This window comes from Cardiobacterium sp., assembly GCF_057314735.1.
Genome location: NZ_DBHKZK010000067.1, coordinates 1 through 44704, shown reverse-complemented (window position 1 = coordinate 44704; position 44704 = coordinate 1). Strand labels below are relative to the sequence as shown.

The 44704-nt window shown below is 59.7% G+C and carries 42 protein-coding genes; 21 read left to right on the top strand and 21 right to left on the bottom strand.

What is annotated here, in order from left to right:
* Positions 1 to 365 precede the first annotated feature (365 nt).
* The 3 genes from rsmB to def are packed head-to-tail and all read right to left on the bottom strand — an operon-like array spanning position 366 to position 3108.
* A complete protein-coding gene (rsmB, locus tag ACO54Z_RS10200; protein ID WP_485996909.1) occupies positions 366 to 1628 on the bottom strand; it encodes a 16S rRNA (cytosine(967)-C(5))-methyltransferase RsmB in 1263 nt (420 codons plus the stop codon).
* A complete protein-coding gene (gene fmt / locus ACO54Z_RS10195; RefSeq protein ID WP_485996908.1) occupies positions 1625 to 2557 on the bottom strand; it encodes a methionyl-tRNA formyltransferase in 933 nt (310 codons plus the stop codon). Before fmt ends, rsmB begins: the two co-directional genes overlap by 4 nt.
* Positions 2554 to 3108, bottom strand: a complete 555-nt coding sequence (gene def, locus ACO54Z_RS10190) for a peptide deformylase (RefSeq protein WP_298080292.1) — start codon at positions 3106 to 3108, stop codon at positions 2554 to 2556. Before def ends, fmt begins: the two co-directional genes overlap by 4 nt.
* A gap of 132 nt (positions 3109 to 3240) precedes the next feature.
* On the opposite strand from def, the gene ACO54Z_RS10185 reads away from it, so the two are divergent.
* The 12 genes from ACO54Z_RS10185 (at position 3241) to ACO54Z_RS10130 (ending at position 14961) form a co-directional block, all read left to right on the top strand.
* Positions 3241 to 4425 carry a LysM peptidoglycan-binding domain-containing protein gene (locus ACO54Z_RS10185; RefSeq protein WP_485996907.1) on the top strand — a complete coding sequence of 395 codons (1185 nt, stop codon included), beginning with the start codon at positions 3241 to 3243 and terminating at the stop codon, positions 4423 to 4425.
* Positions 4425 to 5534 (top strand): DNA-processing protein DprA, encoded by a 1110-nt coding sequence (gene dprA / locus ACO54Z_RS10180; protein WP_485996906.1) that lies wholly within the window; start codon positions 4425 to 4427, stop codon positions 5532 to 5534. The genes ACO54Z_RS10185 and dprA overlap by 1 nt, the downstream gene beginning before the upstream one ends.
* A 22-nt stretch (positions 5535 to 5556) precedes the next feature.
* Positions 5557 to 7959 carry a type I DNA topoisomerase gene (gene topA, locus ACO54Z_RS10175; RefSeq protein ID WP_485996905.1) on the top strand — a complete coding sequence of 801 codons (2403 nt, stop codon included), beginning with the start codon at positions 5557 to 5559 and terminating at the stop codon, positions 7957 to 7959.
* The gene (locus ACO54Z_RS10170; protein ID WP_485996904.1) at positions 7956 to 8408 is read left to right on the top strand and encodes a MarR family winged helix-turn-helix transcriptional regulator; all 453 of its coding nucleotides are present in this window, start codon (positions 7956 to 7958) and stop codon (positions 8406 to 8408) included. The genes topA and ACO54Z_RS10170 overlap by 4 nt, the downstream gene beginning before the upstream one ends.
* A 75-nt stretch (positions 8409 to 8483) precedes the next feature.
* Entirely contained in the window at positions 8484 to 8855 is a 372-nt protein-coding gene (locus ACO54Z_RS10165) for a hypothetical protein (RefSeq protein WP_485996903.1), read from the top strand.
* 5 nt (positions 8856 to 8860) lie between these two features.
* Entirely contained in the window at positions 8861 to 9319 is a 459-nt protein-coding gene (locus tag ACO54Z_RS10160) for a GNAT family N-acetyltransferase (RefSeq protein WP_485996902.1), read from the top strand.
* Positions 9316 to 9870, top strand: a complete 555-nt coding sequence (locus ACO54Z_RS10155; RefSeq protein ID WP_485996901.1) for a methylated-DNA--[protein]-cysteine S-methyltransferase — start codon at positions 9316 to 9318, stop codon at positions 9868 to 9870. The genes ACO54Z_RS10160 and ACO54Z_RS10155 overlap by 4 nt, the downstream gene beginning before the upstream one ends.
* Positions 9867 to 10865, top strand: coding sequence for a hypothetical protein (locus ACO54Z_RS10150; protein ID WP_485996900.1), 999 nt, complete (start codon positions 9867 to 9869; stop codon positions 10863 to 10865). The genes ACO54Z_RS10155 and ACO54Z_RS10150 overlap by 4 nt, the downstream gene beginning before the upstream one ends.
* Before the next feature lies 1 nt (position 10866).
* Entirely contained in the window at positions 10867 to 11238 is a 372-nt protein-coding gene (gene crcB, locus ACO54Z_RS10145; protein ID WP_485996899.1) for a fluoride efflux transporter CrcB, read from the top strand.
* A 33-nt stretch (positions 11239 to 11271) separates the two neighbouring features.
* Positions 11272 to 13122 (top strand): ABC transporter ATP-binding protein, encoded by a 1851-nt coding sequence (locus tag ACO54Z_RS10140; protein WP_485996898.1) that lies wholly within the window; start codon positions 11272 to 11274, stop codon positions 13120 to 13122.
* Between the two features lie 353 nt (positions 13123 to 13475).
* Positions 13476 to 14255 carry an SDR family NAD(P)-dependent oxidoreductase gene (locus ACO54Z_RS10135; RefSeq protein WP_485996897.1) on the top strand — a complete coding sequence of 260 codons (780 nt, stop codon included), beginning with the start codon at positions 13476 to 13478 and terminating at the stop codon, positions 14253 to 14255.
* 46 nt (positions 14256 to 14301) lie between these two features.
* The gene (locus ACO54Z_RS10130) at positions 14302 to 14961 is read left to right on the top strand and encodes an NAD(P)H-dependent oxidoreductase (protein WP_485996896.1); all 660 of its coding nucleotides are present in this window, start codon (positions 14302 to 14304) and stop codon (positions 14959 to 14961) included.
* A gap of 393 nt (positions 14962 to 15354) precedes the next feature.
* Here the strand turns inward: ACO54Z_RS10130 and glyS are convergent, their stop codons facing one another.
* The 8 genes from glyS to ACO54Z_RS10090 form a co-directional block, all read right to left on the bottom strand.
* Positions 15355 to 17424, bottom strand: coding sequence for a glycine--tRNA ligase subunit beta (gene glyS, locus ACO54Z_RS10125; RefSeq protein WP_485996895.1), 2070 nt, complete (start codon positions 17422 to 17424; stop codon positions 15355 to 15357).
* Positions 17421 to 18326, bottom strand: coding sequence for a glycine--tRNA ligase subunit alpha (gene glyQ, locus ACO54Z_RS10120; RefSeq protein ID WP_485996894.1), 906 nt, complete (start codon positions 18324 to 18326; stop codon positions 17421 to 17423). Before glyQ ends, glyS begins: the two co-directional genes overlap by 4 nt.
* Positions 18327 to 18532: 206 nt before the next feature.
* Complete coding sequence (locus ACO54Z_RS10115; RefSeq protein WP_485996893.1) at positions 18533 to 19687, bottom strand: PIN domain-containing protein; 1155 nt, start codon at positions 19685 to 19687, stop codon at positions 18533 to 18535.
* Positions 19688 to 19760: 73 nt separating this feature from the next.
* The gene (locus tag ACO54Z_RS10110; protein ID WP_298081588.1) at positions 19761 to 20927 is read right to left on the bottom strand and encodes a phosphoglycerate kinase; all 1167 of its coding nucleotides are present in this window, start codon (positions 20925 to 20927) and stop codon (positions 19761 to 19763) included.
* A 98-nt stretch (positions 20928 to 21025) separates the two neighbouring features.
* Positions 21026 to 23014: a transketolase gene (gene tkt / locus ACO54Z_RS10105; RefSeq protein WP_485996892.1), complete on the bottom strand. Its 1989-nt coding sequence runs from the start codon at positions 23012 to 23014 to the stop codon at positions 21026 to 21028.
* A gap of 29 nt (positions 23015 to 23043) precedes the next feature.
* The gene (locus ACO54Z_RS10100; RefSeq protein ID WP_485996891.1) at positions 23044 to 25191 is read right to left on the bottom strand and encodes a carboxy terminal-processing peptidase; all 2148 of its coding nucleotides are present in this window, start codon (positions 25189 to 25191) and stop codon (positions 23044 to 23046) included.
* A gap of 33 nt (positions 25192 to 25224) precedes the next feature.
* Positions 25225 to 25932: an NAD-dependent deacylase gene (locus ACO54Z_RS10095; protein ID WP_485996890.1), complete on the bottom strand. Its 708-nt coding sequence runs from the start codon at positions 25930 to 25932 to the stop codon at positions 25225 to 25227.
* A complete protein-coding gene (locus ACO54Z_RS10090) occupies positions 25922 to 26437 on the bottom strand; it encodes a DUF423 domain-containing protein (RefSeq protein WP_485996889.1) in 516 nt (171 codons plus the stop codon). The genes ACO54Z_RS10095 and ACO54Z_RS10090 overlap by 11 nt, the downstream gene beginning before the upstream one ends.
* Positions 26438 to 26556: 119 nt before the next feature.
* On the opposite strand from ACO54Z_RS10090, the gene ftsY reads away from it, so the two are divergent.
* The 3 genes from ftsY (at position 26557) to fur (ending at position 29304) form a co-directional block, all read left to right on the top strand.
* Positions 26557 to 27822 carry a signal recognition particle-docking protein FtsY gene (gene ftsY / locus ACO54Z_RS10085; protein ID WP_485996888.1) on the top strand — a complete coding sequence of 422 codons (1266 nt, stop codon included), beginning with the start codon at positions 26557 to 26559 and terminating at the stop codon, positions 27820 to 27822.
* A gap of 49 nt (positions 27823 to 27871) precedes the next feature.
* The gene (rpoH, locus tag ACO54Z_RS10080) at positions 27872 to 28735 is read left to right on the top strand and encodes an RNA polymerase sigma factor RpoH (protein WP_485996887.1); all 864 of its coding nucleotides are present in this window, start codon (positions 27872 to 27874) and stop codon (positions 28733 to 28735) included.
* Positions 28736 to 28869: 134 nt separating this feature from the next.
* A complete protein-coding gene (fur, locus tag ACO54Z_RS10075; protein ID WP_004143160.1) occupies positions 28870 to 29304 on the top strand; it encodes a ferric iron uptake transcriptional regulator in 435 nt (144 codons plus the stop codon).
* Positions 29305 to 29389: 85 nt separating this feature from the next.
* On the opposite strand, the gene ACO54Z_RS10070 is transcribed toward fur, so the two are convergent.
* Together ACO54Z_RS10070 and dusA are read right to left on the bottom strand one after the other, a co-directional pair.
* On the bottom strand, positions 29390 to 30070 hold the full coding sequence (locus ACO54Z_RS10070; RefSeq protein ID WP_298081596.1) for a DedA family protein: 681 nt from the start codon (positions 30068 to 30070) through the stop codon (positions 29390 to 29392).
* Positions 30071 to 30158: 88 nt separating this feature from the next.
* Positions 30159 to 31136, bottom strand: coding sequence for a tRNA dihydrouridine(20/20a) synthase DusA (dusA, locus tag ACO54Z_RS10065; RefSeq protein ID WP_485996886.1), 978 nt, complete (start codon positions 31134 to 31136; stop codon positions 30159 to 30161).
* A gap of 344 nt (positions 31137 to 31480) precedes the next feature.
* On the opposite strand from dusA, the gene ACO54Z_RS10060 reads away from it, so the two are divergent.
* From ACO54Z_RS10060 to ACO54Z_RS10045, 4 genes are read left to right on the top strand one after another with little or no spacing between them, the layout of a single operon-like run.
* A complete protein-coding gene (locus ACO54Z_RS10060) occupies positions 31481 to 32479 on the top strand; it encodes a bifunctional nicotinamide-nucleotide adenylyltransferase/Nudix hydroxylase (RefSeq protein ID WP_485996885.1) in 999 nt (332 codons plus the stop codon).
* Positions 32480 to 32484: 5 nt separating this feature from the next.
* A complete protein-coding gene (locus ACO54Z_RS10055) occupies positions 32485 to 32910 on the top strand; it encodes a hypothetical protein (protein WP_485996884.1) in 426 nt (141 codons plus the stop codon).
* Positions 32907 to 34418, top strand: coding sequence for a subtype B tannase (locus ACO54Z_RS10050; protein WP_485996883.1), 1512 nt, complete (start codon positions 32907 to 32909; stop codon positions 34416 to 34418). The genes ACO54Z_RS10055 and ACO54Z_RS10050 overlap by 4 nt, the downstream gene beginning before the upstream one ends.
* An 18-nt stretch (positions 34419 to 34436) precedes the next feature.
* Entirely contained in the window at positions 34437 to 35141 is a 705-nt protein-coding gene (locus ACO54Z_RS10045; protein WP_485996882.1) for a hypothetical protein, read from the top strand.
* 155 nt (positions 35142 to 35296) lie between these two features.
* Here the strand turns inward: ACO54Z_RS10045 and ACO54Z_RS10040 are convergent, their stop codons facing one another.
* The 3 genes from ACO54Z_RS10040 to ACO54Z_RS10030 form a co-directional block, all read right to left on the bottom strand.
* Positions 35297 to 35761, bottom strand: a complete 465-nt coding sequence (locus tag ACO54Z_RS10040; RefSeq protein ID WP_485996881.1) for a hypothetical protein — start codon at positions 35759 to 35761, stop codon at positions 35297 to 35299.
* Positions 35761 to 36120, bottom strand: coding sequence for a MerR family DNA-binding transcriptional regulator (locus tag ACO54Z_RS10035; protein ID WP_485996880.1), 360 nt, complete (start codon positions 36118 to 36120; stop codon positions 35761 to 35763). The genes ACO54Z_RS10040 and ACO54Z_RS10035 overlap by 1 nt, the downstream gene beginning before the upstream one ends.
* A 624-nt stretch (positions 36121 to 36744) precedes the next feature.
* Positions 36745 to 38460 carry an SLC13 family permease gene (locus tag ACO54Z_RS10030; protein WP_485996879.1) on the bottom strand — a complete coding sequence of 572 codons (1716 nt, stop codon included), beginning with the start codon at positions 38458 to 38460 and terminating at the stop codon, positions 36745 to 36747.
* A gap of 138 nt (positions 38461 to 38598) precedes the next feature.
* Here ACO54Z_RS10030 and ACO54Z_RS10025 point away from each other — a divergent pair, with 138 nt between their 5' ends.
* Positions 38599 to 39822 (top strand): hypothetical protein, encoded by a 1224-nt coding sequence (locus ACO54Z_RS10025; RefSeq protein ID WP_485996878.1) that lies wholly within the window; start codon positions 38599 to 38601, stop codon positions 39820 to 39822.
* A 218-nt stretch (positions 39823 to 40040) separates the two neighbouring features.
* Here the strand turns inward: ACO54Z_RS10025 and ACO54Z_RS10020 are convergent, their stop codons facing one another.
* The 3 genes from ACO54Z_RS10020 to ACO54Z_RS10010 are packed head-to-tail and all read right to left on the bottom strand — an operon-like array spanning position 40041 to position 42435.
* Positions 40041 to 41207, bottom strand: a complete 1167-nt coding sequence (locus ACO54Z_RS10020; protein WP_485996877.1) for a YncE family protein — start codon at positions 41205 to 41207, stop codon at positions 40041 to 40043.
* Positions 41204 to 41707: a TlpA family protein disulfide reductase gene (locus ACO54Z_RS10015; protein ID WP_485996876.1), complete on the bottom strand. Its 504-nt coding sequence runs from the start codon at positions 41705 to 41707 to the stop codon at positions 41204 to 41206. Before ACO54Z_RS10015 ends, ACO54Z_RS10020 begins: the two co-directional genes overlap by 4 nt.
* Positions 41704 to 42435 (bottom strand): SCO family protein, encoded by a 732-nt coding sequence (locus tag ACO54Z_RS10010; RefSeq protein WP_485996875.1) that lies wholly within the window; start codon positions 42433 to 42435, stop codon positions 41704 to 41706. The genes ACO54Z_RS10015 and ACO54Z_RS10010 overlap by 4 nt, the downstream gene beginning before the upstream one ends.
* A gap of 160 nt (positions 42436 to 42595) precedes the next feature.
* Between ACO54Z_RS10010 and ACO54Z_RS10005 the strand changes: the two genes are divergently transcribed.
* Positions 42596 to 42985 carry a hypothetical protein gene (locus ACO54Z_RS10005; protein ID WP_298079645.1) on the top strand — a complete coding sequence of 130 codons (390 nt, stop codon included), beginning with the start codon at positions 42596 to 42598 and terminating at the stop codon, positions 42983 to 42985.
* 185 nt (positions 42986 to 43170) lie between these two features.
* Here the strand turns inward: ACO54Z_RS10005 and ACO54Z_RS10000 are convergent, their stop codons facing one another.
* On the bottom strand, positions 43171 to 43353 hold the full coding sequence (locus tag ACO54Z_RS10000; protein WP_485996874.1) for a hypothetical protein: 183 nt from the start codon (positions 43351 to 43353) through the stop codon (positions 43171 to 43173).
* A gap of 1 nt (position 43354) precedes the next feature.
* Positions 43355 to 44491 (bottom strand): inner membrane CreD family protein, encoded by a 1137-nt coding sequence (locus tag ACO54Z_RS09995; RefSeq protein ID WP_485996873.1) that lies wholly within the window; start codon positions 44489 to 44491, stop codon positions 43355 to 43357.
* Positions 44492 to 44704: the final 213 nt, after the last annotated feature.

Genomic DNA, 44704 nt, shown 5'->3' with positions numbered 1-44704 from the left:
CGCTCACCCCCTCCCCAACCCTCCCCCGCTGCGGGCTTCGCCCTGCAGGGGAGGGAGTCGATTGGCGGGTGTTTTGGCGATGGTTGCCGTAATGGTAGCGACGTTCTTCGCCGTGTGTGTGGCGGGTGGCGGTCATGTTTGTGGGTGTGTGGTTTGGTTTACATACAGGTAGAGCGCTCAGGTGTATGTAAATGGTTCTGTCCGTTTCGCAGAAGGGGTTACGGTTGGTGATTGTACATTGGCGGGACGCGATTAACCCCACCCCGGCCCTCCCCCACGGGGGAGGGGGCTGATCGGCGGGCGTACGCAGGGCGAAGTCCGCAACGGGGCTGGGGCGGCGCGGTGGGCGTTGCGCTGGCGGGTGCTCATGCGGGGCTTTTGTGCAGCAGGGCGTAGTAGAAGCCGTCGCCGTCGTCGTCCGGCAGGTGCAGGCTGCCGTAGCCGGTGTCGGTGCAGGCGGGCAGGTTCAGCGTTTGCAGGCGGGCGTCGGTGTGCGCGGCGAGGAAGGCGCGGATGTTGTTTTGGTTTTCGTGCGGCAGGATGGTGCAGGTGGTGTAGAGCAGGCGGCCGCCGGGTTTGAGGGTCGGCCAGAGGCGTTGCAGCAGTTGGCGTTGGGTCGCGGCGAGGCGTTTGAGGTCGGCGGCGGTACGCAGCCAGGCGATGTCCGGGTGGCGGCGCAGTACGCCGCTGCCGCTGCACGGGGCATCGAGCAGGATGGCGTCAAACGGGGTGCCGTCCCACCAGGCGGCGGTGTCGGCGGCGTCTGCCGTTTTGAGGGTGGTGCGCAGGCCGAGGCGGTCGAGGTTTTCTTTTACGCGCGCGAGGCGTTCGCTGTCGTGGTCAAGGGCGAGGAGGTTTGCCGTCGGCGCGAGTTCGAGCAGGTGTCCGGTTTTGCCGCCGGGGGCGGCGCAGGCGTCCAGGATGCGTTCGCCGTTTTGCGGGGCGAGCAGGGTGGCGGCGTGTTGGGCGGCGGCGTCCTGGACGCTGACGGCGCCGTCGTTGAAGCCGGGGATATGTTGTACGTTGGCGCCGTGGGCGAGGGTGATGGCTTGCGGGTGCAGCGGGTTGGCACGGGCGTCCGGGTGGGCGGCGAGCCAGGCGGCGCGGTCATGGTTGTGGTTCAGGCGCAGGGTCAGCGGCGGTTGGCGGCTGTTGTTGGCAGCGATGAGCGCCTCGTGGTCGGGGTAGGCGCCGCGCAGCCAGTCGGGCAGGTTGGCGGGGGCGGCGCGTTCGAGTTCGTTTTGCCAGTGGGCGCGCTCGCGCTGCACACGGCGGAGGATGGCGTTAATCAGGCCTTTGGCGCGGGCAAGGCGGTGGTGCGGCGCGAGATTCACGGTTTCGTTGATGACGCCGTGGTCGCCGAGGTTCATTTGTAGCAGTTGGTAGAGGCCGAGGTTGAGGATGATGGCGAGCGGGTGGCCGGGTGTCGCCGGCGGTTTTTCCATCATTTGCGCGCAGAGGGCGGAAAGGGCGCGGTATTGGCGCAGGGTGCCGTAAACGAGCGCCTGGTAGAGCGCCTGGTCGGGCGGGCTGACGCGGTTTTTGTCCTGCACGAGGAGGGTGTTAAGGGTGCGGTGCTGGTTGATGACGCCGTCGATGGTGTGCAGCGCCGCCTGTCTGGCTTTCATGTGAGGGTGTGTCCGGTGAGGTCGCGGCTGTGGCGCAGCGCGGCGGCGTCGGTCGCGGTTTTGCCCGGCAGTTGCAGGCGGGTGATGCGCAGGGTGCCGTCGGCGCAGGCGACGTCCAGCCCGTCTTCGTGGTGCGCGGTGATGGTGCCGGGCGCGGCGGCGGGGCTGTGGTTCAGGACGCGCGCGGCGTGGATGCGCAGCGGTTCGCCGTCCAGGGTGGTGTGGGCGATGGGGGTTGGGTTGTAGGCGCGGATTTTGCGCTCAAGGGTGGCGACGGCTTCGTGCCAGTCAAGGCGCGCTTCGGCTTTGTGGAGTTTGTGCGCGTAGCTGATGCCGTCTGCCGCTTGTGGTACAGGCTGGCGGCTTTGCGCGAGGATGTCCGGCAGGGTGCGCAGCAGGGTGTCGCTGCCGAGTGTCATCAGGCGGTCGTGCAGGCTGGCGGCGGTGTCGTCGGCGGTAATCGGCAGGCGCGCTTCGCTCCACACGGCGCCGGTGTCGAGGCCTTTGTCCATTTGCATGATGCAGATGCCGGTCTCCGTGTCGCCTGCCTCTATCGCGCGCTGGATGGGGGCGGCGCCGCGCCAGCGCGGCAGCAGTGAGGCGTGGATGTTGAGGCAGCCGAGGCGCGGGTATTCGAGAAACCACGGCGGCAACAGCAGGCCGTAAGCGGCGACGATGATGAGGTCGGGGCGTGGCAGTTCCGGGAGGGGCGGCGCGTCGGCGTGCAATTTTTCCGGCTGGGCGACGGGGATAGCGTGCGTGAGCGCGGTTTGTTTGACGGCGCTGGCGGTGAGTTTGCGCCCGCGTCCGGCGGGGCGGTCGGGCTGGGTGAGGACGCCGTCAATCAGGTAGTCGCTGCTGTTGATGAGCGCTTGCAGGCTGTGCGCGGCGAAGGCGGGGGTTCCGGCAAACCAGAGGCGGGCGCTCATGTGTCGCGTTCCTTTTGCAGGAGCGATTTGGCGAGTTTTTTTTCCAGCCGCTCGCGTTTGAGGCGCGAGAGGTGGTCGATAAAGAGGACGCCGTTCAGGTGGTCGATTTCGTGCTGGATGCAGACGCCCAGGAGGCCTTCCGCCTCGCCTTCGCAACGGCTGCCGCCGAGGTCGTAGTAGGCGTAGCGGATTTTTGCCGGGCGCTCCACGTCGGCGAATTGTCCCGGCAGCGACAGGCAGCCTTCCTGCCAGCTCGCGGTTTCTTCCGAGGCAGCGAGGATTTCCGGGTTGATCAGGATGAGTTTGGTATGCGGGATGGGCGCGTCCGGGGTTTCCGTTTCGTCATTTTCGCGGCGCAGCGGCACGTCCATGACGACGATGCGCTGGTGAATGTTCACTTGCGTTGCCGCCAGCCCAATGCCATGCGCTTCGTACATGGTCTCGAACATATTGTCGGTTATCGTCTTGAGTGCGTTGGTAAATTGGCTGACGGGTTCGGCGGTTTTGCGCAGGCGGCGGTCGGGATGGATGAGGATGTCAAGCAGCGGCATGGGGGCGTCCGGGAATTATTTTTACCGAAAAATGAATTTTTGGTATGAAAATGGTTAGGAAACGGCTATTATACGCGAACAGCCCTTACGGGGTGAAATGGAACCGAGAGATTAGAACCAGGAGTATTTATTGTGTTTAAAAGCCAATTGACAGGTCTGGGCATCGCCCTGGCAGTAGTGCTGGCAGGCTGTTCTTCGCCGCGCGATCCTTTCCTGAACCAGCAGGAACGTCCCACCGAGCTCTGTCTCAATGACGGCAGTTTCCCGCGCCAGCTCGCCAATACGGACGACGCCTTCCAGCAGCAGTACCCGATGCGCTATGTGGTGAAGAAGGGCGATACGCTGTGGGGGATTTCCAAGCGCTTCCTCATCCAGCCGTGGTACTGGACCAATATTTGGTACGACAACCCGCAGGTCAAGAACCCGCACCTGATTTATCCGGGCGACGTGCTGAGCGTGGTCGCCATCAACGGGCAGAAACGGGTGACGATTGTCGAGGCGGGCGAATATCACGGCGTGGATACCGGTCGCACTACCCGCGACGGTCTGCCGATTGTCCGCTACTCGCCGCATATGCGCGTTGACAATTTCGGCTCGCGTCCGGTTTCCATCGCCGGTGATGTCATTCAGGCACACGCGCTGAAGACCCGCATCCTCCGCCCGAATGAAATCCAGAACCTGCCGTTTGTCCTCGGCGACGCGGGCAATTACCTCACCCTGACCGAGCAGCAGGAAATTTATGCCAAGGGCATGAACAACGCGCAGCAGGGACAGCTTTATGGCGTTTACCGCCCGGTCGGCGAGCCGATTGTGGACAAGGCCAAATATAAAGGTCAGAAACAGGCGCCGGCGATTGGCTACGAAATGCGCTACATCGGCGAAGTCGGCGTGGTCGGCTACGACGTTGGCACCGATCTCACCAAGCTGCACATTCAGGAAGCGGTCGAGCCGATGCACGAAGAAGACGTCATTCTGCCGATTGACGCGCACGAAGACCCGGTCAATTACTTCCCGAAAATGCCGTCCGGCCAATGCTCACGCGGCTACATCATCCGCAGCGCGAACATCTATCCGACCATCAAGGAATTTGACACCGTCATCACCAGCTTTGGCCGCGACAACGGTGCCGAAGTCGGCGACATCTGGAAAATTGTCCGCGAAGGCCCGGCACGGCAGATGAAAGGCCAGCCGGTACAAGTCCCCGGACGCCAGGTCGGCTACCTGATGATTATCCGCGTCTATGACGACGTCAGTATCGGCTTCGTGCTGGATTCCAGCGAAAGCATCTACGAAACCGACAGCCTCGTCCGACCCTGATGACGTTTGACCTGCGAGCCTGGTGCGCACTGTTGCGTGCGCCGGGCGTCGGCAACAAAACCTACCACGCGCTTCTGGAAGCCTTCGGCTCACCGGAAGCGTTTTTTCATGCCCCGGCGGCGGAAGTGCGCAAGCGCCTGCCCAACCTTGCCACCGACAAAATCAGCCAATGGCAGGCGATGGCGGACAGCGCGGCGGTGGATGCCGACCTGGACTGGCTGGCGCAGGGCGACAGGCGGCACATCATCCCGCTGCATGACCCCGCCTATCCGCCGCTGCTGCGGCAAATCGCCGACGCGCCGCCGCTGCTGTACGTCCACGGCGACGCCCGCCTGCTCACCAGCACCCAAATCGCCATCGTCGGCAGCCGCAACGCGACCGAACCGGCGCGGCGCACCTGCCAACAATTCGCACACGCCTTCGCCCAGGCGGGGATTACCGTCACCAGCGGCCTCGCGCTTGGCATTGACGGCGCCGCACACGAAGGCGCCCTGCAGGGCGGCGGCAACACCATCGCCGTGGTCGGCACCGGCCTGGACCGCGTTTACCCCGCCCGCCATCACGACCTCGCACACCGCATCAGCGCGCAGGGCGCCATCGTCTCCACCTTCCCCATCGGCACCGGCGTCCGCCCCGGCAATTTCCCCAGCCGCAACCGTATCATCAGCGGCCTCTCGCTCGGCGTACTGGTCGTTGAAGCCTCGGCACAAAGCGGCTCGCTCATCACCGCCCACCTCGCCGCCGAACAGGGACGAGAAGTCTTCGCCATCCCCGGCTCCATCCACAACCCGCTCGCCAAAGGCTGCCACCGCCTCATCAAAGAAGGGGCGAAACTGGTCGAATCCGCGCAGGACATCCTCGAAGAACTCTACCCGCTGGCACGCGCCAACCTCGAAATGCAGGCCGAAAACCCGCCGCCCGCCTCTGCAAACACGGACGACGACGCCCATCCGCTGCTGGCGGCGATGGGCTTTGACCCCTGCCGCGTCGATGACCTCGTCGCCCGCCTCAATTTGACGCCTGCCGAAATTTCCGCCATGCTGATAATGTACGAACTGGACGGCCGTATCGCCGCATTGCCGGGCGGGATGTTCCAGCGCCTCAACTGACCCAACCCAAAGCAAGCCAGCCATGAGCACAAACCTCCTCATCGTCGAATCCCCGGCCAAAGCCAAAACCCTGCACAAATACCTCGGCAAAGACTACGAAGTCATGGCCTCCTACGGCCACGTGCGCGACCTCATCCCGAAAAACGGCGCAGTCGATACCGCAGACGACTTCGCCATGCACTACGAAATCATCGAGCGCAACGCCCGCCACGTCAACGAAATCACCAAAGCCGCCAAAAACGCCGAAAACATCTACCTCGCCACTGACCCCGACCGCGAAGGCGAAGCCATCTCCTGGCATTTGCGCGAAATCCTGCGCGAACGCGGCGCGCTGGACAACAAAAATATCTACCGCGTCGCCTTCCACGAAATCACCAAAAATGCCATCCAGCAAGCCGTCGCCCACCCGCGTAACCTCGAAATGGATTTGGTCAACGCGCAACAGGCACGGCGCGCGCTCGACTACCTCGTCGGCTTCAATCTCTCGCCGCTCTTGTGGCGCAAAGTCCGCCCCGGCCTCTCCGCCGGACGGGTGCAGTCGCCCGCGCTGCGCATGATTGTCGAGCGCGAGCGCGAAATAGAGGCCTTCAACAGCGAAGAATACTGGGACATCGCCGCCGCTATATCACACGGTGGGCAGGAATTTCCCGGCAAACTCACCGTCTATGCGGGCGAAAAAACCAAAAAATTCAGCTTTACCAACGCCGATGACACCCACGCCGCCATCGCCGCGCTCAAAGCCGCCGCACAAGGCATCCTCACCGTCGCCGAAGTCGCCAAAAAAGACAGCAAACGCAACCCCGCACCGCCCTTTACCACCTCCACCATGCAACAGGCGGCGGCGAACAAACTGCACTTCGGCGCGCAGCGCACCATGCGCGTCGCCCAGCGCCTCTACGAAGAAGGCCACATCACCTATATGCGCACCGACTCGGTCAACCTCGCACAAGAAGCCATCACCGCCATCCGCGACTGGGTCGGCCAACAATACGGCGCCAACTACCTGCCGGACAGCCCGCGCCACTACAAAACCAAATCCAAAAACGCCCAAGAAGCGCACGAAGCCATCCGCCCGACCGACTGCGGCCGCGACGCCGCCAGCCTCGGCCTTTCCGGCGACGAACAAAAACTCTACGAACTCATCCGCAAACGCGCCGTCGCCTCACAAATGGCATCGGCCATCCTCGAAAACGTCAGCGCCGACCTCTACGCGGGCGACGACAAAAACCAGTTCCGCGCCAGCGGCTCCACCATAAAATTTCCCGGCTACATGAGCGTTTACCAGGAAGAACGCGACGACAACAAAGAAGAAGACGACGACAACCGCCTGCTGCCGCCGATGCAAGCGGGCGACCGCCTGCAACTGCTGGACATCCTCGGCAACCAGCACTTCACCCAGCCGCCGCCGCGCTACTCTGAAGCCGCGCTCATCAAAGAACTCGAAAACAACGGCATTGGCCGCCCCTCCACCTACGCCAGCATCATCAGCACCCTGCAAGAGCGCGAATACGTCGAACAAGAAAACCGCCGCTTCATCCCGACCACCATCGGCAAAGTCGTCAACGACTTCCTCACCAAACACTTCGAACGCTACGTCGATTACGACTTCACCGCCCGCCTCGAAGACGACCTCGATGCCGTCTCGCGCGGCGAACGCGCCTGGAAACCGCTCCTCGGCGACTTCTGGGGCGCATTTTCCAACCAGATTGAAGAAAAAAAAGACATCCCGCGCGAAGAAGTGATGCAGGCACGCGAACTCGGCACCGACCCCAAAAGCGGCAAACCCGTCACCGTCCGCTTTGGCCGCTTCGGGCCGTTCGTGCAAATCGGCAGCAAGGACGACGAAGAAAAACCCCAGTTCGCCAGCATCCCCGCCGACCGCAACATGGACGAAATCACCCTTGACGAGGCGCTGGAACTGTTCAAACTGCCGCGCCACCTCGGCAGCAGCGAAGAAGACGGCGATATCAGCGCCAGCATTGGCCGCTACGGCCCCTACATCCGCTACGGCAAACGCTACGTTTCGCTGCCGAAAGAAGAAGACCCGCTCACCGTCACCCTGGAGCGCGCACTCGAACTCATCGCCGCCAAAAAAGAAGCCGACAGCCAAAAATACATCAAAGAAATCAAAAATGGCGATGAAACATTACAAATACTGAACGGTCGCTTTGGCCCATATGTAACCAATGGTAGTATTAACGCATCTATCCCAAAAACGATAGAACCTGCCTCGCTCGAACTCGAAGCCGCGCTGGAACTCCTTGAAAAAGCGAAAGCGCGCAAAGCCAAGCGGGGAACGACTACCGGCAAAACCGCCAAAAAAACCGGCGGCAAAACCACAAAAACAACCGCGAAAAAAGCCGCCGGCAGCACAGGGAAGACCACGCGCGGCAAAGCGACAAAAACAAAAGAGAGCAAAACATGAAAATTCCGGAAAATCACAGCCTGGACGACCTGCGCCACGGCTTTGGCTTCCTCATGCACGACACCACACGGCTGATGAACCGCTACTACGACCGGCGGGTGCGCATCTACGGCATCACCCGCACCCAGTGGACGCTGCTCACCTACCTCTCGCGCTACGAAGGCGTCAGCCAGACCAAACTGGCCGAATACATGGATTTGGCGCCGATGACGCTGACCCGGCAAATCGACAAACTCGAACAGGAAGGCCTGCTGGACCGGCGCCAAGACCCGCAAGACCGCCGCACCAACCTCATCTTCCTCACCGAAAAAAGCCAGCCGCTGATGAACCATATGCACGAAATCGCGGTAGAGGCGAAAGAAGCGGCGCTGAAAAACTTCAACGAAGACGAACGCGAAATCCTGCGCGACTACCTCGTGCGTATGCGGGAAAACATGGCCTCCGCCTGAACCGCCCCACTCCTGAAAACCCGCATCAGCGGGTTTTTTCATATACCAACCATCCCGACATAACGGAGCCAACCCATGCAAATCCTGTTTGAATTTCTGCTGGAACTCATTATCCAGACACTTGCAGAACTGCTCGGTATTGCCGTGGTTCAACGCTGGAAAAACTTCCCCGGCAAAGCATGGCTGTTTATGCCCGCTTGCGCCATTATCGGCGCATTGCTCGGCATTATCAGCCTGGCATTTCTCCCGACACCCTACATTCATCGCCCGCTATTGCAATGGCTCAATCTGCTCATGACACCGCTGCTGGTTGCCGCCATATTGGAAATACTGGGTCGTTGGCAAATCCGGCACGGCAAAACCCGCGCCCGACTGGCAATCTTTGGCTATGCCTGGATATTGGCTTTTGCGTTCACCGCCATGCGGATGCTGATGCGATCAAGATAAATATCATGACATTATGGTTACAGCCCGTCGCCGGGCATGAAAGAAAAGCGCTGCTTTCGCTGCAACTGTTCGCCCATCAGCAGGACTTTATCGAAACCATCCCGGAAATTCTGCACGAGGCGGACAGGGGCAAGACCTGGCAATTATTGGGCATATATCAGGGTAAAACCTTAATCGGCTTGGCGATGTATGGCGACTTTGCCGAGCCATTGCCCGATGGCGAACTCTGGTTAAACCAGATATTGCTGGATTGTCGCTATCAGGGCAAAGGCTTGGGCAAAGCCGCATTACAATTGATACTGGCGCGACTTGCTGACGAATTTTCCCAACGGCGTGAAGTGTTTTTAAGCGTTTTTGCCGAAAATACCGCCGCCATTCGCCTTTACCGGCAGGCGGGATTTGCTTTTAATGGAGCACTCGATACAAAAGGCGAAAGAATCATGAGCGGAGTATTGCCACGATGACGGTGTTATATAGCCAGACCATTACCACCCCGCTGGGGCAGATGCTTATTACCGCCAGCACACGCGGCGTTTGCCTGGCGGAATTTGCGGGGACGCCGCGCATGGAACGGGAAAGCCGTGATTTGGAGCGGCTGTTTCAGGCGCGCACCGAACCGGGCGGGAATGAACATACCGCGCAGGCGACGCAGGAACTCAGTGAATATTTCCGCGGCGGACGGCAAAGGTTCACCGTCGCGCTGGATACGCCGGGGACGGATTTCCAGCGGCAGGTGTGGGCGGCGTTGCGTGGCATTCCTTACGGCACGACCAGCCACTATCAGGCGCTGGCGGCGGCTATCGGCAAACCCGCTGCCGTGCGCGCCGTCGCGGCCGCCAATGGCGCCAACCGCGTTGCCATCCTCATTCCCTGCCACCGCGTCATCGGCAAGCATGGCGCACTCATCGGCTACGGCGGCGGCTTGCCGCGCAAAGCGTGGCTGCTTTCGCATGAGCGCGGCGGGCGGAATCATTCGCTGCCGGATTGGTTTGTAACGCTACAGGAGTATTTATGAATACTGTTTTTACCAAAGATGACGGTCTGCAACCCTATCCGTGGTTGCGGGTTTTATTGGGTTTTGCCGCAGGGATGTTTATTTTCCTTTTTATCAGCAGAGTGGTTGATTTTGCCATGGATTGGTATGACATAACCCCGGATATGTGGATTCGAGGCTTCTTTTTTTCCATTGTATGTTCAATGAAATTTTGGCTTTATACATTGATACCTTCCATATTCCTTATTTGGCAGCGTGCCGAATATAGCCGGCGGCGTATTATTCAAACGATAGTGCTGGTTGCCATATTATCTATGGCAATAGAGGTTTATTATCGGATAGTGGTTTATTACCGGATGTATGCCGGTTTCCGGGTAGTAGGTGAATCCTTGTTGACAACATGGTTTTTAATCTTCAGTTCTGCTGTAGAAACCGCTACTGTTTCTGCATTGATAGCAGGATGGCTGTTGCCCAAACCGCAAGATACAGGGGAAGATGATGAAGATTACCCGTATCACCGTGTCATTATTGGCTTTGCATTGTTGACTGGTATTTTGCATTACCTGTTGTTGCGTTTGCTCTTTGCCTTTCATGGTTTGGCATTGCCGCCAAAGCTGTTGGGACATGAATTGCTGTGGTTTCTCGCTCCTTCATTATTGATGGGGGCATGGTTTTCCTTTTGGCGTTTGCAGCGCAATTTGAAAGGGATTCTTCATGCGGTGCTGGTTACTTTGCTTCCGGCTGCGATGTTGTTTTTTTATTTCATGATTGCCCGGACGCAAATCTTCAAGGATTTTGGTCTGAATCTGCGGGAGTTGTGGATGATTCTTGCCGGTCTTGTCGCGGTTACCGTGCTGATTCTGGGATTGTTGCTGTTCCCGGCAGACGCGGATAATCCGCCTGCCCTGCTGGATTATGCGGGCATCATTGCCGTTTCTTTGGTGATAACGCTGGCTTTGCTGCTGTTATTGGGGCAGGCTTTCATGTATTTGCTGATTTTTATGGGCGGGATGTAGCGTGAACGTTCCGGCGCTGGTGTTGGTTTTCCTCGGCGGTGGTTTGGGCAGCGTCTGCCGCTATGCACTGAGCCTGCTGATGGCGCGCGGCGGTTCGCCCCTGCCGTGGGCGACGTTGGGCGTGAATGTGCTCGGCTGCCTGCTCATTGGCGTGTTCGCGCAGACACTCGCCCGCGACAGCGCCTTACGCGCGCTGTTTGTCGCCGGGTTTTGCGGCGGCTTTACCACCTTTTCGACGCTGTCGCTGGAATGCCTCGCGCTGTGGCAGGCGCAGCAGTTCGGCTGGCTGGCGCTGTATGTCGGCGCGAGTCTCGTGCTCGGTCTCGCGGCGGTGGCGGGCGGGTTCGCCCTCGCGCGTGCCGTCCTTGTATAATCGCCGCCTCTTTTTAACCACCCTGTAACCACCATGTACGCCACCTTCGAGAAATCCACCAATCCCTTCCCGCCCGACTGGTCGGCAGCGCCGCCGCAGACGCTGTTCGCCTTCATCCGCTATTACTGCCGGGGTTTTTACAAACCGCTGTGGATCATCATGATTGCGGGCATCGCCGTCGCCGTGCTGGAGGTGCTGCTCTTTGGCTTCATCGGCAACATCGTCGATTGGCTGGCGGCGCGCGCGCCCGATACCCTCCTGCGCGACGAGGGCTGGAAACTCGCCGGCATGGGGCTGGTGGTGCTGGTGCTGTTGCCGCTCTTTGGCTACATCGGCACCGTCGCGCGCAACCAGATGATTATGGGCAATATGCCGATGGCGGCGCGCTGGCGGATGCACAACTACCTGCTTGGGCAAAGCATGAGCTTCTATCAGGACGAATTTTCCGGGCGCGTCTCGGCGAAGGTGATGCAAACCGCGCTGGCGGTGCGGGCGGTGGCGACCACCTGCACCGACGTTATGGTGTACGTCGTCGCCTATTTCTTCTCCATTATCGCGCTGATGGCGAGCCAGCACTGGGCGATGATGCTGCTGATGCTCGCCTGGATTGTCATCTATGCGCTGGTGCTGCGCCATTATTTGCCGCGACTGCGCCAGGTGTCGGAAGCGCAGGCGGACGCGCGCTCGACCATGACCGGCCGCGTTACCGACGCCTACACCAACATCGCCACCGTCAAGCTGTTCGCGCACACGCGGCGCGAGGCCGACTACGCCCGTGGCGCGATGTACGAATTTCTCGGCACTGTCTATCACCAGTTCCGCATGGTGGCGAATCTGGACGTCATCGTGAACCTGCTCAACTACGCGCTGCTCTTCCTCATCGGCACGGTCGGCATCGGACTCTGGATGCACGGCCAGCTCGCCGTTGGCGCGATTGCCACCGCGACCGGCCTCGCGCTGCGCATGAACGGGATGTCGCACTGGATTATGTGGGAAATCGGCGGCTTGTCGGAAAACATCGGCACCGTCGCCGACGGCATGAATATGCTCGCCCGCCCGGTGAGCGTGCAGGACAAGCCCGGCGCGCAAGAGCTCGTCATCGACCGTGGCACCATCGAATTTGACAACGTCAGCTTCGGTTACGGCGCCAGTGAAGAAAAACACGTCTTGCACAACCTCTCGCTCACCATCCGCCCCGGCGAAAAAATCGGCCTCGTTGGCCGCTCCGGCGCGGGCAAATCGACGCTGGTCAATGCGCTCTTGCGCTTCTACGACCTCGACTCCGGCGAAATCCGCATTGACGGGCAGAACATCGCCGACGTCACCCAGGACAGCCTGCGCCGCCACATCGCGATGGTCACGCAAGACACCTCGCTCCTGCACCGCTCGGTGCGCGACAACATCCTCTACGGCCGCCCCGACGCCAGCGAAGCCGAATTGCAACACGCCATCGAACAGGCAGAAGCGGGCGACTTCATCGCCGGACTCTCCGACCAGCGCGGCAATACCGGGCTGGACGCGCAAGTCGGCGAGCGCGGCGTCAAACTCTCCGGCGGGCAGCGGCAGCGCATCGCCATCGCCCGCGTGCTGCTCAAAGACGCGCCCATCCTCATCCTGGATGAGGCGACCTCGGCGCTGGACAGCGAAGTGGAAGCCGCCATCCAGCAAAGCCTGAACCAGCTGATGCAAGGCAAAACCGTCATCGCCATCGCCCACCGCCTCTCCACCATCGCCGCGATGGACCGCCTCATCATTTTGGACGGCGGCCGCATCGTCGAACAGGGCAGTCACGACGAACTCATCGCGCAAGGCGGTCTCTACGCGCAACTGTGGTCGCGGCAAACCGGCGGCTATCTCGGCGGGGAAGACGGGGCGGAAAAATGAAAGACGATAATCCCATGCGGGACGTCCTTAATGGCGAAACAGATTAGTAGGGTGGGGCTTGCCCCACCATGAAAACCGGTAAACGTAGTCGGTCATTCATGGCTGTCATCAATCAAGGGTGTGTCTCGGCGCACCTTTTTCGCTTAAAGTATTGCTGCTGCATATCAGGGCGCTACATTGGGCGGGCAATGCGCAATGCGGCGGATAATTGAGTTACCCCGTTTAATACCTGCCGTACCGAAAACACGCGCGCCTATCACCGTGCAAAAATTGGCGAGCATTGCCCGATTATCGCGTGTTATTGCCTCTCCTGCTTTCTTACAATGCGTCCCTCATTTCACGGGAACAAACACATGACCTTACTCAAAAACAAAAACGCGATTATTACTGGCGGTAGTGATGGTATTGGCCTGGGCATTGCCACCGCATTTGCACAAGCCGGCGTCGGCACATTGCTGCTACTGGGGCGCGACGGGCAAAAACTGGAAACCGCCCGGCATTCGCTGGCGCAATTCCGGCAAACCTGCGTACATTGCCTCGTGGCGGATTTGGGCATTACCGCTGACATTACCGCCATTGCCGCACAAATCCTGCACCTTTTGCCGCAGCCGGATATCCTCGTCAACAATGCCGGACTGGGACGTTTTGTGCCATTCATGCAAATGGATGAAGCATTATTCGATGCGCATTTCAACCTGAATATCAAGGCGCCCTATTTCCTGACGCAGGCATTGCTGCCCGCATTGATGGCGCGCCAGGGCAATATCATCAATATCTCCTCTTACTTTGCGCAGCGGATGCTGCCCGACCGGGCGACAACGGCTTATTCCGCCAGCAAAGGCGCACTCAATTCCTTTACCAAAGCCCTCGCTTTTGAAATGGGTGCCAGCGGTGTGCGCGTCAATGCCATTGCACCCGGCAGCGTGCGCACTCCGCAATTGCAGCACAATATCGACGTCATGCCTGCGGAAAAGCAGCAGGCATTCGCCCGCATGATAAAAACCATTTATCCGCTGGGACACATTGGCAGCCCGGAAGACATTGGCAGGGCGGCAGCATTTCTGGCCTCCGACCATGCCGCGTGGATTACCGGCGCCGTGTGGGCAGTTGATGGCGGTTTAACCACGAACTGAAAAGAGCGTACAATGCTTGGCCTTATATATGACCGGAGCAATTGACATGACATTCAGTAAACAGGATATTCTTGACGCATTCAAACGTCGCGCAGCGACCGGCTATTATGATGGCAGCCGCAAAATTAGCGATGAAGACATGAACTTTATTCTGGAATTGGGACGACTTTCTCCCAGCTCCGTCGGCTCCGAACCCTGGCGATTTGTCGTGGTACAAAACCGTGCCTTGCGCGATGCCATCAAGCCGGTCGGTTGGGGCGTTGCCAACCAACTGGATGATTGCAGCCATCTGCTTGTGATTCTTGCGAAAAAGAATGCCCGCTATGACAGCGCGTTTATGCGCGACGTCTTGATTCGCCGTGGCCTTTCCGGCGAACAATTACAGGCGGGACTGGCGCGCTACAAACAATTCCAGACGGAAGACCTGAAACAGGCGGCAAACGAACAAACCTTGTTCGACTGGGCGTGCAAGCAAACCTATATTGCACTTGCTAATATGATGACAGGAGCGGCGATGATAGGAATTGATTCCTGCCCGATAGAAGGATTCAATTACGCTGCCGTCAATAAAATCTTTGCTGATGCCGGTATTTTTGATCCGGCGGAATGGGGTATTGCGGTAATGGCGACTTTTGGTTATCGCAGCCGCGACATTATGCCGAAAGCACGCAAACCATTTGATGAAGTGGTGCAGTGGGTGTATTAAGTACAGGATGTTTATCTTGGCGGGATAAATAAATGAAAACTGCCTCTAAACGCTGTTTACAATTGGCCATAACATGATGATTTCATTCGCAGGTTTGGTTAAGGCCTGTTTACCATTCAGCCGTAAACACGCCCAAGCCAATGCGGTTGCGTGGCGACGATTTTGTGAGCTACATCATTAGTTTGTAGGGTGTGTGCCGCAGGCACGCACGCGTTTGCCGATGTCAAATTCCCGCGTGCGTGTCGGCTACGCCGCCACACACCCTACGCACGGAACCCACCCGCTGCGGGTTTAGCCCTGCGGAGGAGGGAGGTCTAAATGGTAAACAGCCCTTAGCGACACTAAATGAATTACAAAAAAACGCGCCCAAGGGCGCGTTTTCTTTTACCGGGATTATTCGCTGAGCAGCGACAAATCGGCGATTTGGTCGAAGCCGTGTTGCAGGGTGGTGAGCAGGGCGAGGCGGTTTTGTTGCAGCGCCGGGTCGTCGCTCATCACCATCACGTCGGTGAAGAAGGCGTCTAAAGGCGCGCCGAGGGTCGCCAGTTGTTCCAGCGCGGCGCGGTAGTCGCTTTTTTGTAGTTCTGCGTCGATGGCAGGGGCGAGCGTCTGCCAGTTTTGCCACAGCGCCTGTTCGGCGGGCTCAACGAGGCGGTCGGAGGCAACTGCTTCGTCGCGCTCGCCGTTCTTTTTCAGGATGTTGCGGATGCGTTTGGCGCTCGCGAGCAGGCTGGCGGCGCTTGGGCTGCCGGCGAAGGTGTCCAGCGCGCGGATGCGACGCTCGATATCGACGAGGTCGTCGCTGCCGAGTGCCAGTACCGCTTGGCAGGTTTCGCTGCGGATGCCCTGTTCGCGGTAGTGGCTGTCGAGGCGCTCCAAGATGTATTCGCGCACGGCGGCGACGTGTGTCGGCGCGCCCAGCGCGGCGTCGTACTGCGCGGCGCTTTTGTCGAGCCATACGGCGAGCGGCAGCGCCAATTCGTTCTCCGTTATCAGGCGGATGAGGCTGATGGCCATGCGGCGCAGCGCGTAGGGGTCTTTGCTGCCGGTCGGTTTGGCGCCGATGGCGAAGCCGCCGACGAGGGTGTCGAGTTTTTCGGCGATGGCGAGCGCAAGCCCGGTGCGCGTTTGTGGCAGTTCGCCGCCCGCACCGCGCGGCTGGTATTGTTCGTCCAATGCTGCGGCGATGTCGGCACTGTAGCCTTCGGCGGCGGCGTAGTAGCGCCCCATCAGTCCTTGCAGTTCGGGGAATTCCATCACCATTTCGGTCAAGAGGTCGCTTTTGCTGATGCGCGCGGCGGTGGCGACGTTTTCAGCGTTTGCGCCGCAGACGGGGGCAAGCGCCCGACCCAGTACTTCAAGGCGGCGGGTTTTGGCGGCGACGGAACCGAGTTTTTCCTGGTACACGACGTGTTCGAGGCGCGGCAGGTAGTCGGCGAGTTTATGCTTGAGGTCTTGTTGCCAGAAGAATTCGGCGTCGGCGAAGCGCGGGCGGATGACTTTTTCGTTGCCTTTGCGCACGGTGGCCTCATCGCGGGATTCGAGGTTGGCGATGGCGATGAAGTGCGGGCGGATTTTGCCGTCCGCGCCGACGACGGCGAAGGTTTTTTGGTTGTCCTGCATGGTGGTGATGAGGACTTCTTGCGGCACGGCAAGGTAGCGCTCATCAAAGCTGCCCGCGATGGCGACCGGCCATTCGGTCAGGCTCGCCACTTCCGCGAGTAGCGCGGGCGGGATGACGGCAACGCCGCCGAGTGCCGCCGCTTTGGCCTCGACTTGCGCGCGGATGCTTTCCATGCGCGCGGCGTGGCTGGCGATGATGTGCGCGTCGCGCAGGTCGGCTTCGTAGCTGGTGGCGCTGGCGATGGCGACGGCTTGCGGGTGGTGCACGCGGTGGCCGAGGGTTTCGCGTCCGGCCTGGAGGCCGAAGTATGTGAGCGGCAGTACGCGCGCATCGGCCAAGGTGACGAGGCTCAACACCGGGCGGACGAAGCTCTGTTCGTGATCGCCCCAGCGCATCCGCTTGGCAATCGGCAGGTTGTCGCAGACGTGGCGGAACAGTTCGGGCAGGAGTGCTTCCAGCGGTTGCCCGGGCTGTTCGCCGTAATACATCAGCCATTTGCCTTTCGGTGTGTCTTCAACGGCAAGGGCGGCGACGTCCACCCCGCAGGAAGCGGCGAAGCCGAGCGCGGCTTTGCTCCAGTTGCCATTCTGGTCTTTGGCGGCGGCGAGCGCCGGGCCTTTGCGCTCAATTTTTTGGTCGCTCTGGCGGGTGGCAAGGTCGTGGATGCGCCAGGCGAGGCGGCGCGGCGTGGCGAATGTTTCGATGGCGCCGTGCGCCAGTCCGGCGTCGCCCAGCGCCTGCGCCCACAGGTCGCGTCCGGCGTCGGCGAGGGCGGTAACGGCTTTGGTCGGCAGTTCTTCAACGCCGATTTCGATTAACAGGGTGGTAGTGGCGCTCATGCGGTTTCTCCTTGTTTACAGAGCGGGAAGCCCAGCGCTTCGCGGCTGTGGTACCAGGCGACGGCGGCGGCTTTGGAGATGGCGCGCACGCGCAGGATGTAGCGCTGGCGCTCGGTGACGGAGATGGCGCGGCGGGCGTCAAGCAGGTTGAAGGTGTGCGAGGCTTTCAGCGCCTGTTCGTAGGCGGGCAGCGGCAGGCCAGCTTCTGCCAGTTGCAGCGCCATTTTTTCCGCCGCTTCAAATTGGGCGAAAAGGCTGTCCACGTCGGCATGTTCGAAGTTGTAGGCGGACTGCTCGCGCTCGTTTTGCTGATGCACGTCGCCATAGCGGACGATGCCCTGCGGCGTGGTCGTCCAGACGAGGTCATAGACGCTATCGACGTCTTGCAGGTACATGGCGATGCGCTCCAGACCGTAGGTCAGCTCGCCCATCACCGGCTTGCATTCGAGACCGCCCGCCTGCTGGAAGTAGGTGAACTGCGAGATTTCCATGCCGTTCACCCACACTTCCCAGCCCAGCCCCCAGGCACCGAGGGTCGGCGATTCCCAGTTGTCTTCGACGAAGCGCATATCGTGTATCGCCGGGTCAATGCCAATAGCGCGCATGGATTCGAGGTACAAATCCTGAAAACGCGGCGGCGACGGCTTCATCACTACCTGGAACTGGTAGTAGCGTTGCAGGCGGTTGGGGTTGTCGCCGTATCTGCCGTCGGTGGGGCGGCGCGACGGCTGCACGTAAGCGGCATTCCACGGCTCGGGGCCGATCGCCTGGAGGAAGGTCGCGGTGTGGAAGGTGCCTGCGCCCACTTCCATATCATAGGGTTGCATGATGACGCAGCCCTGCTGCGCCCAGAAGCGTTGCAGGGTGAAGATCATGTCCTGAAAGTTCAGTACTTCAGCCATAAAAGGTGTCCGGTTGAGAAAAGGGCGGCATTGTAGCGCAAGCGGGGGGAGGGTAGGGCGGTGGGCTGCTTCCACCAGAAATATATAGCCATCCACCGAAAGCCTCATACTGTGTTGCGTCGCCTCGCCGTACAACCGCGTACTGCCTTCGGCGACGCGCCTTGTCTGAAACTTTCGGTGGATGGCTATACATATACGCGAACAAATTACGTAAGCCAGGTGAGTGCGCCGCTTTCGGCAATCTGGAGTTTGTTATGCGCGACGAGGTAGCGAATCATTGCTTCTGTTTGTGCGGTATCCAGCTTTAGCAGGTGTTGGCAGACGGTCATCAGACTGGCGCGTTTGGTGGGTTTGTTTTGCCGGAATTTACTAAAAAAGAGTTTTGCTTTTTCTTCAAGTTCATTTTTGACGGGATGCGTTATGGTATTGGTAAAAGGTGGATATAAAACCTTGTCGCCTTCGCGGCGCAAAATGCCATTTTTCTCGCAATAAACAATGCATTTTTCTATTGCCGCATCGTCTGAATCCAGTCCAAGACTGACGGATTTGGTGCGGATGGTATTTTTGAGTCCGTCTGTTTTTCCGGCTTTTGCTACCGTAATGTGGGCAATGATTTTTTGCTGCATGGATTGCGGGTCAAGATGGTAATTGAGCAATCCATGCCCATCCAATGTAATCAGCGTTTTTGTTATCAGTTTGTCCACCGCTTTATGAATGGCTGCTTTGGCATCGCTTTCGGCATATATTTGCAGTGATTCGCACAAATACCTGCATAAAAGGTTTTCCAGATTGTCGCGCCCGCGCGGGCGGAAGCTGTCGGGTTGCATCAGATATTGTTGTGCTTTTTTGTAGAGGTCATGCACGATGGCGCTATTGTTTTGCGGTGGCAGCGGTTCGGTGGTTTCTTTATCTGCCGTTGCTGCAATGGCGGTGGGTACAACGGCTTCGTCCGCTGTTTGGATGGCGGGCGTTGTTATTTCTGTTTGCGGCAATGGTGCCGCATCTGCCAATGTGGCAATGCGCACGATGCCACGGCAATGTTGGCCGCTTTCCATGTGTTCGACCAGTACGTCAAAGCCGGTATCACGCGAGAAGATGCAAATAATCGCGTCTTTGTCCTGCTCACTGATTTTGCCGAGGTAGTAGGCGAGGTAGAAATCGAGTGCGTTTTTGCCGGTTTTGGCGATACGGATGATATGGGCGTTTTTGCCAAAGCGGCAGAGTGCTTCGCAGAGTTCTATGGGCAATGTTTTTTGGGTTTTGCCGATAAAGAGCCAGATATGGCATTGGCTTTCGTCGAGTGCGGCGAATTGTGCCGCGTCTGGCTGGATGTTTTCGTAATCTATCAGGATGTGCTGCATGGTTTCTTCCTTGATTGGGAGGGGCGTCGTATAAAAAACCGCCCCGGAGGGCGGTTTTTTAGTCGATGCGGTTTTAGTAAGCGCCGAGGATGTCGAGACCGGGCAGCTTCTTGCCTTCGAGGTATTCGAGCATGGAGCCGCCGCCGGTGGAGATGTAATCGACTTTGTCTTCGATGCCGAATTGGCCGATGGCAGCGATGGTGTCGCCACCGCCGGCGAAGGTGAAGCCGGGGCAGGCAGCAATCGCGGCGGCAAGCGCTTTGGTGCCTGCGGCGAACGGGGCCATTTCAAAGACGCCGACCGGGCCGTTCCAGACGACGGTCTTCATCTCTGCAATAACGCGCGCGTAGTTTTCGGCGGTTTTCGGGCCGATGTCCAGGATCATTTCGTTGTCGGCAACGTCTTCTACCGCTTTGACGGTCGCTTTGGCGTCGGCGGAGAATTCGGTGGCGACGACGACGTCCACCGGCAGCGGGATGTTGACGCCGCGTGCGCGCGCGTTTTCGAGCATGGTTTTGGCGTCGTTCAAAAGGTCGGGTTCGTAGAGCGAGGCGCCGACGTTGATGCCTTCGGCGGCGAGGAAGGTGTTGGCGATGCCGCCACCGGGGATGAGGGTGTCCACTTTTTCCAGCAGCGACTGGAGGACGAGCAGTTTGGTGGAGACTTTGGAGCCACCGACGATGGCGAGCAGCGGCCGCGCCGGGTTTTTGACGATTTTTTCCAGCGCTTCGACTTCTTGCTGGATGAGCAGGCCGGCAACGGCGGTTTTGGCTTTTTCGGCGACGCCGTAGGTGGAGGCCTGGGCGCGGTGGACGACGCCGAAGCCGTCGCTGACGAAAACGTCGCACAGCGCGGCGTATTTTTCGGCGAGCGCCGGGTCGTTTTTCTTTTCGCCTTTGTTGAAGCGGCAGTTTTCGAGCATGACGATGTCGCCCGGAGCGACGGCAGGCGCCTGGTCGAGGTAGTTTTTGATGAGCGGTACGTTTTTGCCGAGCAGGTTGCCGAGGTAGGCGGCGACGGGGGCGAGGCTGAAGGCTTCGTCGTATTCGCCTTCGGTCGGGCGGCCGAGGTGCGCCATGATCATCACGGCGCCGCCGTGGTCAAGGACGTAGCGGATGGTCGGCAAGGCGGCCTGGATACGGGCGTCGCTGGTGATTTTGCCGTCTTTGAGCGGGACGTTGAGGTCCAGCCGCATCAGGACACGTTTGCCGTTGACGTCGATTTCGCTGAGTTTTTTCATGGTTTTCTCTCCTCAAGGGATTAGTGGGTGAAGGGGGTGGTTGGCGGGAGATGCGGGCGGTTACGGCGCAAGCGCCTAACCGCCCCTACGGTTTTGGTTTAGAGCAGCGCCTTGCTTTTGGCGACGACGTTTTCGACGGTGAGGCCGAACAGCGGGAAGAGTTCGGCAGCCGGGGCGGATTCGCCAAAGGTGTCTATGCCGATGACGGTGCCGTGGTCACCGCAGACGCCGCGCCACGGTTGGGTGACACCCGCTTCGACGACGACGGTCGGGATGCCTTTGGGCAGGACGCGGTTGCGGTAGTTGACGTCTTGTTGTTGGTAGATTTCAAAGCAGGGCATGGAGACGACCTGGATGCGCAGGCCTTCTTCGCGCAGTTTGGCGGCGGCAGCGGTCACAAGCGCGACTTCCGAGCCGGTGGCGACGAGGACGAGGTCTGGTTTTTCGGCCGCTTCGAGGATGTAGCCGCCTTTGGCGATGGCTTTGCGGGTTTCTTCGTTGCGTTTTTGTTCGGGCAGGTTCTGGCGGCTGAGCGCGAGTACGGTCGGCGTGCTTTGGTTGAGCGCGCTGCGCCAGGCGACGAGGGTTTCTTGTTGGTCGCAGGGGCGCCAGACGTGGATGTTGGGGATAAGGCGCAGCGAGGCGATTTGTTCGATCGGCTGGTGGGTCGAGCCGTCTTCGCCGAGACCGATGGAGTCGTGGGTGAGGACGTAGGTGACGGGCAGTTTCATCAGCGCGGCGAGGCGGATGCCGTTTCTCATGTAGTCGGAGAAGACGAGGAAGGTGCCGCCGTAGGCGCGCAGGCCGCCGTAGAGGGCGAGGCCGTTCATGATGGTCGCCATCGCAAATTCGCGCACGCCGTAGTGGATGTAGTTGCCGCTGAAGTCGCCAGGCAGGATGGATTTGGAGGCGGCTTTGCTCCAGGTGAGGTTGGAGCCGGTGAGGTCAGCCGAGCCGCCGATGAGTTCGGGCAAAAGTGGTGCGAGCAGGTTGATGGCGTTTTCGGAGGCTTTGCGGGTGGCAATGGCGCCGCCGGTTTCGTTGTATTGGGCGAGGGTGCTGTCAATGACGCGGTCAATGCCGTCCGGCAGTTTGCCGCTCATGGCGCGCGCGTATTCTTGGGCTTCTGCCGGGTATTTGTCCTGGTATTCTTGCCAGATGTGCTCCCACTGGTCTTGCAGTTTGGCGCCTTTGTCGCGCAGGCTGGCAACCTGGTAGGCGTCGGCGGGCAGTTCAAAGTCGCCGGCGGGCAGGCCGAGCGCCTGTTTGGTCAGCGCGATTTCTTCTTTGCCGAGCGGCGCGCCGTGGGTTTTTTCGGTGCCTTCGAGGTTGGGCGAGCCAAAGCCGATTTTGGTGCGGCAGATGATGAGCGAGGGTTTGGCGGTTTCGGCTTTGGCGGCGGTGATGGCGGCGTCTATGGCGGCGTGGTCGTGTCCGTCCACATCGCGGATGACGTGCCAGCCGTAGGCTTCATAGCGCAGCGCGGTGTCTTCGCCAAACCATGGCGCGATTTCGCCGTCAATGGAGATGCCGTTGCTGTCGTAGAGGCAGATGAGTTTGCCGAGGCCGAGGGTGCCGGCAAGCGAGCAGGCCTCGCTGGAGACGCCTTCCATCAGGCAGCCGTCACCGGCGAAGACGTAGGTGTAATGGTCAATGAGCGGCAGGCCGTCGCGGTTGTAGCGTGCGGCCATGTGACGCTCGGCGATGGCGAAGCCAACGGCGGTGGCGATGCCCTGGCCGAGAGGGCCGGTGGTGAGTTCGACGCCAGGGGTGTCGTGGTATTCGGGGTGGCCGGGGGTTTTGCTGTGCAGTTGGCGGAAGTTTTTCAGGTCGTTCAGCGAGATGTCGTAGCCGGTGAGGTGCAGTGCGGCGTATTGCAGCATGGAGGCATGGCCGTTGGAGAGGACGAAGCGGTCGCGGTTGTACCATTGGGTGTCGGCCGGGTTGGCGCGCAGGTGGTTATGCCAGAGGACGGCGGCCATGTCGGCCATGCCCATCGGTGCGCCGGGGTGACCGGAGTTGGCTTTTTGTACCGCGTCCATGCTGAGGATGCGGATGGATGCGGCGAAGGTTTGCAAGGGGGTCATAAGCGCTCCTTTTGCGGGTTGGTGGGGATTCAGGCCGCTTCGGCGGTGGTCGTGGCGGGTGGCGCTGCCGGGGCAAGCAGTTCGAGGTAGTCGAAGAAGATGTTGAGGGTTTCATACAGGGCAACGTCCGGTACGAATTCTTCTTTGTCGTCTTCGTCTTCGACAACGGCGTTACGCTTGTCAATTTCTTCCTGTTTTTTCTTGTCGGCGTTCAGCGCGGGCAGGTCGCGGCGTTGGGCGGCTTCGTAGTCGTCCTGGTATTTTTTCCAGTTTTCGTGCTCCTGTTTGCGCTCGGCGAGGTTGAGCGGCCAGGTTTTTTGCCGGTTTTTTTCGAGGACTTTGTCGATGTATTCCTGGTAGCGGCGCAGCGGTGCTTTGCCCAGCATCCGGGTTTCGTGCAGTTGGCGCAGGGCGTTGATGGTGCTGTCGGCGATTTTGCCTGCCGGGGTGATTTTCGCTGCCTTGATTTCTTTCCACGGCAGGGCGTAGTCCTCGCTTTGCTCGCCGACTTCTTCGAGCGGGAAGATGCTCGGCAGGGCGATGTCCGGTGAGACGCCCCGGAATTGGGTGCTGCTGCCGTTGACGCGGTGGAACATGGCCATGGTGAATTTCATCGAGCCGAGGCTGGGGGTATTGCTGGTGACGAATTCGTTGAGGTTGACCATGGTTTGTACGGTGCCTTTGCCGAAGCTGTTGCTGCCAATGATGATGCCGCGCCCGTAGTCCTGGATGGCGGCGGCGAAGATTTCGGAAGCGGAGGCGGCGTAGCGGTCGATGAGGACGGCAAGCGGGCCGTCGTAGCTGGCGCCTTCGATGTCGTCGGTTTCGTTGCGCACGCCGCCCTGGGCGTCGGAGACGAGGACAACCGGGCCTTTGTCGATAAAGAGACCGACGGTTTTCACCGCTTCATACAGCGAGCCGCCGCCGTTGCTGCGCAGGTCGATGACGACGCCGTCCACTTTGGCGGTTTTGAATTCTTGCAGGAGTTTTTCGACGTCGCGCGAGGTGCTGCGGTAGTCGTTTTTTTCTTGTTGTGCGCCTTCAAAGTCCATGTAGAACGAGGGCAGGTTGATGACGCCGATGCGGCGGGTGACGCCGTCTTCGGTGACTTCTTCGATGGTGGATTGGGCGGCCTGTTCTTCGAGTTTGACTTCGTCGCGTTCGAGGGTGATTTCGCGTACGCCTTTGGCAGCGTTGGCGGGGTCAACCATCAGCCGCACCAGTGTGCCTTTTTTGCCACGGATGAGGTCAACCACTTTGTCGAGCCGCCAGCCGGTGACGTCCACAAATTCGCCGTCCGTACCCTGGGCGATGGCGATGATTTTGTCCTTGAGGCTAAGTTTGCCGCTTTTGTAGGCGGGGCCACCGGGGACGAGTTCGCGGATGGTGACTTGTTCTTCTTCGGAGGAGAGTACCGCGCCGATGCCTTCGAGCGAGAGGCGCATATTGATGTTGAAGTCTTCGTTGTTGCGCGGCGAGAGGTAGTTGCTGTGCGGGTCGAAACGGCTGCTGAGGACGTTCATGTAGATGTCGAAGACGTCGTTCATGCTGATTTGGTTGAGGCGTCGCAGCGCGCCGGTGTAGCGGCTGCGCAGCAGTTTCAGCGCTTTTTCTTCGCTTTTGCCGGAGACGCGCAGGCGGATGAGCTGGTCTTCGATGCGTTTTTCCTGCTCGGCCTGGGCGGCTTCCACGGTGGTCGGCCACGGGCGCTCTTTTTCGGCCTTGTAGTCGGGGTAGGTGACGGTGTCTTTGCCGTTCAGGTCGAACGGGCGGGAAAGGCGCTCCAGCGACCAGCGGTTGAGCGCGTTTGCCCGCTCGCTGTAGCGCTGGTAGATGGCGAGGATGCCGCCCAGGTCGCCTTTGTTGGCCTGCATCAGGGTATCGCCGTAGCGTTTGAATTCGTCGATGTCGCTTTGCAGGAAGTAGATGTGCGACGGATCCAGCGCTTGCAGGTAGTCGCGGTGTACGTCGGCAGCGACGGCGGAGAGTTTTTGTTTGCGGTAGTGGTGGTTGACCAAAAGATTGGCGCCCAGTCGCAGCGCCTTTTTGTGTTCGTTGCTGATAATCAGCGGTTCGGGAGCGTAATCGGGAACTTTTTCAGCGGTTTGGCCGGCGTTGCTGTGTACGCAGGCGGCAAGGAGGATGGCAAAGAAAATGACGGGCAGTCGTTTCATCATAAAGTTACGGGTTTGAGTGGTTGAAAAACCACGTCAGTTTAGCATGGAATCCACCCAGCGCGGCACTTCCACCGTGGCTTTGCCGCTGTAAACGTGGTGGAATTGTGCCGCCCCTGCGCCGGGTTCGAGGTTGATTTCGCTGATGTCTGCGCCGTAGTGGCGGGCGAGTGCAGCGAATCCTGCCGCCGGGTACACATGGCCGGAGGTGCCAATGGCGGCAAAATGGGTGCAGCGCTCCAGTTTTTCTTCAATAGTTTCCATGTAATAGGGCATTTCACCGAACCAGACGATGTCCGGCCGCATCCCGCCCGCGCGTTTGCAGGTCGGGCAGACGGTTTGCTGCGAACAGTCGCCGTGCCAGTCATGGGCGACGCTGTCGCAATAGAGACAGCGCAGGGCGAGCAGGCTGCCGTGCATATGCAGCACTTCCGCTGAGCCGGCGCGCTCGTGCAGGTCGTCCACATTTTGCGTCACCAGCGTCACCCGCCCCGGCAGCGCCTGTTGCAGGCGGGCGAGGGCGATGTGGGCGGCGTTGGGCTGCACGTCAGCATCGTGCAGGCGGGCGCGGCGCGCGTTATAAAATTCGTGTACCAGTTTGGGATTGCGGGCGAAACCTTCCGGCGTTGCCACGTCTTCCACGCGGTGGTTTTCCCACAAACCATCACTGGCGCGGAAAGTCGCAATGCCGGATTCGGCGGAAATGCCCGCGCCGGTCAAAATCACAATACGCTTATCTGCCATGACGCTCCCCCCAACAGGCGGCAAAAAACAGTATCGCCCAGCCGAGCAAGAAGGCAATACCGCCTACCGGCACGACCAGGCGCAAATCCGGCGTTCCCGTGAACGCCATCCAGTACAGGCTGCCGCAGAAGGCGAACAACCCCAAAATCCACAAAAAACCGGCGGTGCGGCACAGCAGCAGCGGCCAGGACGGCGGCAACGACACCAGCGCCAACAGCGCCAGCGTATGCACAATCTGATAACGGTGTGCCTTGTCGAAAAAATCGGCGTGTTGCCCGGCGTTGAACAGCCCATGCCCCGCCAGCGCACCCAGCGTCACCCACAAAAAACCGCTCAAGGCGGCGAACAGCAGGAACAGCCGCTTTGCCACATCGCGCCGTGGGCGCGGGCGCGGCATCTTTGCCGTTACCACCGGCCTGGGCGTCTGTTCTGCATTTACCTGATTTACCATCCATCCTCCTTCAATCCCTGCGCAATACCGCGCGTTTTCAACAATAAAGACCAATCGCTGCTATAATCCCGCAGCTCAAAAACGGGCATCAAATATGTTACCACCAGTGGCGAACCCCGCGACAATCACCGCCCGCATCGCCCCTCCCACCATCCACCAAACCTTCCCGCATCATGGCATTCAACTGGCTCAAAAAACATTTCAGCAAAAGCGACGCCCCCGCCCAACCTGCTGCCGCAGAACCGGCAACCCTTGAAACCCCTGCCGAACCCACCGCAGCAACAACCCCACCGCAGGCCGACGCGGCAACTGCCGCCGAAACCGTCACAGCAGAGCCTGTCGCTGAAGAAAAAGAAGAAAAAACAGAGACCGCCGCCGAACCGCCCGCTGAAACCGCAGAAACGGTTGAAGCAGCTCCCGAAACCGTTATAACTGTGACAGAAGAGCTGCCACCCGCTGAAACCGTACCCCCGCCTGCTCCTGAAACAACAGCAGAACCCGTCCAGCCGCAGGCCAAACCCAAGAACGACAGCGGCGGCTACTTCGCCCGCATCCGTCAAGGCTTGGCGAAAACGCGGCGCGGCTTTGCCGACCTCTTCCTCGGCAAAAAAACACTCGACCAGGACCTGATTGACGACCTCGAAACCCAGCTGCTCACCGCTGATGTTGGCATCGAAGTCACGCGCAGCATCATTGACAGCGTCACCGCGCAAATCGACCGCAAAGAACTGAAAGACGTGGAAGCCGTCAAGGCGGCGGTGCGCGACCATATGCAAAACCTGCTCGCCCCCTACGCGCTGCCGCTCGACACCAGTTGCGCCAAACCCTACGTCATCCTCATGACCGGCATCAACGGCGCGGGCAAAACCACTACCATCGGCAAACTGGCGCGCCACTTCCAGCAAGAAGGCAAAAAAGTCATGCTCGCCGCAGGCGACACCTTCCGCGCCGCCGCCGTTGAACAACTGCAAACCTGGGGCGCGCGCCACAACGTCCCGGTCATCGCGCAGGGAACGGGTGCGGATGCCGCCTCCGTCGCCTACGACGCGCTCCAGTCCGCCACCGCGCGTGGCATTGACGTCCTCATTATCGACACCGCCGGCCGCTTGCACACCCAGGATCACCTGATGGAAGAACTGAAAAAAATCAAGCGCGTTATCGCCAAACTTGACCCCGCCGCACCGCACGAAACCATGCTCATCATCGACGCGGGCAACGGTCAGAACGCGCTGCGCCAGGCCGAACAATTCCACAAAGCAATGCAATTGGACAGCATCACCGTCACCAAACTGGACGGCACCGCCAAGGGCGGCATTCTCTTTGCCATCAGCGAAAAACTGGGGATTCCCATCCGCTACATCGGCGTTGGCGAGCAGCCTGAAGACTTACGACCCTTTAATGCACAAGAATTTGTGCAGGCGCTACTATATGCAGAATAAAACGTAAACCACCAAACAAACAGAAATTCAAAACACAAACGGAGATCAAATGACAGCTAACGCACTGGTTTTAACAAACAAAAACTGGCTTACCCCAAGCACCGACATCGACCAATACATCGCCAAAGTTCGCCAAATCCCGGCGCTGGATGCCGAAGAAGAACGCAAACTCGCCATCGCCCTGCAAGAAACCAACGACATCAACGCCGCGCAAACCCTCATCGTGCACCACCTCAAATTCGTCGTCCACATCGCGCGCGGCTTCACCGGCTACGGCCTGCCGCTCGGCGATCTCATCCAGGAAGGCAACGTCGGCCTGATGAAAGCCGTCAAACGCTTCGAGCCGCAACGCGGCGTCCGCCTCGTCTCCTTCGCCGTTCACTGGATTAAAAGCGAAATCCACGAATACATCATCCGCAACTGGCGCATGGTCAAAATCGCCACGACCAAGGCGCAGCGCAAACTCTTCTTCAACCTGCGCAGCATGAAAAAAAGCCTGAACTGGCTGAACGAAAGCGAGGCCAAAGTCATTGCCGACGAACTCAACGTCAGCACCAAAGACGTCTTTGAGATGGAAAGCCGCATCCACGGTCAGGACATCGCCTTTGAACTGAATGACGACGACGAAGACAACGACCACTTCAGTCCGTCGCAATGGCTGGCCGATGACAGCATTGACCCGGCAGAGCACACCGAACACGCCGAACACGAAAACCTGATGCAGCGTAAACTGGCGAAAGGCCTGCAAGCGCTCGATCCGCGCAGCCGTGCCATTGTCCAGGCACGCTGGTTGAACGAAGACAACAAGGCGACCCTGCAAACGCTGGCCAGCGAATACAACGTCTCGGCCGAGCGCATCCGCCAAATCGAACAACAGGCGATGCACCAGTTGCGGGCGCATATCGAAGCCTGACAACCCAGCGAAACCGGATGCCCGCATCCGGTTTTTGCTTGAAACGCAAGGAAAAAAAGCACAGCGCCGATTGCGCCCACCCACAATCCCCTTATAATACCGCCATGCAAACAACAAATTCAGGAGACCCCGTAGTGAGTGCCCAAATCAAAAAAGCCGGACTGAAAGTCACCGGCCCGCGCATGAAAATCCTCGAAATCATGGAACGCGAAACCACCGACAACGACCGCCACCTCAGCGCGGAAGACGTTTACAAAATCCTGCTCAAGGCAGACGAAGACATCGGTCTTGCCACCGTGTACCGCGTGCTGACCCAGTTTGAACAGGCAGGCATCCTCAAACGCCACAACTTTGAAGGCAACCACAGCGTCTTTGAAATTGACAACGGCGACCACCACAACCACCTTATCTGCGTCAAAACGGGCAAAGTGGTGGAATTTTACGACCCGGCGATCGCCAAACGCCTGAAAGAAGTCGCGCGCGAATACGGCTACGAACTGGAAGACCACAGCCTCGTCCTCTACGGCGTGTACGACGAAGCGCTCGCCAAATCCGTCGGCAAAGCTTGAATTTATTGGAATCAAAAAAAAACCGGATGCCATCGCATCCGGTTTTTCTTTTGTCCGCTTCTGTTACGGCGCAGCTAACGGTGATTTACTGCGGTTTCAATAACGAGGCTGTTGCCTGCTGTTTGCGCTCGGCACGCAGGCGGGCGCGGGTGGCGCGGAAATAGGCGCGACGGCGGCGGCGGCGCCAAATGTAATAGACGATGATGCCCGCGACAATAATAAACAGCGCGATGGTCGCGTACTTAAATTCGTGCATTTTTTTCAGCATCCATTCGTGATTTTCCGCGCCGTAAAAGCCGATATAGACGAAGACGGGAACGGAAACCAGCGCGGCGAGGCCGTCCATCAGGGTGAAGTGCCAAAAACTGATGCGGCGGGTGATGCCGGTCATGACGTAGATAGGGGCACGCAGGCCGGGGAGGAAACGGGCGACGAAGATGACGCGGCTGCCATAGCGGTGAAAGAGGGTTTCGGTCTGAATCATCCGCTCCGGGGTCAGGATTTTGGAAAACCAGCGCGACTGGCGCAGGCGCGGCCCGAATTTCCAGCCGATGAGGTACATCATCCAGTCGCCGCAGAGGATGCCGAAGTAGGCAACAATCAGCATGATATGGACGTTTTTGTCACCCAGTTCGGAGATGACGCCGGCGGTGACGAGGGTAATGTCTTCCGGCAGCGGCAGTCCCATGCCGCAGAGAACGAGGGCGCCGAAGACGGCGTAATAGCCGTAATCGAGGAAAAAGGCTTGCAGAAACGAAAGGGTCATGACGAAGTATGCAGACAGGGGAATTAAAGGGCGCGCATGATACCAAAACGCTAAACTTTTTGCTGTTTTGGCGGTTATTTACGCAATTTCAAGGGTGAGCGACCGCCGCCAGTGCGCGGTCAAAAATATCGATGCCCGCACCGGGCGCGCGTGCTTCTTCGCTCAGAATGCGGCGGTAGTGTTTGGCACCGCGCACGCCGGGAAATAGCCCCAGCAGGTGGCGGGTGTAATGGCTGAGCGGTTCGCCCCGTGCGAGACGCGCGGCGATGAGCGTGCGGATTTGTGGCAGCACGGCGCTGAGCGTTTGCGCGGGCGCGCCGTAAAGCGTGTCGGCGGCGAGCAGCAACTCCGGGTTCTGATAGGCGACGCGGCCGAGCATGACGCCATCGACGTGTTGCAGATGGGCGCGGCATTGCGCAAGGTCGGTAATGCCGCCGTTAACAATGACGGTGAGCGCGGGGAAGCGGCGTTTCACTTCGTAAACCAGCGGGTAATTGAGCGGCGGCACATCACGGTTCGCCTTCGGGCTCAGCCCCTGCAACCACGCCTTGCGCGCGTGAATGATGAAAACGCGACAGGGACTGCGGCTGGCGACGGTTTCAACAAAATGCAGCACGTCGCGCTCGTCCTGTTCATCAATGGCGAGGCGGTGTTTGACGGTGACGGGCACAGCGCCCGCCGCCTGCTGCATCGCGCTCAAGCATTCGGCAACCAGCGGCGCGTCATCCATCAGGCAGGCGCCGATGCGGTTGTTCTGCACGCGGTCGCTGGGGCAGCCGACATTGAGGTTGATTTCCTGATAGCCGTAGGGCAGGGCGATTTCGCAGGCGCGCGCCAAGGCTTCCGGTTCGCCGCCGCCCAGTTGCAGGGAGCAGGGCGCGTCTGCCTGATGCTGCAAATGGCGCGCGGCATCGCCGTAAATCAGCGCGCCAGTAGTGACCATTTCCGTGTAAAGAAAGGCGTGGCGGGTAAAAAGGCGGTGCAGCGCACGGCATTCCGAGGTCGTCCAATCGAGCATCGGCGCCACGCAAAAACGGTGCAGCTCCGGCGTTTCAATGAGTTGCATAAATTCCTTTTCTTTCTAACAGGGTAGGTTGGTTCTCTTCTTGGCGCTTTGGCGCGTTGGCCGGGTTTATTTGCGTTTTGCAGCATATTTGTTACGCCATATTTACGCCACAGTTTTATTGGAGGAATAGCGTAAATGGGGACTATCACATCACGCCAAAATACGCTATCACGCTGGGATTCGCAAAAACATCACCGCACTTCCGCCCTTTATTAGCGCACCAAACGCTTTCAAGGCAGTCTGCTGCTGATGTGGCCTCGCCAGCCGGCCATCATGGCAATGCGCATTTCTGCCCGTCGTTTCGCATCTGCGATAATGCGGACTTTCCCTACTGCGAGAACCCCATGCACGACTACCTTGTTTTTATTGGCCGTTTCCAGCCCTTCCACAACGCCCATCTGCGCATGGTGCAGAGCGCCCTTGCCCGTGGCAAACGCCTGATATTGCTCGTCGGCACCGCCGATGCGCCGCGCAGCTCGCGCAATCCGTGGACGTTTGCCGAGCGCGAGGCGATGATTCGCGTCGCGCTCAATGCCGAGGAAAACGCGCGCACCGACATCCGCCCGCTGCACGACGACCCCTACCACGATAACCGCTGGGTGGCGCAGGTAGAGATGACTGTCGCCGCCGTTCTCGCCGGACACGGCACACCAGCGGCGCGCATCGGCCTCTTTGGTCACGAAAAAGACACCAGCTCCTTCTACCTGCGCCTGTTCCCGCAGTGGGATTACGTCAGTGAGGCCGATACCGACGGCATCAGCGCCACCCCCATCCGCCGCCGCTATTTTCTGTTGGCAGACGGCGAAACGTGGGACGAACCGCAATTACCGCCTGCCGTCGCCGCCGCCCTGCGCGATTTCCGCGCGACAGACGCTTACCGCGCCGTTGCCCGCGAGGCGCGCTACGTCGAAGACTACAAACAATCGTGGGCGGCCGCGCCCTATCCGCCGATATTCGTGACGGTGGATGCGCTTGTGCTTTGCCGCGAACACGTCCTTGTCGTCGAACGCGGCGACCAGCCCGGCTGCGGCTTACTGGCGCTGCCCGGCGGCTTTTTGAACCCCGACGAAAACCTGCGCGCCGCCTGCCTGCGCGAACTGCACGAAGAAACCGGGCTGCGCCTGCCATACGACGCCGTCCGCCGCGTTTTCGTCGCCGACAAACCCGACCGCAGCGCCATTGGTCGCGTCATCACCCATCTGCACGTCATCTCGCTCGACGGTGACCTGCCTGCGGTCAAAGGGATGGACGACGCCGCCCGCGCCTTCTGGCTGCCGCTCGCCGAGCTGCACCGCGACCGCTTCCATGACGACCACTACTATCTCATCCGCGACAACAGTTGAATCCCATGCGCCTCCTTGCCATCCTCATTCCCGTCTTCGCCCTGGTCGGCGGCCTCTACTACTGGAGCCGCGACCCGCTCGCTGATACCCCCACCGACCCGCACGGCTTCATCGCCCTGCCGCTGCCGGATGGTGCCGACGCGAACACCGTCCTCATCCTCACCCCGCCGCACGCCGCGCCCGACCTGGAACAACGCGCCGCCGCGCTGCAACAGGCGCTACAACAGGAAAACATCCCCGCCGCGCGTGCCAGCCGCTACCTGCGCAACGACCCCGCGCCGGGCGAACGCGCCCGCTTTGACGCGCTGGCACGGCAAAGCGGCCCGATAGTCATCGTGCGTGACAAGGCACGCGCCAACCCGCCGCTGGCCGATGTCATCGCCACCTACCGCGCGCCTGAGCCCCCACAACCCAACCGGAGTCAACCATGAAAAAAACCGCCCTCATCAGCGCCATCAGCCTCGCCAGCCTTGCCCAGGCGCAGCCGCTTAACTTCGCCGCCGACCAATACCAGGCGAAAAGCGCGGAAGTGAACGGGCAGACCATCGCCTACCGCGCCTACGAAGGCATCGCCTACGTCGCCAAACCCGTAGAGCCGGAATACCAGCAAATCAACATCTACATCCCGGAAGCCTACTACAGCGGCGGCAGCATCAACGGCTACACCGCCGCCACTGCGCCCATCTTCCTGCCAAACCAAATCGGCGGCTATATGCCCGCCAAACCGGGCGTTCCCGGCGAAGGCAAACACGGCGCGCAAAAAGGGGCGGATGCGATGCAAACCGCGCTTGCCAAAGGCTACATCGTCGCCTCGCCCGGCGCGCGCGGCCGCACCAGCGCGACCGGCAAAGCGCCCGCCGCCATCACCGACCTCAAGGCGGCGGTACGCTACCTGCGCCATAACGACGCCGTCATGCCGGGCGACGCGGAAAAAATCATCAGCAACGGCACCAGCGCGGGCGGTGCGCTTTCCGTGTTGCTTGGCGCGAGCGGCAACCAGCCCGACTACGAACCCGCCCTGAAGGCGCTGGGCGCGGCGGAAGCGCGCGACGACATCTACGCCGTCTCCGCCTACTGCCCGATTAGCATCCTTGAGCACGCTGACGCCGCCTACGAATGGGAGTTCAACGGCGTCAATGACTACGAAAAAATGGACATCTCCATGCTCGACTACAAGGTGGAGCGCAAACTGGTGAAAGGCACGCTGGACGCCGCCGAGCAGCGCGTCTCGGACGAGCTGAAAGCGCAATTCCCCGCGTATGTGAACAGCCTCGGCTTGAAAAACGCGCGCGGCGAAGCGCTGACGCTTAACGACGACGGCAGCGGCAGCTTCCGCGATTACGTCGCCGCCTACATTGCCGCTTCTGCCAATGCTGAACTCAACAAGAAACAAATCCCTGGCGCGCTCGGTGTATTAGCCCCCGCCCTCAATCCCGAACAGGTTGCTGCCTTCGTCGAAGAAAACCCGTGGCTGACCATTGACGGCAATTTCACCGGCAACCGCGTCAAAAGCGTGGATTTCGCCGCCTATGCCAAAGCCGCCGGGCGGCAGAAAACCCCGCCCGCCTTCGACGCGCTTGACCTGTCCAGCGGCGAAAACCAGCTCTTTGGCGACGCCAACCAGGACACGCGCCACTTCACCGCCTACAGCGCGGCAAACAGCGCAGTCAAGGGTGCGGGCAAGGCAGACGCCGACACCGTAAAAATGATGAACCCACTGAACTACATTGATGACAAAACCGCGCCTGCGCACTGGCGCATCCGCGTCGGCACGAAAGACCGCGACACCTCGCACGCCATCGCCGCCATCCTTGCCGCCAAACTGCAAAACAGCGGCAAAAACGTCGATTTGGCGATGCCGTGGGGCGTGCCGCACAGCGGCGATTACGATCTGGATGAGCTGTTCGCGTGGATGGACAGCATCGTCAAAAAACCCTGAAGCAAACGGAGCAACACCATGAAAAACAAGACCCTCATCGGCGCCCTCGCCCTGACATTCGCGCTTGCCGCCCAAGCTGCGGGCGATGAACCCGTGCGCCGCATAGACGTGTACGTCAGCCCCTACTATGCCGCCGCCAGCGAAGCGGGCGGTACGCCGCAGGTGAGCGTTGGCGGTGCGCCGTTTGACCAGTTGCTTGCCTCAAACCGGCGCGAAGACATCCTCGCCGCGCGCGACCGCATCCAGGCAGAGCCAGAAGCCATCACGCCGATGACGCTGATGGTGCTTGCCATCCGCCTTTATGACGTCGGCGAACGCGACGATGCCGTTTTTTGGTTTTACGTTGCCAAACACCGCTACACCACCCTGGCCTACAGTGCCGACGTGAACGCGCCCGCGCTGGAGGCGGCGAACAGCGCGATGAGCGCGTTCAACAGCCTCGCTGGCCCGTATATCAACAGCTACGCCTTCTGCGATGTCAAAAAACAGCAGGCAGCGAACCAGCGCGCCTACGAATGGGTACGCGACCACCCCTACGCCGCCCTCTACCACGAAAAGCTGCCGCGCCTGCCCGGCGATCCTCAAGCCAACATCCAAAAAGGACTGGACGCCATTGCCAAAGGCATCGCGGACGAAAAAGCGCTCGTTGCCGACCCGAAAGCCATGGCGGAGCTGCAACAGCGGCGCAAAAAGAACAACGTGGATGCACAATTTTGCTGGTAGCCGGGCGCCAAATTCCCTGCCGATGCAAAACCATCACCCGCATAGGCCAAGCGTAAATCCCCGACCTGCGTTTGCTGTCTGGTGTGGATGGCGATAAACCGCCCGCCGTAATAAAGCGGGCGGTTATGCTATCGCTAACCGCCCCTGCGAATTGATTATATGGATTGCGCTTTAACCCATTCCCGTGGCAAAAGCGGCGTAAATGGATGGGAAATCCCCGCGCCGCGCGACAATAATTGATAACCGCGCCAAAAACGAGCCATCCACAACCCGTAAAGCGCGATGCTGTAAAAAACCATAAACAGCGTACTCCAGCGCGGCGGCATAAAAATCTGTCCCGCCGGACAAAAATGCAAATCGGCGAATAACCGCAATCCCTTAAAAAGACAAAGACCAAGCGCCAATAACACCACCATCCACAAAGCGCTGCACGCCTGAAAACGGAAATGGCTGGCGAGAGGCGAACCTTTGGCGCGCGGCAATGCCAACAGTGCCAGCACACTGCCGAGCGGAATCGTCAGCCAGCCAATCATCGCCCCCACAAAAAACAGACTGTAAATATCATGCGCCCGCTTTAACAGCGGTTGGCGGAAATAATCCGTCGCTTCATCAATCACCATTACTGCTCCAATAATGCAGTCAATAAGTCTTTGGACTGCTGCAATTCGACTATCTGTTGCGCAATCGCTGCTTGTTGTGCCAACAGGCGGCGACGCAAATCCGGACAAAAATGCTGCGGCGCATCGCGCAAACAATCGCGCATCAGCGCCAAATCTTTCAATGGCACCCCCGCCTGATTGAGTAATCGCACCTTGCGCACCAAATCCGCATCCGCCGCGCGATAAAGACGATACCCAGCGGCATTGCGTGCGGGCGTAAGCAGCCCCATCTTTTCATAAAAGCGCAGCATTCGCACACTGACGCCACTCGCCTGTGCCAGCGCGCCAATTTTGAGCGGCGTTTCGGGAATCGGGTTCATGTAGGTATCAGGGATGTTTTGTCATTCATTGGGAATATGCGCGCCACGCGCGCTTCATATTGCCACGTCGCCGGAGAATGCAATTGTATAGCCATCCTCCCAGGAGCTGTTTACAATTGGTTATAACATGATGATTTTATTCGTAGGTTTGGTTAAGGCCTGTTTACCATTCAGCCGTAAACACGCCCAAGCCAATGCGGTTGCGTGGCGACGATTTTGTGAGCTACACCATTAGTTTGTAGGGTGTGTGCTGCAGGCACGCACGCGTTTGCCAATATCAAATTCCCGCGTGCGTGTCGGCTACGCCGCCACACACCCTACGCACGAAACCCGCCCGCTGCGGGTTCCGCCCTGCAGGGGAGGGGGTGAGCAATATTATTGACGAGCCGAAATTCCAATTTTTCAATTGCTTGCCGCCCTCACCCAACCCCTCTCTCGCTGCACGAGCTGCCCAGTCTCAGAGGGGGAGGGACTCCACCGAATTGCAAACAGCGCCTAGGTGCGTATCGCCATATAGCCATCCACCGAAAGTTTCAGACAAGGCGCGCCGCCGAAGGCAGCACGCATTTGTACGGCGAGGCGGCGCAACACAGTATGAGGCTTTCGGTGGATGGTTATAAATGTTCAAAATGGAAACACCAGCGGTGTCAGCAGCAGCACCAGCGCGCTGTAGGTGAGGCTGACCGGGATGCCGGTGCGCAGGTAGTCGCGCATGGTGTAGCAGCCGGGGCTGTACACCATCAGGTGCGTCTGGTAGCCGAAGGGCAGGATGAAGCAGGCACTGGCGCCGTAGGCGACTGCCATCACGAACGGTGTCGGGCTGGCGTGCATCGCCTGCGCGGTGGAGAGGGCGACCGGGATGGCAAGCGCGGCAGCGGCGTTGTTGGTGATGATTTCGGTGGTGACGAGGGTCATCAGGTAGATGCCGGCGAAGGCGGCCCAGGTACCGCTGTCGTGAAAGAGGTGCTGCACGCACGCGCCGATGAGTTGTGCCGCGCCGCTGTTGTCCATCGCTTTGGCGATGGCAATGGCCGAGCCGATGATGGTGATGAGTTCAAAGGGGATGCGCTGTTTGAGTTCGCGCAGGCTGGTGTAGCCCGCGAGCAGGCAGGCACCGAGAAGGATGAGCAGTCCGTGCAGCAGCGGCAGCAGGTTCAGGGTTTCGAGGAGGATGGCGAGGAGAAATCCGGCGATGGCGCGGTTGCCCTGACGGCTGTTGAGGCGCGGCGGGGTGTGGCTTTCGCTCAGGATGTGGAACTGGCCGGGGTCGGCGCGGAAATTCTCGCCCACGGCGAGGATGAGGCTGTCACCAACGTGGAGGATGGTGTTGGCGAGATTGCCGGTCAAACGCTTGTTGCCACGGCGGATGCCGACCACGCCCGCGTTGAAGCGGCCGCGGAAGTCGATTTCTTGCAGGGTTTTGTAAACGAGGTCGGATTCGTGGGCGATGACCGCTTCGACGAGGTTGCTGGCGAGCAGGTCGCTCGCCTGTTCGCCGAGGATGTTCAGGCCACGGATGGCTTGCAGGCCGCCGATGTGGTTAATCGCGCCGCTGAAGACGAGTTGGTCGCCGGGGCGGATGCGTTCCTGCGGAGCAACCGGCGAGATGAGGTAGTTGTCGCGCCGGATTTCGACGAGGTAGAGGCCGTCCAGCCGCTTCAGGCCGCTTTCGGCGATGCTTTTCCCGGCGATGTCCGCCTCTGGCAATACTGCGGCGGTGATGAAGTAGGTGTTTTTCAGGTCCTGGCTGCTGTTGCGGTTCGTGGGCAGGGCGTGCATCCGCCAGTAGAGCACGGCGAGGCAGGCGAGGGCGACCGGGATGCCGACCGCGCTGAACTGGAACATCCGCAGCGGCGGCAGTCCAGCGCTTTCGACGAAGGAATTGACGACGAGGTTGGTGGAGGTGCCGATGAGGGTGGTGATGCCGCCCAAGATGGAGGCGTAGGAGAGCGGGATGAGCAGGCGCGACGGCGCGATTTTCTGCTGGCGGGTGAGGGTGACGAGGAAGGTGGAGACGACGGCGGTGTTGTTCATGAAGGCTGAGAGCAGCGTGCTGATGCCGGTGAGGCGGAGAAAGGCGCACTTTTCGTCGCCGACGAGGATTTTGCCGGAGAGGCGGTGCAACAGCGGCGAGCGCTCAATCACGACGGAGACGAGCAACAGCACCACCAGCGTCGCCAGCGCCGGATTGGTAAAACTGGCGAGAAACGCCTCGGTGCTGACGAGGCCGCCAAGCATGAAGGCGGCGGCGAGGGTAAAAAAGGCAACAGCGGGATTGACGCGACCGCTGGCCAGCACGGTCAGCAGCAGCGGCAGGGTAAGCAGTACGAACCAGTCCACGGGATACTCCTCTCGTTTGGGGGAAGGCAATCTTAGCAGCGCCGCGCGACGGATGCCGGATTTTGCGGCAGATGGCATTCGCGCCGCAGACGGGATAAGCTGCGCCGTCTCCGCTTTTCATGTATTCAGGGAATGACCATGCGCCCGCAACAACAAACGTTTCAGCCGGATTTGGATGATGAAGACACGCTTGCCTGGCAAAGCGATATGCAGGCATTCCGGCTGCACGAATGCTTCGGGCTTATGCTCGCCGTATCCCTGGTTTTTGCTTTTCCTATTCCATTTTGGCTGCAAATAACCATTGCCGCCATTGCCCTGTTTATCCTGATGCCCTTTGCGGTCATACATATCCGCAGGAAATTGACGCGCCGGGGATATTGGCAGAAATATTTGCGCACCGTGTGCGATGCACAAGGCATAACTTTTTATGACCACGACGATAGTCTCATGTACCAATGGCGCTGGGCAGAACTTGCCAAAATCAGCTATCTGCAAGGCGGTGGCATTCCCCGCCTCGCCATTCATGATATTCAGGGAAACGCGATAGCACTGGGGACGGATTTTCTGAAAGCCGCCGATTTGCAGGATATTGCCCGTCAGGCGCAGCGTTGGCTGCAGAATACGGCGCTGCACAAAATACCCGCCCCCCAAGAACCCGTTATCGTGCCGCATACCTGGTATATGGATAGCGGCACGGTGGCAAACAACAATTTCAGAATTTTTCTATGTGTGGTATTTGCGACTATTCCATCCATGTTTATCCAGCAGATAATACAAAATGCCACGTCATACAAATTTCATGTGGTAACAGGGCTACTGCTATGCAGCGCACCTGTTGCTTTGGCCCTTTGGCAGGGTTGCAAGGCATATCAATATGCCTTTGGCAGCAAGCGGACATTGCCATACGCGATGGCAGATGAAGATATGCTTTCCCTGTACCGCGATGATGGCAGCATTTTCAATATTCCCTGGGAATATATGCGCGCTGTCCGCTTCGTGCCAAAAACAAGAAAACATGGCCCGCCAGATCATTTCCTTTTTACCGATCGGCTGGGCGATACCCATCGGGTTGTTGTCCTGCATTTTGGCGTCAAGATGGGTTATTCCGTGGCGGATTATGCAACGGCAGTGCTGGAGGGGCATCCGCTGGCATTACCGGATGATGACGTTCTTTTTCGGGCAACGCTCTTTGGCTGGCTGGTGTTAGGGGTGAATGTGGCTTTTATTCCGACCCTGTTATTTCCAATAGTGCGCCGGCTGGGGGGACCCGAATTCGGGGAAAATTTGATCATCGGCCATGTGCTGTTCAATGCCATTGCCTTCATCCTGGGGCGTTGGCAAAGCCGGTGCGATGATGGATGAATGTCATGCTGCCCGCAGTTTTTTGGGTATTTCGCGCATAAAAAAACCGGGGATTTCCCCGGTTTTTTTGTTATATAGCCATCCACCGAAAGTTTCAGACAAGGCGCGCCGCTGAAGGCAGTACGCGGTTGTACGGCGAAGCAGCGCAACACCGTATGAGGCTTTCGGTGGATGGCTATACTGCTGCACGTTACGCCCGTTCAGCAAAATAGGGGCAGTCAGTAACACACGTTATTGGTGCTGCCCATGCGGATCCAGTCGGCCTGGACGATGCCTTTCAGGGTAATGTCCGGCAGGCTTTCCTGTGTTTGCAGGTTGTAACGCGACAGCACCGGTTTGTATTCTTTGCTGTACAGCACCAGTTTGCTGTCGCCGCTGATCCACATATCGGTCACGTCTTCGTCGTAGCCGAAATCGAGCTGGATGCGGTTTTCGAGGTCGTCGAAGGGGTGGATGCTCAGGTGGCGGTCGCCGCCAACGACAAGGTAGCGGTCAAGCCAGCCGGTGCGGAATTTGCGCGGGCGGTAGCCGAGCTGGAGCCGCTTCGGTTCGTCGCTTACGTCCGGTTCGTAAATCAGGATGTTGCCGCCGAGGTCGCCGAAGATGACGTGCCTCATGCCGTTGTCGATGAAGGGTTCGAGCAGCCGCTCGTTCAGGTGTTTGCTGTCGTAGAGCGGCCCGGTTTTGATGACTTTGCCGGTGTCGGCGAAGTAGATGATGCCTTCGTCGGCGTAGTAGGTAGTGAAGGCGATGAGGCGGTCTTCAAAGCTCGGCGCGCCGCTGCCAAGGCCGCGTGTTTCGCCGATGTCGATGGTTTGCCAGCCTTTTTCCGGCGCGCTGTAGCTGTACTGGTAGATGAGCGGGGTGTTTTCTTGCAGTACCCAGAAGGTTTGGCTGTAAACGCTGAAGATGGTGTTGAAGCGGGTGTAGAGGTTCTGGAAGGTTTTTTCGAGGATCTGCGCTTCACCGGTGCGGTAGTCCACCATGCCGACGCGGTCTTCGAGGGTGATGGCCAGTTTGCTGCTTTCCGGGACGAAGGTGAGGCGGAAGGCGCGGCTGGGCAGCGGGATTTCCGTGATTTCGCGGGTTTCGAGGTTAATCAGGGTGACGGCGTAGCGGCGCTGGTCGCTGATGGCGAGCCAGGGTTTGTCGGTGCTGCTGGCGAGGGTGCGGATGGCGACCGGTGAGCGCAGAGTGTCCACCTGGCGTTCTTCTTCGAGGTCAACCACGGCGATGTTGCTCATGCCTTTGTCGGCGACGAAGACGTAGCGCGTCGGGTCGTAGAGGCTGACCGGACTGGCAGCGGGTGCGGCGGCTTCTTGCGCCCACAGCGGGCGGGTGAGCGCGGCGGCACCGGTGGCGAGGAGGAATTGGCGCCGTTTCATGGTCGCATTCCTTCGCTGCCGTCATTCAGGCAGCGGGCGTAGGCGGTGAGTGCGTCGCCGTCGTGCAGTGCGCCCGCGCTTTTGGCAATCATTTGTCCGTCCAGATACCAGACAGAGAGCGGCAGACCGACGCCGCCGAGGGTTTTCAGCAGGGTGTGGTCGCCGTGGTTGTCGCGCGGCAGCGCGGTGATGTGCAGTTCGTCGTAGATTTTGCCGATTTGTTCGGGGTCGTCGCCGAGGTTGATGGTGATGATGTCCAGCGGCGCCCCGGGATCTTGCGCGATGGCGTCCAGCAGCGGCAGCTCTTTGCGGCAGGGCGCGCACCATACCGCCCAGATGTTGAGCAGGGCGACGCGGTGCTTGCTCTCGCTTTTGCTGATGTCTTGCAGCGGTACCGGCGAGGTGGCGGGGGTAAAGCCTTCGGGCGGGGTGCAGTCGGCTGCTTGCGCAGCGCCGCCCAGAAGGGCGGCGAGCAGGAAGGGGATATGGCGGCGGCTCATGCGGCTTTTCCTTCGTCTTTGGCGATGGCTTTTTCGATGTCGCGCGCCAGTTTTTCGGCGCCGCTCTGGTAGTCGAAGGCGTCGATGAGTTCGCGTTTGGGCGAGAGCAGGTAAATCATGGTGCTGTGGTACACGGTGTAGCCGGGCGGCAGGTCGGGCGGCACCACTTTTTTGCCCTGGTGGCGGTAGCCGAAGGTGGCGTTGTAGCGCTTGGCGGTGGCTTCGATGTCGGCCATGTTGCCGGTCAGGCCGACGATGCGCTTGTCGAAGAAGCCGGTGTACTGGTTAAGGCGGGTCGGGTCGTCGCGCAGCGGGTCAATGCTGATGAAGACGGGCTGGATTTGCGCGGGGTCTTTGACGATTTTCAGCATTTGCCCGAATTCGTAGAGGGTGGTCGGGCAGACGTCCGGGCAGGAGGTGAAGCCGAAGGCGACCAGCAGGTATTTGTCCTTGAAGGGCGCGTCGCCATCGGTGGCGGTCTTGCCGTCCGGGCCGACCAGCGCGAGGTGATAGCCTTCCGGCTGCGGGATGGGGTCGTAACTGGCAGGTGCGTCAGCGGGTTTTTCCGCAGGCTTGGCGGCGTCGGCGTTGTTGTCCGCCGCCTTGACGACGTCAGTGGGGGCGACGGCTTCGGTGGGTTTCTCCGCCGGCTTGGCGTCTTCGGCGAAGGCGGCGGGGAGGGCGGCAAGCAGGGCGCTGGCAAGGAGGGTTTGCAGGGTGCGGGGCATGGCGGGTCTCCGGTTAAGATTCGTTGCCATTATATAGCGGTTTTTTCCGTTAATTTCTTGATTAAGGACAGGTCATGCGCCTTGCCGCCGGGCGGGTGTTTGCGTAGGATGCGCGCCGCGCCTGGGCGCATTTCTTTCACTATTTTTTGGAGCTTTCTTTATGAAAAAATCCCTGCTCGCTGCCACCGCAGCCCTGCTTTCCGTCGCCGCTTTCGCCGGAACCCCGCTGAAAGACCTGAAAAGCGTTCCTGCCGAGGTCTTCCTGCCGGAAAAGGTCACGTTCGTTGAAGGCGAAGACGACGGCGACGGTGCCGTTGATGTGATCGTCGCGACCGACGCCAAGGTGGCCGACATCGTCAGCTTCCTGCAAGCCAAGGCAAAAGAGCAAGGCCTGCAAGCAGTTAGCGAAGAAGTCAATGAAGAAGACGCCAAGCTCGAATACAGCAAGGTAGGCGCGGACAACAACGGCGAATACAAAGTCGAGTACACCATCCTGACCGAAGATGGCAAACGCCATATCGAAGTGCTCTTCCTCGATTCGCGCAAATAAGCGCCAGTCATGCAAAAGCCCCGGTTCGCCGGGGCTTTTTTACATACACATTGAGCGCTCAGGTGTATGTATAGCGATACTCACAAAGTTCTGTACAAGGCGCGCCGCCGAAGACAGTACAGTTTAGTACGGCGAGGCGGCGCAACACCGTACAGGGCTTTGTGAGGATTGCTATATGTATATTTTTATGCCTTGCCGCGCAGGTATAACACCCGCCCGTCGCCGCCGACAATCAGGCGGCAGGCGGGGCTTTGGATGCCGTAGCAGCCGTTGGCTTTTTTCACGGAAAGCGGTGCGGTTGGCAGGTGGTAGCGGGCGAGCAGGACGGTGGCGTAGGCGCGCGCGGCGCGGATGGTGGACAGTTTCATCTCAGGCGTCCTCACGGTTTTTCAGGGTGTACCAGTCGAAATGGCGCGTGCCGTACATGGTGGCGGCGAGCGCGGCGAACAGCAGCAGGCTGCCAATGAGCAGGGTGTAGCGCGACGTTTGCAGCAGCAGATAAAGCACGGCGTAGGCGGTGAGCAGTAGCCCGCCGAGGATGGCGGCGCGCCGCAGCCCGCCCAGCACCACGCTCAGATAGCCGGTAATCAGGCTGTTGCAGGCGAGCGCTGCAATCAGGTAGGCGGCGGTGAAACCGGTGTATTCGCCGAGTGAGAGCAGCAGCAGGTAGAAAATGCAGACCGCCGCGCCGACGAGGGTGTATTGCACCGGGTGAATACGCAGCCCGCGCAGCGTCTCAAAGAGGAAACAGCCGCCGAAGGTGATGAGTAGGAACAACACCGCGTACTTGCTGCTGCGCTCGGCAAGGCGGTAGAGAGCGAGGCGGTCGGCAAGCGTCGCGCGGGCTTTTTGCGCATCCACCTGGGTGGCGACGTTTTGCTGCGCGATGTCCGCGTAATGCGCGCGGTCATGCACGAGGCCGTCGAACAGTTGCAGCGCAATCAGCAGGATGGCGCAGATAACGGCGATGATGACGAGTTTTTGCGTGGTTTTTTCCATGGGAATGCTCCGAAGTTTGCGGGCTTTCAGTATCGCGCTGACGGAGGGCGAGTGCTTGAAGCGGCGGTGAATTGTCGGTGAATTGGGCAGGGCGATGAGCGCAATCACGGCAGACACGGCGGCAAAAAACAGCGCGGCATAAAGATCGAAAAGGTCAAAATGGGCGTGATTGAAGCAAATCACAATGCCGCACCAGGACAATGCACCCGCCAGCGCTGCCAGCAGCAGCCCGCGCAGATTGCGGCAGCATTGCAGCCGGGCGAGGACAACACCGCAGACGGACACCGGGGCGGCGCAGACAAGGGCGGCAATAAGCGCGTACCCTACGGTTTTCCCTGCGGACGCGCCAAGGAACGCTCCTAGCAGGAAAAACAGCACAAAGACGAAGACAGCGACCGGAATGGCGCAGATGGCAAAACGGCGGATGACCGCCCCGCGCGGATAAACGGGCGGCGGCGGGAACAGCGGGACGCGGGCGTTGGTGATGCGGTAGCGATACGGTGGCATGGGGACTCCTTCAAACAGCGGGAGCGGCAGTATCGCCTGTGCCGGACACCATTGTGTGAAGGTGCGGTGAAATGCGTGGGGAATGTCTAGAACCTGTTTCGTGTCTCTGGCACGGAACTGCAAATCCCGTTACGGCGGGTTGTCGGGGTTGAAGCTGGTGTATAGCAATCCTCTCTAAATTCTATACAATCATCCATTTCCCCGGAGCCTGAC

Coding starts and splice junctions, on each gene's coding strand:
- rsmB (WP_485996909.1), bottom strand. CDS start 1,628: ATGAAAGCCAGACAGGCGGCGCTGCACACCATCGACGGCGTCATCAAC.
- fmt (WP_485996908.1), bottom strand. CDS start 2,557: ATGAGCGCCCGCCTCTGGTTTGCCGGAACCCCCGCCTTCGCCGCGCAC.
- def (WP_298080292.1), bottom strand. CDS start 3,108: ATGCCGCTGCTTGACATCCTCATCCATCCCGACCGCCGCCTGCGCAAA.
- dprA (WP_485996906.1), top strand. CDS start 4,425: ATGACGTTTGACCTGCGAGCCTGGTGCGCACTGTTGCGTGCGCCGGGC.
- topA (WP_485996905.1), top strand. CDS start 5,557: ATGAGCACAAACCTCCTCATCGTCGAATCCCCGGCCAAAGCCAAAACC.
- ACO54Z_RS10170 (WP_485996904.1), top strand. CDS start 7,956: ATGAAAATTCCGGAAAATCACAGCCTGGACGACCTGCGCCACGGCTTT.
- ACO54Z_RS10165 (WP_485996903.1), top strand. CDS start 8,484: ATGCAAATCCTGTTTGAATTTCTGCTGGAACTCATTATCCAGACACTT.
- ACO54Z_RS10160 (WP_485996902.1), top strand. CDS start 8,861: ATGACATTATGGTTACAGCCCGTCGCCGGGCATGAAAGAAAAGCGCTG.
- ACO54Z_RS10155 (WP_485996901.1), top strand. CDS start 9,316: ATGACGGTGTTATATAGCCAGACCATTACCACCCCGCTGGGGCAGATG.
- ACO54Z_RS10150 (WP_485996900.1), top strand. CDS start 9,867: ATGAATACTGTTTTTACCAAAGATGACGGTCTGCAACCCTATCCGTGG.
- ACO54Z_RS10140 (WP_485996898.1), top strand. CDS start 11,272: ATGTACGCCACCTTCGAGAAATCCACCAATCCCTTCCCGCCCGACTGG.
- ACO54Z_RS10135 (WP_485996897.1), top strand. CDS start 13,476: ATGACCTTACTCAAAAACAAAAACGCGATTATTACTGGCGGTAGTGAT.
- ACO54Z_RS10130 (WP_485996896.1), top strand. CDS start 14,302: ATGACATTCAGTAAACAGGATATTCTTGACGCATTCAAACGTCGCGCA.
- glyS (WP_485996895.1), bottom strand. CDS start 17,424: ATGAGCGCCACTACCACCCTGTTAATCGAAATCGGCGTTGAAGAACTG.
- glyQ (WP_485996894.1), bottom strand. CDS start 18,326: ATGGCTGAAGTACTGAACTTTCAGGACATGATCTTCACCCTGCAACGC.
- ACO54Z_RS10115 (WP_485996893.1), bottom strand. CDS start 19,687: ATGCAGCACATCCTGATAGATTACGAAAACATCCAGCCAGACGCGGCA.
- ACO54Z_RS10110 (WP_298081588.1), bottom strand. CDS start 20,927: ATGAAAAAACTCAGCGAAATCGACGTCAACGGCAAACGTGTCCTGATG.
- tkt (WP_485996892.1), bottom strand. CDS start 23,014: ATGACCCCCTTGCAAACCTTCGCCGCATCCATCCGCATCCTCAGCATG.
- ACO54Z_RS10100 (WP_485996891.1), bottom strand. CDS start 25,191: ATGATGAAACGACTGCCCGTCATTTTCTTTGCCATCCTCCTTGCCGCC.
- ACO54Z_RS10095 (WP_485996890.1), bottom strand. CDS start 25,932: ATGGCAGATAAGCGTATTGTGATTTTGACCGGCGCGGGCATTTCCGCC.
- ftsY (WP_485996888.1), top strand. CDS start 26,557: ATGGCATTCAACTGGCTCAAAAAACATTTCAGCAAAAGCGACGCCCCC.
- rpoH (WP_485996887.1), top strand. CDS start 27,872: ATGACAGCTAACGCACTGGTTTTAACAAACAAAAACTGGCTTACCCCA.
- ACO54Z_RS10070 (WP_298081596.1), bottom strand. CDS start 30,070: ATGACCCTTTCGTTTCTGCAAGCCTTTTTCCTCGATTACGGCTATTAC.
- dusA (WP_485996886.1), bottom strand. CDS start 31,136: ATGCAACTCATTGAAACGCCGGAGCTGCACCGTTTTTGCGTGGCGCCG.
- ACO54Z_RS10060 (WP_485996885.1), top strand. CDS start 31,481: ATGCACGACTACCTTGTTTTTATTGGCCGTTTCCAGCCCTTCCACAAC.
- ACO54Z_RS10055 (WP_485996884.1), top strand. CDS start 32,485: ATGCGCCTCCTTGCCATCCTCATTCCCGTCTTCGCCCTGGTCGGCGGC.
- ACO54Z_RS10050 (WP_485996883.1), top strand. CDS start 32,907: ATGAAAAAAACCGCCCTCATCAGCGCCATCAGCCTCGCCAGCCTTGCC.
- ACO54Z_RS10045 (WP_485996882.1), top strand. CDS start 34,437: ATGAAAAACAAGACCCTCATCGGCGCCCTCGCCCTGACATTCGCGCTT.
- ACO54Z_RS10040 (WP_485996881.1), bottom strand. CDS start 35,761: ATGGTGATTGATGAAGCGACGGATTATTTCCGCCAACCGCTGTTAAAG.
- ACO54Z_RS10035 (WP_485996880.1), bottom strand. CDS start 36,120: ATGAACCCGATTCCCGAAACGCCGCTCAAAATTGGCGCGCTGGCACAG.
- ACO54Z_RS10025 (WP_485996878.1), top strand. CDS start 38,599: ATGCGCCCGCAACAACAAACGTTTCAGCCGGATTTGGATGATGAAGAC.
- ACO54Z_RS10020 (WP_485996877.1), bottom strand. CDS start 41,207: ATGAAACGGCGCCAATTCCTCCTCGCCACCGGTGCCGCCGCGCTCACC.
- ACO54Z_RS10015 (WP_485996876.1), bottom strand. CDS start 41,707: ATGAGCCGCCGCCATATCCCCTTCCTGCTCGCCGCCCTTCTGGGCGGC.
- ACO54Z_RS10010 (WP_485996875.1), bottom strand. CDS start 42,435: ATGCCCCGCACCCTGCAAACCCTCCTTGCCAGCGCCCTGCTTGCCGCC.
- ACO54Z_RS10005 (WP_298079645.1), top strand. CDS start 42,596: ATGAAAAAATCCCTGCTCGCTGCCACCGCAGCCCTGCTTTCCGTCGCC.
- ACO54Z_RS10000 (WP_485996874.1), bottom strand. CDS start 43,353: ATGAAACTGTCCACCATCCGCGCCGCGCGCGCCTACGCCACCGTCCTG.
- ACO54Z_RS09995 (WP_485996873.1), bottom strand. CDS start 44,491: ATGCCACCGTATCGCTACCGCATCACCAACGCCCGCGTCCCGCTGTTC.